23 protein-coding genes are annotated in these 45994 nt (G+C 69.4%); 8 read left to right on the top strand and 15 right to left on the bottom strand.

The window, feature by feature from the left end:
• Positions 1–248 precede the first annotated feature (248 nt).
• Positions 249–1688, top strand: coding sequence for an amino acid permease (locus tag ACZ7KI_RS39720; RefSeq protein WP_470278159.1), 1440 nt, complete (start codon positions 249–251; stop codon positions 1686–1688).
• A 48-nt stretch (positions 1689–1736) separates the two neighbouring features.
• The gene (locus ACZ7KI_RS39715; protein WP_470278158.1) at positions 1737–4169 is read left to right on the top strand and encodes an ATP-binding protein; all 2433 of its coding nucleotides are present in this window, start codon (positions 1737–1739) and stop codon (positions 4167–4169) included.
• 8 nt (positions 4170–4177) lie between these two features.
• Here ACZ7KI_RS39715 and ACZ7KI_RS39710 read toward each other — a convergent pair whose 3' ends face one another.
• The 13 genes from ACZ7KI_RS39710 to eccD form a co-directional block, all read right to left on the bottom strand.
• A complete protein-coding gene (locus ACZ7KI_RS39710) occupies positions 4178–4435 on the bottom strand; it encodes a hypothetical protein (protein WP_470278157.1) in 258 nt (85 codons plus the stop codon).
• A 114-nt stretch (positions 4436–4549) separates the two neighbouring features.
• On the bottom strand, positions 4550–4975 hold the full coding sequence (locus ACZ7KI_RS39705) for a hypothetical protein (protein ID WP_470278156.1): 426 nt from the start codon (positions 4973–4975) through the stop codon (positions 4550–4552).
• Between the two features lie 107 nt (positions 4976–5082).
• Positions 5083–20340: a WXG100-like domain-containing protein gene (locus tag ACZ7KI_RS39700; protein ID WP_470278155.1), complete on the bottom strand. Its 15258-nt coding sequence runs from the start codon at positions 20338–20340 to the stop codon at positions 5083–5085.
• A gap of 350 nt (positions 20341–20690) precedes the next feature.
• Complete coding sequence (locus tag ACZ7KI_RS39695) at positions 20691–21791, bottom strand: hypothetical protein (protein ID WP_470278154.1); 1101 nt, start codon at positions 21789–21791, stop codon at positions 20691–20693.
• Positions 21792–21856: 65 nt separating this feature from the next.
• On the bottom strand, positions 21857–22174 hold the full coding sequence (locus ACZ7KI_RS39690; protein ID WP_470278153.1) for a hypothetical protein: 318 nt from the start codon (positions 22172–22174) through the stop codon (positions 21857–21859).
• A gap of 21 nt (positions 22175–22195) precedes the next feature.
• The gene (locus ACZ7KI_RS39685; RefSeq protein WP_470278152.1) at positions 22196–24157 is read right to left on the bottom strand and encodes a hypothetical protein; all 1962 of its coding nucleotides are present in this window, start codon (positions 24155–24157) and stop codon (positions 22196–22198) included.
• A gap of 6 nt (positions 24158–24163) precedes the next feature.
• Positions 24164–24574: a YbaB/EbfC family nucleoid-associated protein gene (locus ACZ7KI_RS39680; protein WP_470278151.1), complete on the bottom strand. Its 411-nt coding sequence runs from the start codon at positions 24572–24574 to the stop codon at positions 24164–24166.
• A complete protein-coding gene (locus tag ACZ7KI_RS39675) occupies positions 24513–26600 on the bottom strand; it encodes a hypothetical protein (RefSeq protein WP_470278150.1) in 2088 nt (695 codons plus the stop codon). The genes ACZ7KI_RS39680 and ACZ7KI_RS39675 overlap by 62 nt, the downstream gene beginning before the upstream one ends.
• A gap of 6 nt (positions 26601–26606) precedes the next feature.
• The gene (locus ACZ7KI_RS39670) at positions 26607–27044 is read right to left on the bottom strand and encodes a hypothetical protein (protein ID WP_470278149.1); all 438 of its coding nucleotides are present in this window, start codon (positions 27042–27044) and stop codon (positions 26607–26609) included.
• Positions 27045–27077: 33 nt separating this feature from the next.
• Positions 27078–27377 carry a WXG100 family type VII secretion target gene (locus tag ACZ7KI_RS39665; RefSeq protein WP_470278148.1) on the bottom strand — a complete coding sequence of 100 codons (300 nt, stop codon included), beginning with the start codon at positions 27375–27377 and terminating at the stop codon, positions 27078–27080.
• Between the two features lie 33 nt (positions 27378–27410).
• Entirely contained in the window at positions 27411–27749 is a 339-nt protein-coding gene (locus ACZ7KI_RS39660; protein WP_470278147.1) for a WXG100 family type VII secretion target, read from the bottom strand.
• Positions 27750–27872: 123 nt separating this feature from the next.
• Positions 27873–29279, bottom strand: coding sequence for a type VII secretion protein EccB (gene eccB, locus ACZ7KI_RS39655; protein WP_470278146.1), 1407 nt, complete (start codon positions 29277–29279; stop codon positions 27873–27875).
• 2 nt (positions 29280–29281) lie between these two features.
• Positions 29282–30655, bottom strand: a complete 1374-nt coding sequence (gene eccD / locus ACZ7KI_RS39650) for a type VII secretion integral membrane protein EccD (protein ID WP_470278145.1) — start codon at positions 30653–30655, stop codon at positions 29282–29284.
• Between the two features lie 122 nt (positions 30656–30777).
• Here eccD and eccCa point away from each other — a divergent pair, with 122 nt between their 5' ends.
• On the top strand, positions 30778–34749 hold the full coding sequence (eccCa, locus tag ACZ7KI_RS39645) for a type VII secretion protein EccCa (RefSeq protein ID WP_470278144.1): 3972 nt from the start codon (positions 30778–30780) through the stop codon (positions 34747–34749).
• A 653-nt stretch (positions 34750–35402) separates the two neighbouring features.
• On the opposite strand, the gene ACZ7KI_RS39640 is transcribed toward eccCa, so the two are convergent.
• Complete coding sequence (locus ACZ7KI_RS39640) at positions 35403–36521, bottom strand: S8 family serine peptidase (RefSeq protein ID WP_470278143.1); 1119 nt, start codon at positions 36519–36521, stop codon at positions 35403–35405.
• A 149-nt stretch (positions 36522–36670) separates the two neighbouring features.
• Between ACZ7KI_RS39640 and ACZ7KI_RS39635 the strand changes: the two genes are divergently transcribed.
• Both ACZ7KI_RS39635 and ACZ7KI_RS39630 read left to right on the top strand, forming a co-directional pair.
• The gene (locus tag ACZ7KI_RS39635; RefSeq protein WP_470278142.1) at positions 36671–39964 is read left to right on the top strand and encodes a right-handed parallel beta-helix repeat-containing protein; all 3294 of its coding nucleotides are present in this window, start codon (positions 36671–36673) and stop codon (positions 39962–39964) included.
• A gap of 102 nt (positions 39965–40066) precedes the next feature.
• Positions 40067–42466 (top strand): ATP-binding protein, encoded by a 2400-nt coding sequence (locus ACZ7KI_RS39630; protein WP_470278141.1) that lies wholly within the window; start codon positions 40067–40069, stop codon positions 42464–42466.
• A gap of 17 nt (positions 42467–42483) precedes the next feature.
• Here ACZ7KI_RS39630 and ACZ7KI_RS39625 read toward each other — a convergent pair whose 3' ends face one another.
• The gene (locus tag ACZ7KI_RS39625) at positions 42484–43056 is read right to left on the bottom strand and encodes a sigma-70 family RNA polymerase sigma factor (RefSeq protein WP_470278140.1); all 573 of its coding nucleotides are present in this window, start codon (positions 43054–43056) and stop codon (positions 42484–42486) included.
• 176 nt (positions 43057–43232) lie between these two features.
• Here ACZ7KI_RS39625 and ACZ7KI_RS39620 point away from each other — a divergent pair, with 176 nt between their 5' ends.
• The 3 genes from ACZ7KI_RS39620 to ACZ7KI_RS39610 all read left to right on the top strand — a co-directional run bounded on the left by ACZ7KI_RS39620 (position 43233) and on the right by ACZ7KI_RS39610 (position 45473).
• Positions 43233–44195: a GlxA family transcriptional regulator gene (locus ACZ7KI_RS39620; RefSeq protein WP_470278160.1), complete on the top strand. Its 963-nt coding sequence runs from the start codon at positions 43233–43235 to the stop codon at positions 44193–44195.
• Positions 44196–44214: 19 nt separating this feature from the next.
• Positions 44215–44958, top strand: coding sequence for a DJ-1/PfpI family protein (locus tag ACZ7KI_RS39615; RefSeq protein WP_470278139.1), 744 nt, complete (start codon positions 44215–44217; stop codon positions 44956–44958).
• Positions 44959–45068: 110 nt separating this feature from the next.
• A complete protein-coding gene (locus ACZ7KI_RS39610; protein WP_470278138.1) occupies positions 45069–45473 on the top strand; it encodes a hypothetical protein in 405 nt (134 codons plus the stop codon).
• The last annotated feature ends 521 nt before the right edge of the window (positions 45474–45994 follow it).

Raw genomic sequence — 45994 nt, 5'->3', positions numbered from 1 at the left:
GAAGTCCGTGAAGGCCTCCTTGAGGGACCCAGAGTCCCTCAAGGAGGCCTTCACGGACTTACCACCCACCACGCCACGTTTGGGTTACCTCTCAATAACCCGAATCGCCACTCACGACCCCTCGCGAACGAGCCCGCTCCACCTCGTCACGAATCGAGCGGCAGGATTCAACGAATCGCCTGTAATCCAGGTAACCAAGCAACGATCTCCTGTTCTGCGTGTTCAGCACGGCGGATACGGTCCTCGGCATGACTCTGCGAGCCGCGGCGGTGCGGCGGAAACCGGTCGCCGATCTGATCGCCGACAGTGATCACGGCACGCTGAAGCGCTCCCTCGGGCTCGGGCAGCTGACCATGCTCAGCATCGGCGCGACGCTGGGCAGCGGGATCTTCGTCGTGCTCGGCGAAGCGGTACCCGTGGCGGGGCCCGCGGTAGTGCTGTCGTTCGTGCTCGCCGGGATCACCGCGCTCTTCTCCGCGCTCTCCTATGCCGAGCTCGCCGGAATGATCCCGGTGTCCGGGTCGTCCTATTCCTACGCTTACGCGACGCTCGGCGAACTGGTCGCCTGGGTCTGCGGCTGGTGCCTGGTGCTCGAGTACGGCGTCTCGGTGGCGTCGGTGGCCGTCGGCTGGGGTCAGTACCTCAACGAGTTGCTGCGGCTGGCGTTCGGTTTCGCCATCCCCGACGCGTTCAGCCAGCCACCGGGCTCGGGCGGGATCGTCAACATCCCGGCCATCGTCGTCGTGCTGCTCGCCATGTTCCTGTTGCTGTCCGGCGCGAAGGAGAGCGCGCGGGCCAACGCGATCATGGTCGTGGTCAAGGTCGGCACGCTGGTGCTGTTCTGCGCGATCGCGTTCTCCGCGGTACGGGCGGCGAACTTCGCGCCGTTCCTGCCGCTCGGCATGGCCGGGCTGAGCGCCGGCGCCGCGAAACTGTTCTTCTCCTACATCGGTTTCGACGCGGCTTCCACGGCGGGTGAGGAGGCGAAGAACCCGCAACGGGATCTGCCGAGGGCGATCCTGCTGTCGCTCGCGATCGTCACCGTGCTGTACTGCCTGGTCGCCGTGGCGGCCGTGGGCGCGCTGCCGTGGCAGGAGTTCGACGGCCAGGAGGCCGCGCTCTCGCATGTGCTCGGTGCCGTGTCCGACAACCCGCTGTGGGCCGGTCTGCTGGCCGTCGGCGCCATCGTGGCGATCTCCAGTGTCGTGCTGACCGTCCTTTACGGACAGACGCGCATCCTGTACTCGATGTCCCGTGACGGCCTCGTCCCCGCCTCGCTGTCCAAAGTGGACCCCAAGACCGGCACTCCCCGGGTCAACACCCTGGTGGTCTCCGGCTTCGTCGCGACGCTGGCCGCGTTCATCCCGCTCGGGAAACTGGCCGACGCCACCAGCATCGGCACGCTGTTCGCCTTCGGGTTGGTGAACGTCGCCGTCCTGCTGCTGCGAAAGCGGCAACCGGAGGCCCCGCGCTCGTTCCGCGTGCCGTTCTCCCCCGTCACACCGATCCTCGGGGTGCTGTGCTGCGGTTACATGATGCTCAGCCTCGATGGCGCGACCTGGATCGTCTTCGCCGGCTGGATGGCGCTCGGGCTGCTCATCTACTTCGGCTACAGCATGCGGCGGTCCAGGCTCGCCGAACCGGCGTCAATCCCGCGTTCTCGCGGCCGTAACCTGCCGCGCCGGTGAGACCAAGGTCAAGTTGAGCCGGCGGGGTGGGTGTGGATAATTCGGCCCATGACGAACGCCGCCTTGGGAAAGGCAGCCCCGACTTTCAAGGCGATGCTGAAGGCGTACCGCGTTCGCGCAGACCTCACGCAGGAAGAACTCGCCGAGGGATCCGGGGTGAGTGTCCGGGCCATCAGCGACATGGAGCGCGGGATCGCCAAAAGCCCGCAACGCCGGACGATCGAAGCGCTCGCCGCGCCACTGTCCTTGACCGACGAAGAGCTGACCGGCCTCCAGAAGGTCGCGAGGATGGGCCGTGCCCAGCCGGTCGCCGCGCCCGCGCCCGCCGGGATCTACGAATCACCGCTGATCGGCATCTTGCCGACGGACGTCGACGACCTCACCGGACGCGAAGCCGACCTCGACGCGTTGCGCGCCCTCTCCACCGACCTGGGCGAGGGCCGACGCCGGTCGGGGCGGGTCGCGATCCTGAGCGGGCCGCCCGGAACCGGCAAGACCACCCTCGCCGTCCGCGTGGCGCACAACCTCGCCGAGGAGTTCCCCGATGGCAGGCTCTTCCTGAAACTGCGCGGCATGTCGGCCGAACCGGCGAATCCGGCGGACGTGCTGCACCTGATCCTGCGCTCGCTGGGCGTCGACGCCGTGCGCATCCCGGCCGACCCGGACGACCGGGCGGGCCTGTGCCGTTCCCTCCTGCTGGACCGGGCCACCCTGATCGTCCTGGACGACGCGGCGGACGAAGCCCAGGTCCGCCCGCTGCTGGTCGGCGGGCCGCGGTGTCTCACCCTGATCACCAGCCGTCAGATGCTGGTGGGCCTGGAAGGCACACGCAGGCTCCCCCTCGACGTGTTCGGCGAGGACGACGCGGTCGCGTTGCTGTCGACCATCATCGGAGCGGGCCGGGTCGCGCGGGAGCGGCAGGCGGCGCTCGAACTGGTCGCACTGTGCGGACGGCTGCCGCTGGCCTTGCGCATCGCGGGCAACCGGCTGGCGAGCCGCCCCACCTGGCCGCTGTCGCGTCTGGTGGAGCAGCTTCGTGACCGCAGCAGGCGGCTGACCACGCTGACCGCCGGCGATCTCGACGTGCGCAGCGTGTTCGAACTGTCGTATCGCCAGCTCAGCCCGAACGCGGCCGCGGTGTTCCGGCGGCTGTCGCTCGTCCCGGCGGCGGACTTCTCGGTGGGGGCCGCGATGACGCTCATCGAGGCGTCCGACGAGGACGACGCCGCCGTGTTCCTGGAGGAACTGGCCGACGCGAGCCTGCTGCAGACGTCGCAGGAGAACGGCCGGTACCAGTTCCACGACCTCCTCCGGGTTTTCGCGACCGAACGGCTCGCCAGGGAGGAACCCCCCGAAGCCGTCGAGGCCGCGGAAAACCGGCTGGCCGACTGGCTGGTGTCCACCGCGACGGCGGCGGGCCGCTACTTCCATCCGACGGACGGGGTCAGCCCGCTTCCGGCCGCGACGCCGTCGTTCGACGATCACGCCGGAGCGGGCAGGTGGCTGGAGGTCGAGCTGAAGAACTGGCTCGCCGCGGTCAAGAGCGTCGCCGCCCGCGGCGGCCACCGGCCGGTCCTCGACCTCGCCGAAGCCATGCACTGGTACTCGGAGATCGGCGGGAACGCGAGTACCTGGTACGACGTGTTCGGGCTCGCCGTGGACTCCGCCATCGCGCTCGGCAGCAAACGGGACGAGGCGGTCCACCGGAACTATCTGTCCTGGGTACACGCTGTACTGGGGAACCAGGCGGACGAGTCCGCCCGGATGGCCCAACTGGCCTGGGACGCCGCCGTGGAAGCGGGTGACCATCGCGAACAGGGCTGGGCACGGCTCTACCTGACCAGTGCCCAAGCCCGCGAGGCCGGCGGCACCACGTCGCCCAAGCTGTTCGACGAAGCGACGCGTCTGTTCGAAGAGGCGGGCTATCCGCTCGGGGTCCATGTGGCCCGGACGATGCGGGCTTCGTACTGGTACCGGAACGGCCGGTTCGACGACGCCGCCGAAGAGTTCGATGTCTGTGTCCGCTACTTCGCTCAGGAACACGGCGGCTCGCGCACTCCGGTGGACGACACCAACTACGCGTACATGCTGCTGCGTTCGGCTCAGAACCTGGCCGCGCTCGACTCGTTCGATCGGGCGCTCACCCAATGCGAGACGGCACTCGACCTCTTCCGCCGCCACGGCGCGGCCATGGGGCAGGCCCGCGCGCTCCAGGAAAGCGGGAAACTCTTGCGCCGCCGTGGCGACCACGCGAACGCCCGCCGCCGCCTGTCCGAGGCCGGGGAACTTTACGAACGCATCGGGCTGACGCGGGCTCAGATCGAAACGCTCTGCGACCAGGCCGCCTTGGCACAGGAGTCGGGCGACCTGGCATCGGCACGCCAGGACCGGGAACGCGCGATGGCCTTGTGCGATCGGCTCGGCCGCTCCGAAGGCAGCAGGCTTCGGGAGCAACTGGCCGAACGCCTCAACGCCTCGTAGCCCGCCGGTCAGGCGGAGGCGCGGGTCAGTTCGTCCCAGGTGATGTGCCCGAGCAGCACGTCCTGGATGGTGTAGCGGGGCGTGGGTTCGAACTCGGCGATGGCCGCGGACCCGCCTCCCCGCGGCAGCCCGGCGGCCGCGGCGATCCGGCCGCCGAGTTCACCCGCGTCCAGGTCACGGATGTCGTCGCGGGAGACGTAGACGGCCACCATGTCCTCTTCGGACCGGGCGGGGCGACCGTGGAGACTTCGGATTCGTAGCGACACGTCAACTCCTTGGTGTTGAGCGGTTCTGCGACTCTGGATTCAGTAAACGGCACCCGTGTCCCGGTCACCATGAACAACCACCAGCAGAAGAACCGGAAGGAAGGTCCCGCCGGGTCAGCCCGCGCTCCACACCGGCGCCCGCCCGGCACCCGGTGGCTCCAGCACGAATCCGGCCGCGCGCCCGACGACGTCCGGAGGCACCGGCGCCGCGGACGGCCCCCGCTCCCGGACGTGGCCGAGCAGGTCCGGTTCCGGCGCCAATCCGTGGTGTTCCAGGTAGTAGGTGACGGTGTCGGTCCAGATCCACGTCCCGTCGGTGCGGAAGTTCGCCGGCACGACCGCGGTCCGGTCCGGGTCGACGACGTCGTCCAGCAACGACGGCGTGAGCAGGACCGGCGTGCCGCCGTCCAGATACGCGACGAGCGCCCGCAGTTCCTCCGGGTCCTCGATCCGGGGATGGCCGGGCGCGAAGCCCGGACCCGTTTCAGGGTCGACGAAGTCGAACACCTTGGCCAAGGTGAACTCTTCCGCTGTGGTCACCGGGTACCTCCTGCTGACGGGCGTGGGTTCGCCACCTCAGCAGACCGCACCGAAACTTCCGGCACCAGGCAGGAGAGGCGGCAGAACCGCCCGGCGGTTCCCGTGGGTCAGTCCGGCACCAGGGCCTCGAAGATGCTGTCCGACGACGCCGTCTCGGGTGGGGTGGGTTCCGGTTCCATCCCCAGATATCGGGCGACGGGCTGTGACGAGTTCTTGATCTCGTTCCACGCGTCGTGCCGGGCGGTCACCAGCTCGGTCAGGCGCTCCACCTGCTGCCGCGCGTCGCGGAACGGGGCGACCTTGATCCGGAACACCTGCCAGCCGCTCAGCTCGTACTTGTCGCGCCGGGCGAGGTTCAGCAGCGCCCCGCCGAACAACTCCTCTTCCGCGGCGACCGGCTGAACTCCACTCTGGTACCCGGCGAGAATCGACGTCAGCCGATCCGCCAATTCAGTCCGCGAAGAAGACCGGCCAGCGCCGAGATTGTGCGCGAAGCTGTACCGGCCGACGTAGCTCTGGTGGATGACCGCGCGGTCACCCCGCAGTTCCAGGTAGAAGGCGTGTGTCGACCCGGTGCTCACCCAGACGCCGACGTCCTGGCCGCCGTTGATCACGTCCGTCAACCCGGACACGGTCGCTTCGGCCGGCTTGTCCACCGGGTCGTGTGCCAGGTCGAACAGCAGATTGGCCGTCTGGCCGCACATACCCATGAGGCCACCGTCCGCGAACCCGCGATACAGCTCCGACACCGGGACGGCCGGATCCGCGTCGCAAGCAGACCACAACACCCCGAGCGGGTCCATCGTCCGCATCTCGAGTTCGAACAGGTTCACCCCGAGATCGTTCGCGACGTCTTCGAAGACACGGGCGGTCACCGATGTGGTCGCCTCGGCCCGCGAACGCTCCAGCCTCTCCCGCACGGCCGAAATCCCTTCGTCCGCTGACGTCGACGCGGCAAAAGTCCAGAGCTTCTCCAGCGCTTCGTCGGGAGAGTCGGCATTCATGCCCGCCCGGGCCGCGAGGTCGAGCATCTCGTCCCGGTTCGCGCGGCTGGCGAACGGCGTCGGCTTGGCCAGCCGGTCGAGCGCCGCCAGGATCTCCCGTTCACGAGGGCCGAGCGCATCGACGCCGAACAAACCGAGTGCACGCTGGTTCTCGGCGGCTTCCAGCCCACCCGGTACCCCGATCTCCCTGCCCAGAAGCACGTCGAAGTCGTGACCACGCGCCTTTTTGAACTCCTCGAGGTACGTGACGATGTCTTCCGCCTCGGCCTTGGTCGTGTTCTTCGCGTCCCGCCCGTAGAGGTCGCCCCAGTTGACCACCACCTTGGACAGGTCCGCCCACGAAAGGCCACCGTGAACCTGTGCCTCGAAATAATGTCCGACCGCCGCGAAACCGTCCTTTTCGATTTCCATCCGGAACTTGCGGTCGTATTTGAAGTTGGTGATGCCGCCCAAGGCCAGCCGCACATTTTCCTCATGGCCGTGCGCCAGCAGCCCGAACAGGTGCTTGCCGTCAGTGGCGGACTGGACACCCGCGAGCCCCTCGGCGGCACTGTCCATGGGCGTGAACGTCGAACGCTCGCGCACTTCCTCTTTCAGGTACATCACGGTGGTGCCGTAGGGATAAGCGCCGCCCGTCTGGAGCGAGGAGTTCAAAGCGGCGTAAAGCGGCATTTCGCCGGGGGCGACCGGGTCGAAATCGGCGTCACGGTCGCCGGGTTTCGCCGGATCACCCTTGGTCCGGTTCAGCACTTCCCGGTAGCCCAGCTGTTCCTCGACCCAGCCACGACCGCCACGGAACGCGGTTCCCGTCGTGAGACCCGTCTCCCAGTACGTGGGGAACCGTTCCAGACCGGTCAAGAACTCCGCCCAGGTGGGGGTATGCCCGCCTGAGTCCTTCGGCATACCCGACGGCGCGCGGGTGAAGTCGACGTTGCGGGTGAGGACCATCGTCTGAAGATGCCAATGGACGGCGTCCAAGAGCAGGTCCATGGCGTCCGGGTCCTCGACCGGGTAGCGGGTGCCCGCTGTGGTGTTCAGCTTGCGAATACGTTCGATCGTGGCCATCCGGTCGGCCTCATGAAGGCGTTCTCCCCGCTCCGCGGCGAGGGCCAGCGCGTTCCGCTGCGCCGCCGTCAACCGCTGTCGATCGGACGAGTCGCGCCGCGCGGTCCCGGCGTCCTGTCGTTCGTCGCCGTCGAGCCGCACCGCGCGGTCGAGGTCGCGCACGGACTTCCCGGCCGCGTATCCGGGTGGCAGGGCCGTCGTACGCCAGTTTTCCCCTTCCTCCACCACGATGTGCGCACCGATCGGCCGCGCTCGTCCGGTGGCGCCGTCGAGCCGGATCCAGTTCCCCTTCGGCGCGACGACCGGCCGCCCGTCGGCGTCGACACCCACGTTCCCGGTCACCACGAGGTGGCCCGCTCCGGCCGGATCGGTCACGCCGGGCACGAAGTACACCGGGCCGTCCGGCGCGACGGCGTCGGCCTCGATACCCCGCGTCCGCAGTTCGGTGAGCACCTGGGCCGCGAACGATTTGTCGCGACCGCGGCCGGCACCGCACGACGCGAACATCAACGGCTTCTCGCCGTCCCACCGGCCCTCGTCCCTGGCGGACACCAACATCGTGGCCACCTCGGACGGGCTCACGGGGGCACCGCCCGACACCGGAGCACCGTTCACGTCACCGTGCGCGAGAAAGGTGAAGAACCTGTCGTCCGCCGGGTAGCCGTCGGCGACCTCCGCCAGCCGCGGGTCGTCCAGCCTGATCCCGCGATTTCCTTCGAGCGGGACGGTGGCGACGACCGGGTCCGGCCGCACCGTGATGACCGCCCGGCGACGGCGTTCCTCCGGTGTCGAGCGCGGATCGTCCGGGGCGCCGGTGAGATCACGCCCCTTCGACTTCGCCGCCACCCGGATCGTCGGGACGCCGTCGGCGACGGGGTCCTTGTCGGAGGCGACCTTGACCGTCCGATCGTTTCCTTGGAGACGATTCAGTTCTTCGCCGATTTCCTCGACCAGCATGGCCGAGACCGTGTCGGCGCGTTCCTTCCCCTTCTTGATCGCACCGCCCGGTACGGCGAAGCTCCCGTTGCCGTACCCCGTGACGGTCACCGCCGGAATCGGGAGATCGTTGGCACTACGCCAGATCGCCGCCCTCGCGACCCGGGTCGCGACGGAACGGAACGTCTGCACGTCGGACTCGCGCGGCCTGCTCGATCCGGATTCGAACGAAACCTGCGCGGTCCACGTGTTCGCGGACCCCTGGCCGCCCGAGACCACGACGGTCATCAGGTTCGGCATCATGAACAGTTCCGGATCGTGGTAAGCCGCCCAGTGCTCGTGGAACGAATCACCGGGTTCCTTGCTGTAGGACACGAAGTGCCAGTTGTCACGCTCCTTCGGCCACGTGGCGAGGTTGTAGACACCGCCGGCCGCTTCGTTGTACGCGCGCTGTCTCTCCGGGTCGTCGGGCCCGTGTGACGCGCTGATTTCCGCCAGTGCCCGGAGCTTTTTGACCACGTAGATCTTCAGCTCGATCTCCGCGACTGCGGGGGACGAGTCCTGCTTCGCCCGCTGCAGATCGCCGTCGAACCATGTTTCGAGCTCGTCCCACAAGCCGTCGTGGTCGCGCAGAGCCCGCTGGATCGCCTCGTCGACCATCGGGGTGCGGATCCGCCCCTGTGGCGTGTTCTCCAGAGTGAGGTTGAACCGGCCGTCCAGGCTCGTCGCGACGACGGCCGCGAAGTGATATCCGAAGGGAGCGCCTTCGTTCTCGATTCCCTTGGCGAAGTCACGGCTCATCGACACGGTGCCGTCGGCGTCATCGAAGGGAATCGAATTGGCGCAGTACGCTTCCCCGACCGACGGCCAGGCATGCTCGTTGACGCCACTGCCCTGCGCCGCCTGATCCATCTTCGCCCGGCGCGCGGCGTTCGACAGCTGGTGACTCATCGCGCTGCCGTACTCACGCCCGGGACGGGGCGCACCGGTCCCACCACCGGTCGGCCTGACGTCCTTGGCCACCTGCGCCACCGCCCACCGCGGACCCACCGGATCCGTGCGGTCTTCGGCCTGTGCCGCCATCGCCTCGGCGAGGTCGCGGACCCCGGTCACTTCGACACCGTTGGTGGTACTGACGTTCCCGACCGCGGCGTCGCCGTTCTCGTTCCTGAAGATCGCGATGTCCGGCAGCGCGCCCAAGATCTCTTGCGCCATGTCACGGCAGATATGGGACGGCTTGTCCCAGAACTTGACGCTCACCTTGTTCAGCCGGTGTTCGATCCCGTCGCGTTCGACCACCAGGACGACGTCGTCGTGGACCACCAGGTTGATGTTGCTGTCGGCTCGCAGCAACGCGGCGCGGGACCTGGCGACCACTTCGGGAACAGCGAAGAATTCCTTCGAGTTCTCCCCGGCACCCACGGCGACGGACAGGTCGTCGGCCACCCGCAACGGGATGTGATCCGACTCGACGGTCTCCTGAAGAGGGACGACGAACGGGGTCGAGCGAGAAGTCTCCGCCAGGGACACGTCAGAGGGATAGGTGAAGGCGGGCTCGGTCACCGAACCGGTCCTCTCGACGCGGAACGTCGTCGTCACCTCGACCTGTTTCCGAGGCGCCCGAAGGTGTGCGACCGCGATGTCGGAGCCCTCGATCCGGACCTGGTGCCGATCCGCGTCGCCATCCGCTTCACGGACGGACACGTGAATGCTTCGCAGCAGCTGATGGCTCTGCAGGCGGTCCAGTTCCGTTCGCGCGAACACCAGGTCGTCGACCATCCGCCGCACCGTGTTCACGAGGACCTGGTTCCGGACGGGATCGCCGCCCGACACCACGATCGAAGGCACCGGCCCGAACAGCTGGGGGACCACGAGATAGACGTAGGCGACCTCGGTCATATGCCGGGCGACGCGGTGCAGCTCCTTCAGCTGCGCGCCGGTCAGCTGAGCCGAGCCTTCGGCGAAATCGATCGTGACCGGGGTCAGGAGAGCGTCGTACTCCTGGCGATCGTCCGGTTCCGAGCGCTCGCTGACGTGTTCGCTCTCGTGTTCACCGGCACTGTCGTCCGGAGCGAGCATGAAGAACACGGACTCCCCTTGCGAGTCCTCGGTGTCCAGGTCGATCGAACCGTCCCAGAGCACGTCGTCCGCCTGCTGGGCGATCGCGTGCGCACGCGACTCTTCCCAGTCGATCTCCGCATAGTCCACAAAGGACTCGGCCGTGTCGTCGGCCACCGGGTGGGTGTCGCCGGCGACGATCACCCGCGGCGTGGTGCCTGGAGTGAACCGGATCAGTGGTTCGTCGCCCTGCCGGTCGAGGCCGGCGGTATAGCCGAGCGGCAGGGTGTGCGCCACGAAATCGAGCAGCGGCGCGTCCAGCTCCACGTCGTCGGTCAGCACCGAGGCGGTGCCGTCCGGGCGGCGGATATGGTGCGAATCGGTACCGATCACCGGGGCCCAGCCGTCGTCGGTCGCCACGTGCACGACGCCACCGACGACCCGATGTCCGGCGGGAAGGGAGTCCGCCAGCGTGCTGTACTCGGCCGTCCGTTGCCGGTAGCGGTGCTCGATCCTTTCCCACACTTGAGGCGGCAGGGCGGTCAGGTCCGGCAGCCGGGGCTCGAACCGGGCGGCCAGTCCGATCGCCTGCTCCGGCATGCCGAGGTGGACGTCCCAGGTCGTGACCGTGCCCGCCGCGAGGCCGGGAGACGCCGGACGCCCGCCCCGGAGCAGCGCGCGGATCGTCTCCGGGTTCACCGGCCGCAGGTCGAACGCCACGCCCGCGGTGTCCGCGGCCCGCTGGAGCCCGGCCTGCGTTTCCGTGCCGATCCCGAAGTCCCGCTCGATCTCCTCCGAGATCGTGGCGGGTTCGGGCCGGTGCGGCACCGGCCTCGAAGCCGTCCTGGCCTCCAGGTCGCGAGTCGCCAGGTATTCCCCGCCCGCCGTCCGGACGATGCGGACCGGCCGCCGCCCCTCGGGGCCATACCCGAGGTCGTCCCCGTTCTCGGTCACGACGTGCAGCCGGACTCCGAAGGCTTCGGCGATCTTCGCCGCCGTGGCACCCCCGAGCGTCGTACCCAGCTCGCGCAGTTCCGCCTGCCGTAGCGACGATTCGGGGGCGACGGCGGCGGCGATCGCGGCGACCAGGTTCCCGGTGACCGGCTTTCCGCCCACCGGCACCGCCGTCTTGCCGAGCCGGGCCAGGGTCTCCTGCTGCGCGGCGGTGAGCCCGGGATGCGCCGGAACGGGCGCCGTGGCCAGGAAGTCGGCCGACGACGACAAGACCACGGCCACCGGTTCGCCGTGCTCCGGGCCGAGTTCGACAGTCGTACCGTCCTCGGTCAGCACCCGCAACCGGACATCCAGCGCGACCGCGATCTCCTCCGGGGTGGCGTGTTCCCCCAGTCCTGCCTGGCGCTCCGGGGAATCGGCCGCCCGCGTCCGGGTGATCGCCTCGACGAGGTTCGACGCCAAGGTGTCGCCCCCGGCCCTGACCGCTTCCAGGCGCTCCCGACCGAGCGTGGCGCGCTGCGCGTCCGTCAGCCCGTCGTCCGCGGCGGGCCGCACACCCGGCAACGCGTCCTGGCCCGGATCGGTGAGGCGATATCCCGGGCCCAGCTGGCTGTGCAGGACGTGCTGGATCATCCAGGTGTGGCGAGGCAGCAGTTTCGGCGTCACACCGGGTGTGACCACGCCCTTGCCCATGATGCTGTCGTCACCGGTGACGACACCGGTCGTACCGTCGTCCTCACGGCTGAGGAACACCCGGTTCTCGTCGTGCTCCTCGTCGCCCGCGCCGAGGTAGTGCAGCAGCTCGTGGGCCAGTTCCTCCGGTGTGGCATCGGTTCGCCAGGTGGTCTGGGTGGTGCGTTCGTCGTCACCGGCGACGACGTCGTACGCGCGGTACCGGGGATCGCCGTCCGGGCCGGTCAGCCGGTCGTCGGTGAACTCGACCCGGACGTGCAGCTGGTCACCGTTCGGCAGGCCGTGGCGTTTGTTGAGCAGCTGCTCGACACCGGCCGCGGCGCGCTCCCGCAGGCGCGCGAGCTGCTCGTCGGTGACACCGCGGCCGGGGACGAGGTTGATCGGCACGGTGAACTCGGTGACCCCGCGCCCGTCGACCACGAAACGGCTGACGCCGTACCGGATCACCCCGTCGTATCGTTTGTCCTTTTCGGACAACAGCGTGGTCAGCACGTCGGCGGTCTCGGTGGCCACCGCCCGCCTCGGCGTGGTCGCCCGTAGCTGCTCCCACTGCGCCGGGTCGAGCGGTTTCGCCACCGAGAACCAAGGCGCGTCGGTGGCCCGGCTGTGCCGCCACTTCTCGTCTTCGGGAGAGCCAGGCGGTTCCGTGAGCCGCGCGAATTCGGCGTCCAGCGCGCCTTTCGCCAGCCACCAGGCGTCCTGTTTGCCGTCCACGAAGTCGAGCCACGCGGCCTGCAACTCCGCCTGGGTGCGGACCAGTTGCTCGGCCGCGGCGACGAGTTGTTCCTTCGCCTCCGTCGCCGAGGCCTCGGCGACGGCCAGGGTTTCCCTTCGCTCCGCCAGCACTTCGCGGAACAGGTCACGCCGGATCTTCGCGTCGGCGCGCTCCCGGATCAGCCGCCGGACGTCGTCCAGCGCCGCGGCGAGATCCTCGTTCTCCTCGGCGAGATCCACCCGTCCGCGTGCCGCCGCCAGTTCGGAGGAGCGCAGCCGGAAGAGGCGGTCCGCGTCGGCGGTGCCACGGGCGAGGTCGTCGAGATCGACGGTCCCGGCCTTCAGCTCGGCCAGCACCGCTTCGGTGGCCGAGGACACCCGGCCGTGGTGGAGCCGAGCCGCTTCGGCGACGCTTTCGGCTTCCCGCAGGGCTTTCTCGGTCTCGCGGGCGTAATGGTGGTGCCGTTCCTCCAGCGTGCCCGGACGGCGGACCCTGGCCGCGTCGACCGTGGCGTTCCAGTCGACGCCGACGACGCCGAGCTCCTTGACCAGCTGTTCGGCCTGGCGGCGGTGGCCCTCGGCGCCGACTTCGGCGTCCCGCCACGCCTTCGCGGTTCTGGCGACCCGTCCCTGCCGTGCCTTCAGAACGCGCGGCGTCTTCCGACCGGTGACGTCGGACAGCCCCTCGATCGGCATCCGCACATCCGCCGAGCCGGGCAGGGAGAGGTCCACGACCTCGGTCCGGCCGTCGACCTTCACCACGATCCGGTAGTCCACGTCGAAGCGCACCAACGCGGTCCGCCCGACCGGTTTGAGGTTCGCGACGGCGGACACGGTCGTGCCGTCGACCGTGGCGTCGGCGGGCTCACTGGTCCACCGCGCGTCGACACCGGTGACCAGGCCCCCGACGTTGTTCTTTTCATCGACCGGCGTGACGGTGGGTCCGGTGATGCCCATCTCGCCCGCCTCGGTGATCTTCCGTTCGGCCGAGCGGGCCGTCGTCGAGTTCTTCGGATTCTCCAGGTTGACGCCGTCACTCAACGCGATCGTGCGCGGTTTGCCGAGCCGGGCGTGCACTTCGACGTTCGCCCGCTTGCCCCGGAGGACGGCCGCCTCACGCAAGGCGGGCACCGGCAGGCTTCTCGCCGTCATGGTCGGCAGGAACGCCTGCAGCACCTGGGGACTCAGGCTCGACCAGAGCGCGTTGACCGCCGCGGTGCCGTAGCCGGTGATCCCGCTGTCCGCCCCGGCCTTGGTGAGGGTTTCGCGCACGACGTCGCGAAGTCGCGCGGCGGCGCGCACGGATTCGACCGACGCCATGTCCGGCAGCTCGGTGACGCTGCCCTGCCGCCACTCCGTCAGCGCGGCGGGGGTGGCGTCCGCCGCGGACAGCGGATCCGGCTCGGCGTCCTCGACGGCGTCCGGCTCCCGGCCGGTGCCGACGGTCAGGTTGTCGGCGGGCAGCCGGATGCCCATCGTCCGCTCCCCCGTGCCCGCCGACGCGACGGTTTCGCCGTCCCGCCGCACCTCCAGGGTGAACTCGATCGGCACGTCGAACAACGCGGCCGGGCCGGTCGCGGTCCGCAGCCACGTTTCCTGTTCGGTGCGGACCTCCGAGGTGCCGGTCACCTTGACGGCACCGATCCCCCTGGTGACCGCGCCGCCGACCGACGTCGTCGTGTCGCCCTGGTACTTCTCCTGCCCGCCCGCGCGCAACGCCGCCGACCACGCTTTGGCCGTGCTGTCGCCGTGGCTGGTCCGTACCGCGCGGACGGTGCTGTGTTCGACGGTCCGGCCGTCGTTGACCACCTCGCGGAAAGCCGGATCGCCCAGCGTTTTCGCGGTCAGCAGGAGCTGGTATCCGCTGCCGGTGAACAGTTTCGGGAGATGGGTGTGCAGCGGGATACCGCCGTCCAGCGCGCTGTCCACCAGTCCCCGCACGCCCTCCGGTGAGACGAGGCCGGTAAGCCTCGCCCAGTTGTGCATCGCGTCGTTCAGGGACATCCCCGGCAGCAACGGGATCTTGGCCTTGGTCAGCTCGGTGGCCAGCTTCGGCACGAGATCGGACAGCTCGGGCAGCCGCTCGACGGTGCCCAAACCCAGCGCGCCCGGCTTGCCCTTCGGCAGCGTCGAAAGAGGCGCGAGCCGCTCGTCGCGGTCCCGTGGGCCCGCGGGGCCGGCGGGCAGGAGACCGTGTTCGCGTGCCTGGTCTTCGGTGAGCCACACCAGCGCCGCGCCGGGAAGGTGGACGGAGCGGGCGGCGACGCGGGCGTCCGGGCGGATCAGCGCGGTCTGTTGCCGCGCCTCGGCGAGCACGGTGAAGTCGATGTCGAAGCGGGCGAGCACCCGCGGTGTCCCGGCCGCCGTGGTCAGGTTGCGGTCCACGACCGCGGAGATGTCGAGGCCGTCGGCCGTCGTGGTCGTCTTCGCCCACGGTTTGCCGGACAGGCCGCCGGTCGCGGAGCCGGCGGGATCGTCGTTCACCGAGCCGCTGCCCGCCACCCCCGCGGTGAACACCGGGCCCGTGCCCTTGCTCGTGCCGCTCTCGAACCGGAAACCGCCCGAGGTGGACCGTTCCGCGGCCGCGTCGTCGGCGACCCGGACCAAGGTGGGTTCGCTCAGTCTCGCGTGGACGCCGATCCTGCCGACGCGGTCCGCCAGGCGACGGGGGTGGACGAGGTCGGCGCCGATCACACCGCGGGTGAACGACCGCAGCGCCGCCTTGATGTTGTCGGTGCTCAGCATCGCCTGGACATCGGTCCAGGCGTCGCTGCCGGGCAGCGCCAGCGCCCGGTCGCCCTCCGAAGCCTCCACCAGCGCTTCCAGCGCCGCCGAACCGACGTATCCGGTGTGGGCGATGCTCTCCACCCCGATCCAGTCGTCGACAGTGGACGGCGTGAGCTCCTGGAAGTGGCCGGTGATCGACCGCGGCGGGTCGAGCTCGCGCACCTTCGGCTCACCGGGTGCGACCTGGTCGGCTTCGGCGGGCAGGGTCAGGCTGTCCGACATCCACACGGTGAAGGCCGCCGGAAGCGGGACGGACCCGTCTTCGGCCTCGTCCGGTGTGGTCCAGATCCGCCGGACGTCCGGCACCTGGATGCCCGGCAGTCCCGGCAGCATCTGCCGGGCGGCCGCGTTCAACCGGGAGAAACCGGTGATGGTGACGACGAACCTGCCCTCGTGCTGAAAGCCCTCCGAATCGGCGCTGCCGATGTTGAGATCGGTCGAGTCGGTGACCGGCCCCGCGCCGGTCCGGGTGCCGCTGGTGCTTCCGTACTTCGCCGAAGCCGTCACAGTCGCCCCGAAGGTCACCTTGCCTTCGAGCCCGGCCGTCCATCCCTTGCTCGTCGCGGAGGAGGCGCCGAGCGCCGGACCGGTACTCGTGGCGTTCCGGACCACCCGCCCGGTCGCGCGCCCGATGTGCTTGGGGCGCTTCGACTCCAGCCGCACCGTGATGGTGACGTTGTCCTGCCACAGGACACCCTGGCGTTTGAGCGTCACCGACACCCCGGCTCCCAGCAGCGCGTCCATCCGGTTGCGCAGTGCCGCCGGGGACAACGCGGACTGAAGCCGGTGCTCGTTGGCGAGCATCTCCAGCGTCCGCGCCGCACCCGCGCGTTTCGCTCGCGTGCCCTCCCAGCCTGGCAGCAGATCCTGGTACTGGCCCGCTTCCCGGAGCTTGCCGCGGATTTCCGTCAGCACGGCCTCGGCGCCGGTGAATTCGCCGACACGCACATTGCCCGCCGCGAGCCCCGCGGCCAGCTGCGCGGGCGGGAACTTCTCCACCGACGGCGGCGTGACGCCGTCACCGGTGCCGTCCGGGACCGGCAGGCCCTGTGCCGCGGCTTCGGCCATCCCCAGCCGGGCGTAGACCGTCGCCGTGGTCGTGGTCTCCCGGCCGTCCAGCGCCTGCACCACGATCGTGGTCTCGAGCCGGTAGAGGCCGACGTCGCCCTTGAGCTGGATACCCGATTTCGCGGTCGAGGTCCGGCCGGACACGACGGTGTCCACCGTCCGCGCGGAATAGCCGCCACCGACACCGGCGGCGATCTTCGTCCCCTCGACGCCGCCACCGCCGCCGAACGAGACGGAGGCGTCGAATCCTCGTTTGGTGAAGGCGGAAACGGTGGAGGCGGTGGTCGTGGACTCGTGCAGCCGAAGCTGTGTCCCGGTGGTGGGGCCGACGAGTTCGGCACTGGTCGGCACGGCCTTCATCCGCACCGCCGCCACTTCACCGCCGTCCGTGCTGAGCAGGGCGGGTGAGCTGACCCAGCCCTCCAGCATGGCGCCGAAGTTCTCCCGGATACCGGCGGTCCCGAGAAAGGCGCGCAGCGCGTCGCGGCCGGGGGCACCGAACGCGGTGATCGTCCGGTGCAGCAGCCTCGCCGTCGGGGTGAACACGTCACCGAGATCGGTGACCGCCTCGGGGACCGGATTCTGGAGTTTGCGCCCGACGTCGGCGTCCAACTCCTTCGCGGTCAGCCCGGCAGGCGGCGTGAGCCCGACCAGGTCGTTCGGAAGCCGCACGGTGACCTGTCCGGGAACCGGCCTCGCCCGGTCTTCACCGACGGCTTCGACGCCGTTCTCGTCGAGGACGGCGACGGTGAACTCGACCTTCAGGCCCACCCGACGGGAGCCCTCTCCGGACCGGATCGCCCGCTGGTCCGAAGTGGACGTCGAGACGGTCTGCGTCGTGCCGGGCGCCGCGAGCGCGACCTTGCCGCCGACGGTGAGATACGGGCCGGTCGGCGCCTGCACGGTCACCGCCGTCCCAAGGTCGCCGGCCTGGAGTCCGGCGAGGTTCTCCGCGTTCGCGGTGCCGCCCTGAACCGTGAGATCCGCCTTGGTCTTCTCTTGCGGCTCGTGCACCACGTCACCGACGATCGCGGCCCTGATCCGGACCTCCCGCCTGTCCTTGCCCGTGCGGAGCGGGAAATGCAGGCCGCTGAGGGCGGATTCGAAATCGTCGCGGACGGCGTTCCTGATCGCGTCGAGCCGATCCGCCTCGGCACCGGGCAGCAACCGGGCCAGTTCGTCGCGGAGTTCGTCCGTCCCGGTGACCTCGAGCACCGGCGCCGAGCCGAGGGCTTGGCCGGAGGCGAGGAACGGCGGCAGATCCGCGCGGGCCAGGTCCTGGTCGTCCTTGCCCGTCTCGCCGGTGGTGGTTGCGGCCGTGGTTTCGGCGGCGGCCTGGTCGCGGACCGGCAGCGGGTCGGCGTAGACGAGCCGGGGTGGTTGTCCCGGATCGAAGCGGATGAGCGGCTCGGCGTCCCGCACGCCTTCCTGATGGCGCTCGACGATGTCGCTGAAGATCTTTTCCTGGAACTCGCCCTGCGGAGACCAGTACATATGCGCACCGTGCTGTACGCCCATGTTCCGCTTGGTCAGCAGCTCGACGACGTCCTCGTAGTCGGCGGTCGTGAGCGACGAACCGTCGTCGACGCACCGGATGTGGTACACGTCGTGGTCGCCGGTGATCGGGCGGAATTCACCGCTCTCGGTCTTGGCCTGGACGATTCCGTCCACGACGCGATAGCGGCCCTGTTCCGCCAGCTCGCCCATTTCTTGCGAAAGCGCTTGGAATTCTTTTTCCCGGTTGGCGAATCTGGCCTCGATCTTCTTCCTCGTCTCCGGCGGAAGATCGGCCAGGTTCTCCGGCAGCTGCGGCTGGAAAAAGCCGACCAGCCCGACGGAATCCCGCACGTCGGCCAAATACGTGTCGAGTTCGCTGATCGTCTTGGCCTTGATGTCCTTCGGTTTCGGCACCGCGCCCTGTTCGAGCCAGCGGACCGAGTCCGGGTTGGTGGGCCGGACGTCGAGCACCACGTTCGACCAGTCCGCGAGCCATTGGAACCGCTGCTGGTTCACCAGCGGGAAGCCGAATTCGTCGACCAGCCGCCGCGGTGTCAGCGGTTCGCCACCGTCGGGATGCGGCGACGTCCATTCCTGTTCCCGCAGCTCCATCGGCCGCGGCGCGGGGGTCACGTCCGATTCCAAGCCGTCGAAGAGGTCTTCCACGAACGGCTTGCCGAGATCCGGTTCGATCGCGGGCGCCGGCTCGCTTCCGGTCTCGGTGACCGCCGGTTCGGCCTGGACGGCGGCGGCCGAAGTCGAGGCGACGGCTGAGGTCGAGGCGACGGCCGGTTCTTCCGAAGTGGTGCGTAACGGAGCGGGACGGGTGCGCGGCCGTTCCTCCTCGACGGTCCCGGCGTCAGACGAGGTCCGCACCGTGGTGGGCGCGGTCCCGGCCGCCTCGGTTTTGGCGTTCGTCTTGCCGGACGAGCTCGTCTTGACTTCCGACGGCGGCTTGGTGTCCGAAGTGGACTTCGAACTGGAGGGCGCTTTGGTGTCGGAAGAAGACTTGGTGTCGGAAGGTGCTTTGATGTCCGAAGAAGACTTGCTGTCGGCCGGGCTTCTCGTGTCCGAAGTGGACTTCGTATCGGAGGTGGAAGACGTGCTCGGCGTGGTCGGCACGGCCGACGGCGACGGGGCCGATTCGCTCTTGGTTTCGGGTGTGGGAGTGGCCGAAAGATCGCCGAGCGAGCCCCCGCCGCTGAAACTCTCCTTCATCGACGTGATCGCCGAGTCGAGCGCTCGTTCCCCGATGCCCTCGAGTTTGTGGCTGACCGCGCCGCCGACCACGCCGCCGGCGAATCCCATCCCGTATTCCGCGGCGGACACGGACTCGCCGTTGAGCGCGGCCATCGTGGCCTGGCTCATCACCCCGGAGACACCCTCGAAGAGGAAGACCGTGCTGAACTCGACCGCCCTCGCGGCGAGGTTGCCGCCGAGCCGGTCGGTCGCGTTGCGGGACAACACGTCCGGCACGTGGTCGGTGAGCAGGCCGACGGCGTCCTTGCCCAGTTTGTCGTTGTGCGGTGCGAGCACCTTTCCCAGGCTGTCGTTGAAGGCCTTACTGCCGTCCAGTCCGTGTTTGGTCCAGTTGTCCACGAAGGTGCGCGCGTAGTCCCGGCCGAGCTGCCTGGCCGCGTCGTCACCGAGGGTCTTGCCGAACGCGGTGACGAACCGGTCGGCGACCTCGTCGCTGAACCCCTCGATCGCGCGTTTGGTGAACGCGGTCGCCGGATCGGTGAACTGTTTGCCCGCCCGGTCGGTCAGTGTGCGGCCGATGTCGCGCACCCAGTCGTCGGCGAGGGCGTCCCCGTTCGGGAGTTTGAGATCCTTGACCAGGTTCAGCAGGTCGTCGGTGGCGATCTTGCCGAAGTCCTTGCCCAGCAGGCCGCCGATCTTGCGGCCCAGCTTCTCCCCGAGTTCGCCGACGGCACCGCCGAGCAGCCCGCCGATCGCTCCCGAGATCGCCGTCTGCTTGGTGGTTTCGTCATCCCATTCGGTGCGTTCGCGTTGCAGGCGCTGCACGGCGGCGTCGATGATCAGCCCGCCGGTGATGCCGATGAACATCTCGAACACGATCGCCCGCACGAGCATCTTGAACAGGACGAGCAAGTAGCCGCGGGTGAGGGCGTAATGCCAGGTGAGGTTCGCGAGCGACGCGCCCGCGGTGACGGAGGCGAGGGCGTACTCCATCGCGATCTCGTACGCCAGCAGGAAAAGCTGGCCGATCGCGGAGAACTTCGTGTACTCGACGTCCAGCGCGATCTTGCGGCAGCCGTCGGCGATGCCTTTCGTTCCCTCGGCCAGTTCCCCCAGCAGGTTCGGTGACCCACCGGTGAGCGGCTTCATGCTCTTGTCGAACGCCTCACCCGCCTCGGGCATCGACAACTTCTCGTCGATCGCCCGCTTGACCCTGGCGATGTCGTCCGGAAGCTCGTTCAGCAGTCCCGTGACGGTGTCGTATTCCTGCGCCGCCCGCCGGAACTTGTGCTGATTCGCGGCGGGCCAGTCGACCCCGAGGATCTGGAGAAGTGTCCGCGCCCACTCCGGCACGTCGCCGAAGTCACCGCGATCGACCTTGATGGGCACGGACCACCTCCTGACCGGTTCACCGGAGACAACGCGGCCCGGGGGCCGGACGGTTCACCGCGCCGAGATCCCGGTCGACTCTTGACTGTCCATAAGCGACACTTTTCGGGACGAATATGCCCAGTTTGGGCGGCTTGCACGGCTTCGCGAGGGCTCGTGAGCGACTTGGACTGTTCTATTCGAGGGCCACCCCAAGGTGGCGCGCCCGGGAGGGCCGGATATGTCCCCAATGCGGCATTGGAGACGCTCAGCGCCCCCAATGCCGCATTGGGGGCATCAGACCGCTGCGCGATTTCCCCAATGTCCCGAAAGTGGCTTTCGGGACATGAGATACCACCCACGACCCCGGGTCACGCCTGGCATTTGGCCTTCACCGTCGCCGCGGCGTGGTGCGCGTAGGTCTTGGTGGAACCCGACCAGTCACGGCCCCGGTTGAGCAGCTGGACGGCCAGTTTCGCGCCGTTGATCCGGAACGTGCCGACGTTGACCCACCGGCCGCGGTTGCCGATCTGGTCGACCTGGAACGTCCCGACCGGGGTTCCCTTGTCGACCGCGAACCGGTCGTACACGCGATAGACCGACGGGCTGCCGCCCACCGCGGTCACGTCGCCGTTCGGGACGAACACCGAGACCGCGCAGGAGCCGGCGGTCACCGGGCCGGTGTTGAACGTCCACAACCCGTACGCGCTCGTGTCGTCCTTGTTCGCGTCGCCGGACATGGGGATCGAGACGAAGGACGTGCCGCAGCCGCCGTCGCCGTGATTCACCCAGCCCGACTTGCCGTCGCTGTACGCGCCGACGCCGGTGAATCCGGTGCCACCGCCGCATCCTCGGCCGGCCATGCCCTCGTAGGTGACCGCCTTGGCACCCGGAGCGGCCGGGCCCTGGGGCTGCTGGGCGGGTGGCGGGCCCTGGTGCTGTTGCGGTGCCTGAGCCGGACCGCCGCCCGCCGCCGGTGGCCCGCCGGGAAGACCCGCGGTTCCGGGGTCCGCGGGCGCTCCCGGCTGACCGGCCGGTATCCCGTCGGCAGCCTGTGCCGGCAGCTGATTTCCGGGTTGGCCCGCGGGCACACCGGCCGCGTCGGCGGGCGGCGCGGCGAGTCCCGGCACGAACCCGCCGTCCGGCGGGAGGTCCTTCGCGTAGCCCGCCGATCCGGGCCCCTCACCGGGTTCGGCGTCGCCGAGCAGTCCGCTGAGCGCCATCGGGAGGGCGACCAGCACGACACCGGCGACCGCCGCCGCCACGATCACCGGTTTCGACATCCGTCCCGACGGCGGCGATCCGGCGTCGGCGCCCGCGTCCACGACCGGCGGCACGGCACCGGCCGCGACCGTTTCGGCTGCCGGGGACGGCGTGGTTTCGGTGTCCGCCTTGGCTTCGGGGGCGGTGGGTGCCGCCACTTCCGCCGTGGCGACCGCGACGCCGGTGGACTCTTCTGCGTCCGAGGGCATGGTGTTCCCGCTTCCTTTACTGGCTGAGGTCGATCAGCGGCCGCCGACACGGCCGCCGGAAGTCGCTAGCGTTTGAGTCCTCTGTGGACGTTCTCGATGTTCTGGCTCTCCGCCACGGCGAGTTTCGCGGCCATCCCCTTGGTCACGTTGGTCTGGTTCGCGACGACTTCGCCGATCGAGACGAAGGCGCCTTCGATCTTCGTGACCGGGTCGCCGAGATTGGTTTTGATCTCCTCGCCCATCTCGTCGTCACCGGCGGCCTCGAAGATCAGATCCCGCCGATCGCCGCCGAGTTCGCTGATCCGGCGCATCTTGGCGCCGATGTCCTGGTACGCCTCGGCAAGGGCTTGCATGGCCCGCGGGTCCGCCCTGAAATCCGTCATGATCCCGCCCTCATCCCGCCCTCATCCCGTCGTGGTACCGGTGCTCTGACCGGCGCCTTCGCCGAATCCGAAAGTGTGGTCGCGCTGGGTGTCCGCACTCAGCCGGGTGCTGCCGGGACCGCGGGCCCGGCGTCGGCGCCCGCCGAGTACGCCCGGAGCGACGACCGGGTCGGTGCCCCAGGTCTCCTCGTCCTCGGCGATCCAGGTCGTCCGGTCGCGTTCGGACTTTCCCTGCCCGGCACCTCCCGCCCCACCCGCCGAGGGCGGATAGAACGGCACCCCGCTCCCGTTTCCGGTCCCCGGCGCCGTTTTGGGACCGCCGAGTGTCGGCGGGCTCGCGGGCTTCCCTCCCGGCGATGAGGCAGCAGGCGAAGGGACGTCCGGCGACACCCCGATCCGGCCGCCACCGAGTGCGCCCGGTCCACTGTGGAAATTCGACTGCGGGTCGAATCTCGACATGGTGATGGGCAACCTGTCGGGGGCGCGGAGCGGCGGTAGCGACGGCGGGTTACGCCGCAACGACTTGAGGTACCGCTCCATCGCCGACTCCCCGGGATCTCCGGAGACGGTCGTGCCCGGCGGCGGATACGCCTTGCGCAGCCGGTCCTTCTGCTCCAGGTTCCCGGTGCCCCTCGGCCCGACGATCTCGCCGTTGCCGTTCACCCGTGACCCCGGCGGGACGATGATCGGCCTGCCGTCGGGCCCCAGTACGGGTTTGCCGTCCGGCCCGATGACGGTGCCGTCCCGGCCGACGTGGGAACCGGTTGGCACCTTCAGGAAGTTGTTCGGCCCGCCCACCTTGGTGATCGGCGGCGGGAACGATCCGCCAGGGCCGTTGACACCGACATGGGTGACCGGCGGTGGCGGCGGCGAGGACGAGGTGGTGTGCGGGCCGCCGTCCCCGGTCGATCCGTCCCCGCCACCGGGCCCGGCGCCGTCGCCTCCGGACCCCGCCCCGCCGTCCCCGGCACCGCCGGAGCCTCCCGAGAGATTCAGATGGACGGGGGTCCGGAGCATCGGCAGATACGGCAGGGATTGGCGGTAGGTCAGATCGAGCAACCAGGCCACCGCAGTCCCGTTGGCGTCCGCGACCTTCAGGTGTTCCTGCCAGACATGTCGCGCGGCGGCCTCCAGCTTCTCGCGCGGAGCGGTGTTGCCTTCGTCCAGCACCCCGCCGAGATAGGTGCTCTTCGGCCAGCCGTCCTTCTCCCTGTCGTACTTGGGGGGAGGATGACTGGCGAAGTCCGCGGCCAGCTCGGGTGCCTGCCAGATCGCGCGCACCACGCCGCTCGGGGTGAACAGCGCCGATCCCGGCGCGGTGACCGAGAACCCCAGCCCGGTGTCATAGGTGAAGCTTTCGCCGCCCTGCCATCGCGCGCGTCCCTCGTCGAGCACTTCCCCGGCGCGTTTCAGCAAACCGCCGGCCAGATGCAGCGTCTCCCAGGTCGTGCGGTCCTTGGTCAGCTGGGCGACGAGGCCACGGCATTTGACGGCGAGCTCGTCCAGCACGTTCCAGAAAGCGCCCGCGCCGGTGCCCTGGAAGGCGTCGCCGCGGTGGCCGGTCTTGTCCCGCCAGGTTTCCAGCGGGGCGACCTGTGCGGTCAGCCAGTTCGCCACCCCGCCCACGGTGATCGACGCCCGTTCGAAGGTGGAGTGTTTCCCCACCGGGTTCGTTTCGTCCCGCAGGGAGTCGACGACCTTGTTCCCGGTGGTGAAATAGGTCCCGGCCGCGCTCTCCAGTTCCTTGCTCGGGTCGGCGACGGCGTACCAGGACGTGAAGAACGTCATGCCTTCCGCGTGGATCAGATTCGTCGGCACCTTGTTGCTGGGACCGCGAAGGTGGGTGTACACGCGCCACGACAACCACGGCACCCCGAGGATGGTCGACCGCGGCGGCACCACGGGAACCTCGGGATCGCGGGTGAAGATGTTGAGCGCTTCTTCCCACACCCATTTCGTCGTGTCCGGCCCACCCAGCGCCACCGGGGATCAGTCCCTTCCCCTGCCGAAGACGTCCGAGGGCGCCTCTTTCCACAGAGCCGAGAACGCCTTGTCGACGTCGGTGCCGCCCGTCATGGCGGCACGGAGGTCGTCACGCTGGTCCATGAGCGGGCCGAAGACCTCCACGACGGTGTCCGCCATCTCCCGGCGGGCGCGGTCCAGCACGTCGAGCAGGGTCCTGGCGAGCTGCTCCGGCGGCATGGTCCGGTACTTCGTGGTGTTGAACTTGAGCCCCACCACGGAGTTCTCCGCGTTCATGGTCACCGTGACCATCCGGTCCGGTGAAGTCGCGGAAGTGGTCCGGGACGCGAGGTCGGCTTTCGCCGACTCGATCCGGTCACGCTGATCCCTGAGCGTGACCATGGTCTGGTGAAGTTGCTCCTCCAGCCAGTCGGCCATCGTTTCCTCCCTGTCCGTAGTCGCGTGAGCCGCCGGCACCGCGGCCGGCCGTCCTGCCTCGTCGCCTGCGGCCGCCGAGCACCGAAGGCGGCAGCTTCGGGTCGGTGCCCCAGGTCTCCTCGTCCTCGGTCAGCCAGGTGGTGCGGTCGCGTTCGCCCTTGTTCTGGTCGCCACCCGCACCCGCACCGGCACCACCCGCGGTCGGCGGATAGAACGGGACTCCGCCCATGCCGTTCTGCGGGTTCCCGGCGCCCTGCTGGTCCTTGATCAGCGACGGGCCGCCCTCGGTCGTCACCGGTTTGCCCGGCGGCGCGGACGTCTCGTGCCCGCCCGTCATGCCGAGTCCGCCCGGTGTACCGATCGACCCCACACCGGTCTTCGACACCGACGGTCCACTGTGGAGAGTCGGCATACCGCCGGTTGACGTCGACAGCGCCGGGGACCCGAGCAACGTCGGCATCGACGGGGCGTTGCCGCCGCGCAGGGACTTCAGGTACCGGTCCAGATCCGACTGCTGTGACTCGTCCTTCTTGACGGGCTCCGCCCGCGCCAGCCTGTCCTTCTCCGCGAGCTTGTCGCCCTTCGGCCCGATGATCTCGCCGTTGGGCCCCACCCGGGAACCGGGAGGCACGACGATCTGCCGCCCGAGCGGGTCAAGGAGCGGCTTCTTGTCCGGGCCGAGCACGACGCCGTCGGGGCCGACGGACGAACCGGATGGCACCTTGAGCGGCTCGTCGGGTTTCGGCGGGGCCGGTGGCGGCTTGGGTCCGCCCTTCGGCGGAGGCGGCGGGGGCGGCGGAGGAGGCCCGCCGTTGGGTCCCTTCTTGTCCTTGTCGCCCTGGGAACCCTTGGTGTCCTTGGTGGGATCCGGAATCTTCGGCGGCGCCTTCGAACCGGGCGGCGGCTTGGGGCCACCACCCGTCCCGGGCGGAGGCGGCGGCGGGGGCGGTCCCTGCGACCCGGGAGGCGGTTTCGGCGGCGCTTTGTGAAGGTTGAGCCGCAGCGGTTCCCTGATCTGCGGCAGGAGGAGCTTCGCGGCGTTGTAGCTCGTCGGGAGGCTCGTCAAAACCGTGGTGGCGGCGGGATCCAGGACGTTCACGATGTGGTCGATCCACAGTTTCTGCGCCGCGGCGGCGATCCCGTCCCAGAAGGCGGGGTTCCTGGCGTCCGCGCCGAGGAGGGTACTCCTGGGATAACGCTCGCCGCCGGTCCCGCTCCAGTCGTCGTCCTTGGCCTTTTTCAGGTCTTCGGTGAACTTCGCGGAGGTCCAGATCGCCCTCAGGCAACCGCCCGGCCAGGCCAGCTGGCTGCCCGGCAGGTCCAGCGGGCCGAACACGCCGGTGTCCCTGGTGAACACCTCGGAGGACATCCACCTCGCGTGGGCTTCCTGGAGCTTCGCGAAGGCCCACTCGAGTCCGCTCTTGCCCTCGTTCGCGGCCGTCGCGGGATCGTCCTTGTGTCCCAACGCGTTCTTGAGCGCGTCCGGCCGGGCACCCAGCTGCCTGACCAGATCGTTGCTCTTGAAGATCAGGCCGTCCAGGACATCCCGGAACGCGCCGGCACCGGTGCCCTGGAAGTCATCGCCCTTCTTCCCGACCTTGTTCTTCCAGACGGTCAGGTCCGCGGCATGCCGGGTGAGCAGGGCCTTCGTGCCGTTCAACGCGTCGAAGGCCCTGGTGAACGTCCAGGGCTGCGCCACCGGATTGGTGTTGTAGTAGCCCTGCATGGACTCGAGGATGTCGTCCATGTTGCCGTAGAACTTGGTCATCACCGGCGTGAACGCCTCGTAGTTCGCGCTGCCCACCGCCCAGTACTCCATCCACCAGGTCTCGGTGGAGGCGAAGAAGTCCCAGCCTTTGGGGTCGGGGAGGCCGCGGCTTTTGGCGTAGACGTCCCATTTGAGCCACTGGATCCCGGTGACGGTCTCGCGGTCCGGTACATGGGTGTCCGGCGCGTCGGGAACGACGAAGATCTTGAGAGCTTCTTCCCAAGGCGTCTTCCCCACCTTGGGCTCGGTGGAAGTCATCGTGGATCAGGTTCCCGTGCCGCCGCCGGGGGCGGGAGCGGGAGTGGGAGTGGGCGCGAGGATCTCCCCGAGCTGACTCATGTTCAGTTCGGTGGACAGCTTGATGTTCTCGTCCTCACCGCTCATCGCGATCCCCACCACGTAGGTGATGCTCGCGTTCAACTTGATGAGCTGGTTCTTGATCGCGTCGACCTGCGTGTGCAGCGTCGGGCCGGTGCCCGTAGGCGCCTCGTACTTCTCGATCAGCAACCTGGCGGGTTCCCACGCCTCGGAACCGGCCAGCAGCCGTCGTGTCCCTTTGGCGCTGCCCACGGTCAGAGCCAGTTCCGCGACGTGCGGATCGGTCTCCAGCTCGTCGACCATCTTCTGCAGCACGTTGCTCTGGAAATCCCGCAGAAAGCTCACCGTGATCTTGATGTCGCCGCTGTCCGGCTTGTCCGCCACGCCCCTACTCCCTTTCCCGAAAACGGCCCGGAATCAGATCTGGAACTTCGCCCCGATGTTCTTGTCGGTGCGCTGGTAGTTCTCGAAGGACATGGCCAGCGTCTGGTGTCCCTTGGTGAACCGGCCTTCCATGGCCTTGGTCGTGGCGTGCCAGCGACGCTGCAGGTCCTCGTAGGACGTGGCGCCCTGACCGATCCAGCTGCTGGTCATCGGCTTGATGGCCTGTTCCAGGTCGACCAGTGCGGCGTCGATCTGCTTGCTCAGCTGGACCATCCGCTCGGCGAGGTGCGGGACGTTGCCGCTGACCGCGAAACCGTCATAGGGAGTGCTCATGATCGTTTCCTCTCTGAATCAGGTGGGGAGTGGTCAGGTCAGCGCGTCGAAGACGCGGTTGCCCTCGTTGCCGCCGAACGAGTTCAGTGCGGTCAGGTTGATGTCCTCTTCCGCGGTGTTCATGTTCCGGTCGCTCTCGCTGACCAGGTTCTTGATCTCCGTGAGCATGTTGAGCACCTGGATGTAGTCCTGCTCCCACAGCTCGAGCTGGTTGAGGAAGGTCTGGGACGCCGCGCCCTGCCAGTCGGCCCTCAGGTCGCTGCGGACCGCGGTCACTCCCGTGTGGATGGTCTTGCACGAGGACTCGCACTCCTCGATGGCGGCGATGCCGCCCTTCATCCCCGTGTCGGTCTTCTGGAACTGCATGGTCATCTTCTCGCTCGTCCTTCCTCAGGATTTCGCGGACTTTCACCGGTCCACAGCAAGGACACCAAGTCCGGCACCGGCAGACCATGCGGAACGACCGGCAGAAGTCGGCGGCGCGGATTCCTCCGGTCAGGAACCGCAGGCCGTCGGCGGCGGCAGGACCGTCCCGCCGTCACGCAAGGTCGCCGGATCCAGCGAAGGTCCGGTCGGCAGCAGGTTCAACAGCGTGGTGGGCAGCCCGTTCGACGCGGCCCCCTCGAAGCCGAGCGCCTTCGCACCTTCGGCCGGGACCGGGTACTTCACCCCGGTGTCGGTCACCAGGAAGAGAGCGTCACCGGCCCGTCCCGACGCGGCCGAGGCCCGCACGAGGGCGCCCGCGCCGGGCCGCACCGCGATCCGGTCGACCCGGGAGCAGGGCTCCGCGATACCGGGCTGCCCCGACGGCACCTGTCCCGACGCGGTGAACCTCTCGGCCACCGCCACCTGGGTGCGCGGCGCGTCGCCGTCCGGAGTGACGAGAGCACACAGGCCTTGACCACTGTGAAGCGTCGCTGCCTTCGGTGGTTTCGCGGGCGGTGGCTGCTCGACCGAAGCCAGCCGCTCGCTGACCACCCGTCCCGGCAACGCGGCCACCTCGACGTCCCCGCCGTCGTAAGCGGCCCGGCGGACCTCCGGATCGGCGGCCAGCAACCGCGCGTCCAATTCGGACAGTGGGATGAGACCCGCCTTCGTCAGCACGTAACGCTGCGCGGGTTCCCCGGAGACGGTGTAGAGCCTGCCGATCCGCGATTCCGTTCCGCCGAGCGCTGGGCCGGCGTCGCCGAGCCCGTCGATGGCGGGCGGCGCGAAATCCGGTCCCGCGGGCAGCGCGTCCAACAACGACGCCGGGACCTTGACCGGCTGGAGTACCCCGTCCACCGCGTCGAGCGCGCCGCGATCGGTCGCGACCCGATGCCGTTTTCCCTTCCACAACAAGAACGTCGTCCCGTCCGGGGCGACCGCGACGACCGCGGCTTCGTCACCGAGCGGGTCCGCGGTCGCGCCGTCGACCCGCAGCGCGGTCGGCCCGGCCTGATCGCGGTCCACGGACGTGCACACCTCCCACGGATCACCGGCGAGCACGGGCAACGAGTCCGGCGCGCCGATGATCCCCAGCGGTTCACCGCGCGGGACGTCCTTCAGGGAGGCCTCGGAGGCGTGCTTGACCGCGAGTTGCTTCCCGGCGACCAGTTTCGCCGAGGTGAAGTTCAGCACCGGCAACAGCTTTCCGCCCGCGTAGAGGAACCGTGCCCCCGACGAGTCGGCCACGACGAGCGCGCCCTCCACCCGCCAGGACTTGTTCCCGCCGGGTGAGACCAGCCCGAACACCAGCAGGCCGAGGCAGGCGAGGACGGCGACCAGCATGCCGATCACGCTGCCGCGGTAGGTCCGGTGCAACGGGCTCTCCGGCGCGTCGGGATCGACCCGCAGCAGCGCCGAGGTCAACCGGCCCAGCATGAACCGGTGTGCCTGGACCTGATCGGTTTTGGCGTTCATCCTCAGCCCCCGAAACCGCGGACGAACGCGAACACGCCGATCAGCCACAACGCGAGCGGCAGCAGCGATACCGCGGCGAGGGTCTCCGCGAGGTCCGCGAGCCTTCCCCACTGCGGCAGCATCCGGCGTCCTGGCAGCGTCCAGCGCGCCACCAGCACCAGCGCGGCCAGCGCGAACACCCCCGCCACCATCGGCAGCGGAGAGGCCGCGTCCAGCTGAGTGGCCAGCAGCAGACGCAACACGCCGTACACACCGGGAACGATCACCGAGAGCCGCTGCCAGACACTGCCCAGCGCACGGCCGTGCACCAGCAGCAACATGCTGAGCAACGCGGCGAACGTGACAGCCTGCCACGACCGGTCGCGGACCACGAATTCGAGCGTGACCAGGCAGGCGAACCCGATCGCGGCGAACAGCGCGGTCACGAAGGCGTCCGCGATCAGACCCTTGCCGACGACCTCGTCACCGGGATGCGGATCGAGTTCCTCCTGCAACTCTTGGGCCGTGGTCGGCAGCCCCGGCAGCCGCAGCCCGGACAACCGGAAGGCGATCCTCGGCACGAAGGCACCGAGCAGGACGGCGATCACCGCGATGATCGTCGCCGAGGCGGCCGCGGATCCGCCGCCGAGCATCAGCACCAGGCCACCGGTCGCGCACAGCAGCCCGAACGTCGCGACCGAGACGAACACCGGCGCGAACCCCGCCACCGCCGCCATCCCGAGCGCGGCGGCGCCCGCGCCCGCGACACAGGCGGCCAGCAGCCGCGCACCGGTCAGCACCGGGCCTTCGGGGCCGTGCGGGACGAGCGAACCGGCCAGGCCGACGAACGGCACGGCCGCCAGCGCCAAGGCCAGTGCCGCGGGGCTGTCACCGAGCGCGCGGGCGGCCGTCGCGGCGCACACCAGCAGGAAGAAGGCGGCAACCCCGGCGGACAGTAAGGTCGGCCAGGCCGCGGGCGCGGTCACCAGCGACCAGAACGCGAGCGCCACCGCGGCCAGCACGCCGCCGAGCATCGCCCACCGGGTGGCCTGCGGGCTCCACGAATCCGGCCGCGCGCGGGCCTCGGTGGACAGGCCGTCGATGATGTCGTCGAAATGCACCGTCGGCAGTTGTTCCCGCCGCGGCCGCAGGTGCAGGGTCTCGCCGTCACGCAGTTCGAGAACGTCGACAGTGGACTCCTGGTCGAGCGGTGGATCGCCGAGCCGCTGGAGGATCCAGCCGTCGTGGTCCACCCCGTCCTCCGCCAGCTCCTGGCCCGCGTGGGCGAGGATCGTCGGCATCAGGTCGATCAACGGGATGTCCACCGGGACGGCCAGTGCGAAACTGGTCGCCGGGGCACGGACACGGAGCTTGCACAGCCCTGAAGTGGTCGCCATGGCACACGCCTTCGATCGGGCGACCGACGCGCGGAATCGTGAGTGAACCGTCGCGTGGTCGGATTTCGTCACCTCTAGTGGAGCTGCCACCACAGCGCGTCCGAGAGGGAAGGAATCCGGGCTTGAGTGTAATCACATTCCGCAAGGGGCCGCGACGGCCAGGACCGGAAATGCCCGAGGGCGAGCTGAGTATCCAGGAACCGCCCACGCTGCCCGAAGTCCAGCGCAGCGCCGGCGCGGTGATGATGTACCTGCCGATGGCGCTGTCGTCGACGGTGACGGTGCTGCTGTTCGTCCGGCCGGGCGAGAACGGCGCGTTCAGCTACCTGGCCGCCGGGCTGATGACGGTGTCGTCGATGGCCATGCTGGTCGGCCAGCTCGGCCGCAGCGCGGGCGAACGCAAACAGAAACTCAACGACGCCAGGCGCGACTACCTGCGCTACCTGGCCCAATCGAGGCGCAAGGTCAGGGAGGTGGTGACCAGCCAGCGACAGGCACTGGCCTGGCGGCACCCCGACCCGACCGCGTTGTGGTCGTTGCCCGGCACGACCCGCATGTGGGAACGGGACGCGCAGGACGACGACTTCGGCGAGATCCGTGTCGCACGGGGGCCGCAACGCCTCGCGTGGCGGTTGAACCCGTTGTCCACCAAGCCTGTCGACGACCTCGAACCGCTGTCCGCGCACGCGTTGCGCCGGTTCATCCACGCCTACGGCACGGTGCCCGATCAGCCGGTGGCGGTGTTCCTGCCGTCGTTCGCGCGGATCCTGGTGCAGGCCGACGACGAGGAGGGCGAACGGATCCGCGCGCTCGCCCGGTCGATGATCGCGCATCTCGCGGTCTTCCACTCCCCCGCGGAACTGCGGATCGTCGTGCTCACCGCACCGGACCGCCGGACGGGGTGGGAATGGGTGAAATGGCTGCCGCACAACCTGCATCCCAGTGAGACCGACGGGGCGGGGGAAGCACGGCTGGTGGTGGAATCCATCGCGGAGCTGGAAACCGCGATGGGCGACGAATTCGCCGTCCGGCCCGGTTTCGATCCGGACGCCCTGCCCGACGTCCACGAGCCCTGCGTGATGCTGTTCGTGGACGGGGTCACCCTTCCGCCCACCTCCCGGCTCGCCGGTGAGGGTTACCGCAACACCACGCTCATCGACCTGTCCTCCGCACTGTCCATTCAGGACGATCCGCTGACACTGCGGCTCCGGCTCGAGGACAGGACACTGAAGCTGATCACGGTCGACCAGCACAACAAGGAGGTCGCCGGCGACCTCGGCCGCCCGGACGGGATCGGCCTCAACACGGCGACGGCGCTGGCGATGCGGCTCGCGCCGTACCGGGTCGGCGCGCGGCGGAAATCGGCCGAACCGATGGCCGTGAACTTCGACCTGACGGCGATGCTGGGCATCAACGACATCCAGACCTACGACGTCGCCGCGGGCTGGGCGGCGAAACGGCCGGGTGGCAGGCTCCGCGTGCCGCTCGGCATCGGCCCTGGCGGCCAGAAGGTCGACCTCGACATCAAGGAATCCGCCCAGGCGGGCATGGGCCCGCACGGCATGCTGATCGGGGCGACCGGTTCCGGCAAGTCGGAGCTGCTGCGCACCCTCGTGCTCGCGCTCGCGCTCACACATTCGTCGGAGATCCTGAACTTCGTCCTGGTGGACTTCAAGGGTGGCGCGACGTTCCTCGGCCTCGACGGGCTGCCGCACACCTCGGCGGTGATCACGAACCTCGCCGACGAGGCCGCGCTGGTCGGCCGGATGCGCGAGGCGCTCAACGGGGAACTGGTGCGACGCCAGGAACTTCTGCGCAAGGCGGGTAACTACAGCTCCGCGCTGGACTACGAACGGGCGCGCGCGAACGGGGTCCCGCTCGATCCGCTGCCGACGCTGTTCCTGGTGGTGGACGAGTTCAGCGAACTGCTTTCGGCGCACCGCGACTTCATGGACCTGTTCATCATGATCGGGCGGCTGGGCCGCTCGCTGGGCGTCCATTTGCTGCTCGCCTCCCAGCGGCTCGACGAAAGCCGGATCCACCAGCTGGAATCGCATCTGTCCTACCGGATCGGCCTGCGGACGTTCTCGGCGATGGAAAGCCGTGGCGTGCTCGGCGTGCCGGACGCCTATCAGCTGCCGTCGGATCCGGGGAACGGGTTCCTCAAAAGCGGCACCGCCGCGCTGGACCGGTTCAAGGCGGCCTACGTCTCCGGTCCGCACCGGGTGGTCCGGCGGAACGTCGAGCAGGCGGTGGTGGCGCAGCAGATCGTGCCGTTCACCTCGAAGTTCGCCGCCCGCGCCGAACCCGTGCCCGAACCGGAGCCGGTGCTCGCCGAACCCGAGCCGGAAGGTTCGGTGCCGAGTCTGCTGGAACTGGCCGTCGACCGGCTCCGCGACGCCGGTCCGCCCGCCCACCAGGTCTGGCTGCCGCCACTGGACGCGCCCAGCTCGCTCGGCGAACTGCTGCCGCCGCTGGTGGAAACCGCCGAAGGCCTCACCGCGCCGGAGTGGTCCGGCCGCGGCGCGCTGACCGTCCCCATCGGACTGATCGACCGGCCCTTCGAGCAGGCACGGGATCCGCTGCTCGTCGATCTGTCGGGCGCGGACGGGCACGTCGCGATCGTCGGCGGTCCGCAGAGCGGCAAGAGCACGGCCCTGCGGACCCTCATCACCGCGCTCGCGCTCACCCACACCCCGGCCGAGGTCCAGTTCTACTGCCTCGACTTCGGCGGCGGAACGCTGACCAGCCTGCGGAAACTCCCGCATGTCGGCGGAGTGACCGGCAGGCTCGACGTCGAACGCATCCAGCGCACCATCGGCGAGGTCACCGCACTGCTCACCCGCCGGGAGCGGTTCTTCACCGACAACGACATCGACTCGATGGCCACCTATCGGCGGAAACGGGCGGCCGGGGACTTCGCCGACCAGCGGCACGGCGACGTCTTCCTGGTGGTGGACGGCTGGTCCACGATCCGGCAGGACTTCATGGAGCTGCTGCCGACGTTCGTCGAACTGGCCTCACGCGGCCTCAACTACGGCATCCACCTGATGATGGCGTCGAGCCGGTGGAGCGAGATCATCAGCGCCGTCCGCGACCTCGTCGGCACCCAGCTCGAACTCCGGCTCGGCGACCCGGTCGATTCGGTGATCAACATGCGCGCGGCGGCGACCGTGCCGAAGATCCCCGGCCGCGGCCTCACCGACAAGGAACTGCACTTCCTCACCGCGCTGCCGTCGATCGACGGGGTGGACCGCGACGTCGCCGAACACGTCGAGACCCTGGTGGACCGGATCGTCGCGGCCTGGCCCGGCCCGTCCGCTCCCCCGGTGCGGATGCTGCCGCCGGTACTGGACCGGGCCGAACTCCCCGGCCCGGCCGCGGACCTGCGGCTCGCGCTCGGCCTCGACGACCAGCGACTCGAGCCGCTGTGGCACGACTTCGAGGACAACCCGCACCTGCTGGTGGTCGGCGACGTGGAATCCGGGAAGACGAACCTGCTGCGGCTGGTGATCGACGGCATCACCCAGCGGTACACGCCACAGGAGGCCCGGATCATCACCGTCGACTACCGGCGCGGCCTGTACGACGCCGTGCCCAAGGAATACCAGCTGGGCTACGCGGTTTCCGGGGATTCGGTGCACGACATGATCGACGGTGTCGCGCGGGCGGTGCAGACCCGGCTGCCCGGCCCGGACATCACGCCGGCGCGCCTGCGGTTGCGCGACTGGTGGACCGGACCGCAGGTGTTCGTCGTGATCGACGACTACGACATGGTGGCGTCGTCGTCGAATTCCCTTTTCCAGCAACTGTTCGACCCGCTGGCACAGGGCAACGCGCTGGGCCTGCACCTGATCGTGGCCCGGGGCGCGAACGGGATCGGGCGCGGGGCGAACGATCCGCTGCTGCGACGGCTCACCGAGGTCAACACCCCGATGATGCTGCTCTCGTGCCCGCTTTCGGAAGGCATCGTGTTCGGCGAGGTACGGCCGCGCGTCCTGGTCCCCGGCCGCGCGCAATACGCGACGCGGCGCGGCACGACCATCGTGCAGACGGCCCTCTCGGCCCACGAGGCGGCGCTCGTCGCGAAGTGACCGAACCCGCCCTTCCGCCACCGCCCCCCCATCAGCGGCGGAAGGGCTTCCCGGCGGCTTGCCCGGCCGCCGCGGAGCCCCGGACCCGCTGCGTGGTCCGGGGCTCCGTCTCGTGAGCGATGATTGTGAAGTACATGATGGCCCCCTTCCTTGCGCTAGGCGCTGTGAAGGGGGCCTTCATGTACTGGGGAAGGTGTGAAGGTCGGGTTTCCTCGGCTGAGCCGCGTGAAGGGGTCCTTCACGCGCCACCGTTGTGACTGGTGGTGCTACTGAGTCTCGTGATGTCGTTCCGGGTCCGTGAAGGACTCCTCGAGGGACCCAGAGTCCCTCAAGGAGCCCTTCACGGACCGACCGCTACGCCGAACTCACCCCGCCGTAGGTACCTAACACGCCCTTGGCCACAACCCGAATCGCCAGTCGCGACTCCCTGGCTGAAAGTCCGTGAAGGCCTCCTTACCTACCTTGAGAGTAGGGAAGGAGGCCTTCACGGCCACGCCACCGCCGTAGGCACCACCACCACTGAAGGCTCCCTTTCGGACGTTGAACGTCTCGAAAGTTCCCTTCAGAACGGGGATCCGGGCCGCGTCGCGGAACCGGTGTCCCCAATGCGGCATTGGGGACACTCAAGGTCTCCAATGCCGCATTGGGGACACTCAAGGTCCGGCGCGCCACCGCCGCCGCCGTCCCCGCGGCACCACCACGGCCGCCGCGCCCAGCAAGGCGACGGCGACCACGACGATCGCGACCACCGTCCAAGCAGCCTGCTTCACGGGCGCCAGGTCGGGGCCGGGCGTCACCGCCACCGGTTCGCGGCGGGCGGTGGCGGCGCCCGCCGCGGTCGAGACCGACGTCAGCGCCGCGAGCGGGTCGAGCACGGTGACCCCGGCCTGCGGGGCCGCGGTTTCCCGCAACCGCCTGGCGAGGTCGGCCGCGGTCGTCTCCGGCCGGTACGACCGGATCAGCGCCGCCGCGGCCGCCACGTGCGCGGCGGCGAACGCGGGACCCACCCCGATCACGGCACCGCCGCCCGGCCCCTTGCCCACCACGAGATTTCCCGGTGCGGCAAGGGATCCGGGAGCGGCCTTGGCGGCCGGTTTCCCGTCCGGCCCGATGGCGGACACCGAGAGCACGCCGGGGAAAGCGGCCGGGTAGTACGGGCCGGGCGGGACGTCGCGCGCTTTGGTCACGTCCAGGCCCGCCGCCGCGACGATCAGCGCGCCCGCCGCGATAGCCCGGTCGACAGCCTGTTTCAGCGTTGGATCCGCGTCGGTGACCGCCGTGGCAACGCAGATGATCCGCGCGCCCGCCGCGACCGCGCCGTCGAGGGCGCCCGCGATACTCGCCGCGGTCGTCACACCGGACTTGTCCGTCCCGCGCACCGCGAGCACCCGCGCCCCGGGCGCGAGCCCGGAAACCCCGGCGCCGTCCGCCACCCGCGCCGCGATCAGGCTCGCGACGACGGTGCCGTGCCCGACGCAGTCCGTTCCGGCGTCACCGACCTGCTGGACCGGCAGAACCGCTTTGTCGACACCGGTGTCCACCACGGCGACGGTGACACCCTCGCCGGTCGACAACGCCCGAAGCCGGTCCGCGCCGAGATAAGGCAGCTGCCACGGCACCGAAGGGATTTTCTTGCCCGAGGAGGAAGTACACGCCTGCCCGGCTTTCAGCGTCTGCGGGATCTGCGGGAGTTCGGTGTCCTGCGCGGCCGCGAAGCCGCCGTTCGCCAGCAGAACGAGCGTCGCGCACGCCACGGTCAGGTGTCGCCTCATCGTTCCAGTCCAGCATGGGCCGCGCGACGCGCCCAGGAAGAACGACCGGCAGGATCGCCGGGCCGATGAACCCAATGAGCCCTCCGCCGCGTTGTCCAGTGTGGAGCCCGACGGCAGGTTCCGATCGGAGAACGACGAGGGGAGCGCTCGTGTCACGGCACGTGCTCACGGTGGACCGCGACCAGGGCTATCGCACCATTTCGGCCGCGTTGCAGGACGCGCGCAACGGCACGGTGATCTCCGTGCTTCCCGGCCGCTACGACGAATCCCTGGTCGTGACCAAGGTGGTCACGATCGCGGCGAGCGACGCGCGCGGGACCGTGGAGGTCGTGGCACGCCAGGGCAGCGCGGTCCAGCTCGCCGCCGAAGCCGTCAAGCTCACCGGTCTGGTGCTGCGCGGGCAGCACGAGAACCTGCCCGCGGTCGACATCGCGCGCGGGCAGGCCGCGGTGGAGGACTGCGAGATCATCGGCGCGGCCTGGACTGCGGTGCTGGCCCGCAATTCGGGTTCGCTGGCGATGCGGGGCTGCCGGGTGACCAACCCCGGCGGCGCGGGCATCGTCGTCACCTCGCCCGCCCCCAGCACGATCGAGGACTGCGTGATCGAACACGTGGAGACCTCGGCCGTCGTGATCGCCGAACGCGGCAACCCGATGGTGCGGGACTGCACCCTGAGGCACGCCAAGGGAAACGGGGTCTGCGCGAACGGGCAGGCACAGGGCACCATCCAGCATTGCGACATCTCCTCGACCGGCAGGCCGGGAATCGCGCTCGAAGAGGACAGCGCGACGAAGGTGTTCGACACCACCGTCCGTGACACCGCGAGCGGCGTCTTCATCAGCACGCACTCCTCCCCCGTGCTCGAAGAATGCCGTACCACCAACACCACCGGTGACGGGATCACCGTGGCCGACGGTGCCGACCCGGTGCTGCGCCGCTGCCGTACGGCGAAGACCGGCGGCGTGGGGGTCCGGGTCACCGGACGCTCCCGCGGCACTTTCGAGGACTGCGAGATCTCCGACGCGGCAGGCGCGGGAATCCACGTCGACGAGGCGAGCGGCCCGGCGTTCAGCCGGACGACCGTGCGCGGCGGCGCGGCGGAGGGGCTGGTGGTCATCGACGGCGCGACGGCCGAATTCGACCGGCTGGAGATCCGGGACGTGGCGGGCCACGGTGTGCTGGTGCGGGCCGCCGCGAATCCGTTGCTGCGCCGGGCGGCGCTGAATGCCTGCCGGGGCAACGGCATCGAGGTCACCGGTAACGGCCGCGGCCGGATCGAAGACTGCGAAATACGCGATGCCGGGAAAGCCGGGCTCAGTGTCTCCGAAGGCGGAAGTCCTTACGTCAGCGCGCTTCGGGTGCACCAGCCGAAACTGTCCGCCGTCCTGGTCGGTCCCGGCGGCGTCGGTTCCCTGCGGGACTGCGAAATCGTCGAGGCCGGGGAACACGGTGTCCTGGTGCAGGACGGCGGGGAGCTGATGCTGTCCCGTTCCTCCGTGCGGCGTTCCCGCGGTCACGGCGTGCTAGTGGAAGCGGGCGCACGGGCGAAGCTGACCGCCGACGAGGTCAGCGGGAACCACCGCGACGGCGTCCGGATCGAGTCGGGTGAGACGGTGAGCGTGGTGGACTGCACGGTTTCCGACAACACCGGCGGCGGTCTCCGGACGACCGTGCCCGGCGCACGGCTGTCGGTGGAGAACCTGACCAGCAAGGCCAACGGCGCCCCGGACACCGACGGCACCGCGGCCACCGCCGAGATCACCGCGGTCGCCGATCCCGGCGAAGCACCCCAGAACGCCGAAAGCGACAGCGGGCCGCTGGCCAGGCTGGAGGAGCTCGTCGGCCTCAGTGGCGTCAAACATCAGGTGAAGACACTGGTGAACCTGAACAAGATGGCGCGGCGGCGGGAACAAGCGGGCATGGTCGCGCCGCCGACCAGCAGGCATCTGATCTTCGCCGGCCCTCCCGGCACCGGAAAGACGACCGTCGCCCGGCTCTACGGCAGCATCCTCGCCGAACTCGGCGTGCTGCGCGAAGGCCATCTGGTCGAGGTCGCCAGGGCGGATCTGGTCGCGCAGATCGTCGGCGGCACGGCGATCAAGACCACCGAGACATTCACCAAAGCCCTCGGCGGCGTGCTGTTCATCGACGAGGCGTACACGCTGAGCGCGCAGAGTAAGGGCAGCGGACCGGACTTCGGCCGCGAGGCCATCGACACCCTGGTCAAACTGATGGAGGACCATCGCGACGAGCTCGTCGTGGTCGCGGCGGGCTACTCGCAGGAGATGTCCTCGTTCCTGCAGTCCAACCCCGGACTGGCGTCGCGGTTCACCCGGACCATCGACTTCGAGAACTACAGCACCGACGAACTGGTGACCATCGTCGAGAAGATGTGCACCGCCCATCAGTACCAGGTACCAGAGGACACCCGGAACGCGCTGGCCGTCCACTTCGGACAGATGGAGCGCGGCACGGACTTCGGCAACGGCCGCACGGCGCGCAAGGTGTTCGAGGAAATGGTGGACCGGCAGGCTTTCCGCCTCGCGAGCGATCCGGACGCCGACGACCAGAGCCTGTCGCTCCTGCTGGCCGCCGACGTCCCCGGGGACGCGGGAAAGGCCGTTCAGGGCGGCGACGACGGCGAACTGACGGTCCTGCGGACGAAGCTCGACTCGATGATCGGCCTCACCGGGGTGAAGGACGCGATCAACGACCTGGTGAACCTGATCTCCACCGCGCGGGCCCGGCGGCAGGCCGGGTTGCCGGTACCCGCGATCAGCAACCACCTCGTCTTCGCCGGTGCGCCCGGTACCGGTAAGACCACGGTGGCCCGGCTCTACGGCGAACTGCTCGCCGCGCTGGGCGTCCTGCGCAAGGGACACCTGGTCGAGGTCGCGCGCGCCGACCTGGTGGGCCGCTACGTCGGGCACACCGCGCATCTGACCAGGGAGGCTTTCGACTCCGCCCGCGGCGGCGTGCTGTTCATCGACGAGGCGTACGCGCTGACCCCCGAGGGCGCCACGGGCGGCGACTTCGGCCAGGAAGCCGTCGACACCTTGGTGAAACTGATGGAGGACCACCGTGACGACACCGTCGTGATCGTCGCCGGGTACTCCGCGGAGATGCGCTCGTTCCTCGCCTCCAACGCCGGTCTCGCCTCGCGGTTCTCCAGGCATATCGAGTTCGAGAACTACTCCACCGACGACCTGGTCACCATCGTGCACCGGATGGCGTCGTCGAACGGCTACGAATGCGCCCCGGAGACGGTCATCGCGCTGCGCCGTCACTTCGCGGGCGTCGAACGCGACGAAACCTTCGGCAACGCCCGCTACGCGCGGCAGGTGCTGGAGATCATGATGACCCGGCAGGCGGGAAGGCTCAGCACGAGCGGCGCGCCGACCATCGCGGACCTGCGCCTGCTGTCACCCGCCGACCTTCCCTGAGCTTCCCTCTCGACGAACCGTGACGTTCCGCCGCCGGACGTTCGGCCGTGCCATGGCAGGATTGCCACGGCACGGCCGTCGTTGAGAGGAGTTCCACGCAGCGTGGACAAGACCGCGTTCGGAGACTTCCTCCGCTTCTACCGGCTTCGTGTCCCGATGACGCAGGAGGAACTGGCCGAGCGCACGGGGATCAGCGTGCGCAGCATCAGCGACATGGAGCGCGGACGGGTCCGCACCCCGCAGCGCCGTACCGCGGAACTGCTGGTCGAAGGGCTGGGACTGGCGGACAAGGAGGCGGGCGATTTCGCCGAACTCGCCCGTTCCGGACGCCGTCCGGCGCTGGTTCCGGAAGAGCAGGCACCGGTCGAGGCGCCGCACCCCGTCGCGATCGCCGCCCTGCCGCCCCACCTCACCGAACTGACCGGCCGGAAGGCCGAACGGCGGCTGCTGGACGAGGTCGCGGAGGCCGCCGCCTCCTCGTCCCGCCTCCAGACAGCGGTGCTGCACGGACTTCCGGGGGCGGGCAAGACCGCGCTGGCCGTGGACGCCGGGCACCGGCACGCCCACCGCTTCGCACAGGGCTGCCTGTTCCTCGACCTGCGCGGCATGGATCCCGAACCCCTCACGCCGGACAGGGCCGTGCACCGGCTGCTGCGCGGGCTGGGTCTCGACGAACGCCAGTTCCCCCACGATGCCGAGGACCGGCTCGCGCTCTACCGGTCACTGATGCACGACCGCGAAATCCTGCTGATCCTGGACAACGCCGCCAACGAAGCCCAAGTGCGCCCGCTGCTCGCCACCAGCCCCGGCTCGATGGTGCTGGTGACCAGCCGGAGCACGTTGACGGGGTTGAACGCCCGGCACCGCATCGCCCTCGACGTCCTGCCCGGCGACGAGGCGGTGAACCTGCTCGGCGTGGCCGCCGGAGAGCCGCGGCTGAAGGCCGAACCGGCGGCGGCGCGGCGAGTGGCGGAACTCTGCGGCGGGGTGCCGCTCGCCCTGCTCATCGCGGGCAACCGGCTGGCCAGCCGTCCTCAGTGGACGATCGCGCACCTCGCCGACCAGCTCGAGAACGAGCGGCGGCGGTTGTCCGTGCTGACCGCGGGCGATCTGCAGATCCGCACCGCCTTCGCCCTCTCCTACCACCATCTCGCCCCCGAAACCGCACGGGTGTTCCGGCGGCTGGCGCTGGTCGACGGCCCGGACGTCTCCGTCGAACTCGTCGCGGTCTCCGCCGGAAGTCCCGCCGACGAGGTCGAAGCGGAACTGGAGAAACTGGCCGAAGCCAGTCTGCTCGGCTTCGGCGGCGCTTCGGGGCGGTTCACCACGCTCGATCTGCTGAGGGTGTTCGCCAAAGAGAAGCTCGAAACCACCGAAAGCGCCGAGGACGTCCAGGAGGCGACCGGGCGGGTGCGGCACTGGCTGCTCGCGGTGGCGACGAAAGCGGCGCAGTATTTCGATCACGACCGGACCGAAGTGACCTTCACGGTCGACGGGCCCGATCCGGTGCACGACCGGGAGTCCTCGGCCCGGTGGCTGGCCGAGGAGCAGCACCATTGGCGCGGGGCGCTGCGGGCGGCGTCGGCACACGGCGAGCACGGACAGGTCCTCGAACTGGCCCGGGCCATGCACTGGTACTCGGATCTGCGCGGCACCGGCCCGCTCTGGCGCGAGGTGTTCGGCGCCGGCGCGGCGGCGGCCGAGGCACTGGGTGACGTCCGGTCCGCGGGCGAACAGCTGAATTACGTGTCCTGGGCGCTGTACGCGCTTTGCGGCGATCCGCACGCCGCGAGCGAAGTCCATGAACGCGCGGTGGCCGCGGCGACCGAGGCGGGTGACCTGGTCACCCAGGCCTGGGCCTGGTACTACGGGGCCGCCATCACCCGGCGGCTCGGCTCGCCCCACGAGGCCGTGCTGCGGTGCCGGAAGGCCGTGGACCTGTTCGAGCGGGCGGAGTACCCGAACGGCCACCATCTGGCTCTCTCCCTGCTGGGCTTCATGCTGCACAACGTCGGCGAATTCGACGAAGCCGTTGCCGTGCAACGACAAAGCGAGGCCTACTATCGAGGCTCGGCTACCGCACCGGGTAACGACGAACTACTCTCGATGGTGCTGACCCAGCTCGCCGACAGTGTCGCGGCGACCGGAGCCGTCGCGGACGCGTTGGACCTGCTGGACGAGGCCGAGTCGCTGTTCCGCAAGCACGGCGCGAAGTTCGCGGTGGCGAGGGCACAGCACGCGCGCGGCCAGATCCTGTTCAAGGCGAACCGGCTCGCCGAGGCCGAGGAACAACTGCTGGCCGCCTTCGCCGGAGCACGCTGGTCCGAACCCAAGATCAAGATCCTGATCCAGCTGGCGGAACTGGCCGAAGCGGCGGGAAAACCGGCAGAGGCCGAGGCTCGCCGGGTACACGCCCTCGCCGAATGCGCCCGGTACGACACGCCGCTCGCCAGGAAGATGGGTCGCGAGCTCGCCGCCGAACTCGGCGTCGCGGTGCCCTGATCGGCCCGGGCCGCCGGTCACCAGCCCGCCGCGGTGACCCCGCTGCACGCCAGCACCTCGGTCATGGCGATCGTCGCGTGATGCACCCGGGACTTGACCGTCCCCACCGGCACGCCGATGCTCACGGCGGCCCGCTGCCGGGTGCGGTCGCGCCGGTAGACCTCGTCGAGCGCCTCGCGCTGGATGGGCGTCAGCTGAGCCAAACCCTCTTCGACGAGGCACCGTTCGACGACTTCGTCGGCGAAGTCGGTGTCACCCGGCAGCAGGTCGAAGTCGTCGTCCCCGAACACCACCGGGCGGGCCTTGTCGCGGCGGGCCCAGTCGACGATGAGGTTGCGGGCGACCCTGAACAGCCACGGCCGCGGCGGGATACGCTTCTCGATCAGCGTTTCGCTGTTGCGCCACGCGCGGAACAGACACTCCTGCACGACGTCCTCGGCCCGATGCGGGTCAGCGGGGAGCAAGCTGCGGGTGAACCGCAGCAGATGGTCCCGATGCTCGGCGTGCAACGCCGCCACGAAAGCGTTTCCCTCGGCCGACGGCGCCCTGTCCGCCAGCGAACTCACCTGAGTATCGCGGTGGCCTGCCACGCCGACCTCCCTGACTAGTTGGCGTCCTTGAGCTCAATTCCACCGGCCGGGGCGGCCCGCGACCATGAGGAAGGACCGGCAGAACTCGGTGACGGCGGGTTCTTCCGGTTCGTCTTCCTGCCGGGAAGCGCGCGTAGTTTCTCCTTGTGGGTTCAGGAACGAAACCAGTACGCCGGGTGGTGATCGTCGCGTTCGACGACGCGCAGATCCTTGATGTGGCCTGTCCCAGCGGGGCGCTGGAGATCGCGACCTCGCACGGCGCCGCCCCGCCCTATGTCGTCGAGCTGGCCACGGTCGACGGGCGGACGACGCGGAGTTCGTCGGGGATCATGCTCGCCGGTGCCCGGCGGCTGGCCGAGGTGTCCGGGCGGATCGACACGGTGCTCGTGGTCGGCGGCGCGGGAACGGGGACGGCCGCGGCGGACGAGCGACTGCTGACGCAGGTGCGGCGGCTGGCCGGACGAAGCAGGCGGATCGCCTCGGTGTGCACGGGCACGTTCGTGCTGGCGGCCGCCGGTCTGCTCGACGACCGGCGGGTCACCACGCATTGGGGATACGGCGAGTTGCTCGCCGCGACTTTTCCCGCGGTGACCGTGGATCCGGCGCCGCTCTACATCCGTGACGGCAACGTCTTCACCTCGGCCGGGGTGATCAGCGCACTGGATCTCACCCTCGCGCTGATCGAGGACGACCACGGTCCGACACTGGCCCGCGAGGTCGCCCGCGAGCTGGTGACCTATCTGCACCGCCCGGCCGACCAGGCCCAGATCAGCACGTTCCTGGCCGCCCCGCCGCCCGGCAACCGGGTCGTGCGGGATCTGCTGGGATACATCGCCGCGCACCTCGCCGAAGATCTCAGCCCGCCGGCGCTGGCCGCGCGAGCCGGCGTCACCACCCGGCACCTCAACCGGTTGTTCGGCACCCATCTGGGCAAGACCCCGGCTCGCACGGTGCGAGCGGCCCGGACCGAAGCCGCCGCGCATCTGGTGCGGTCCACCGCCTTGCCGCTCTCCGCGGTCGCGCGGCGGTGCGGGTTCGCCTCGGCGGAAACCCTGCGAACGGCGTTCCGCCAGCACTACGGGCTCACCGGGGACACGCTTCGCAGGATGACGGACATGCCACGCCCCATCGGGACCTGAGCGCCCCAGAATCCGTGGCATGAACAGTGCGGAGACCACGCGCAGAACAGTGTTGACCGGAGTCGCGGCGGCCGCGGCGTTCGGCCTCACCACCGGGACGGCTCAGGCGGAGACCAAAGGCCCGAGGATCGGCATCCTGCTCTACGACGGCTTCAGCCTGCTGGATCCGACCGGCCCGGCCGAGGTGCTGTCCCGGCTGCCCGGGGCGACGGTGACGATGATCGCCGAGCACCGCGGCCCGGTACGCACCGACACCCGGGATGTCGCGGTGCTGGCGGAGCGTTCGGTGGCCGAGGTGCACCGCCTGGACGTGCTGCTGGTCCCCGGAGCGGGTAACCGCGGCACGGTCGCCGCCATGGAGAACCAGGTGCTGCTCGACTGGATCCGCCGCGTTCACCGGCAGACGACCTGGACCACGTCGGTGTGCACCGGGTCGCTGATCCTCGGCGCGGCCGGGCTGCTCCGCGACCGGGCCACCACGTACTGGGCCTCGGCGCCCTATCTGGAAAAGACCTTCGGCGTCCGTTACGTGCCAGAGCGCTACGTTCAGGTCGGCAAGGTCGTCACCGCCGCCGGCGTTTCCGCCGGCATCGATCTCGCGCTCCATCTCGCGTCCCTGCTGGCAGGCGAGGAGATCGCCCGCGGTATCCAGCTCGCGGTCGAATACGACCCGCGACCGCCCTTCGACTCCGGCGACGCCGCGACGGCGAGTCCGGAACTCAAAGCGCTCGCGCTGAAACTGCTCGCCGATTCGCAGGAGTAGCACGGCCGATCTCCGCCGAACGCACCGCGCGGCGCCTCGTGCCCGCCTAGGATCACCACCGCGCAGACCGGGTGTCTCGATCCCCGGCGGAGATCGGCGGAAGGCAAGGCATGTCAGACCTGATGTACACGATCATCGGGATCACTCCACGGGTGTTGCTGCTCGTGGTGGGGCTCCTCGGCCTGATCTTCTCGATCAAAGGACGCGCCAGGGGTGTCTCCGGCCTGATGGTGGGCGCTTTTGTCGTCATGCTCGTCGCCACGGCGGCAGGCATCATCTGGCAGTTCGTGGCGTTGAACGTGCCGTCCTGGGCCGCGTCCGAGCACCTCACCGCCGACGAAATCCGCTTGATCTTCATGGGCGTCGGCGTCCCACTCGACGCCGCCGCGCTGCTCTCCTGGCTTCTGGTCGCGATCGCGGTCCTCAAGAATGGCCGTACGTCCCGGCAACCCGGCGTCGCGCCGTACCCGGCACCGGTCAACTACCCGATGCCGCCCCAGCAGCCGTCGAACTAGATCGCCGCAGGCCTCACTCTGGACGCCACCGGACTTCAGTGTCCACAAGGGACAACACCGGGCGATTGGATATTCGATTGATGTCGCTATGTACGTTTTTGCGTGGGGTCGTGAGTGATAATGAGAGTTATTGAGAGAAAAGGCAAACGTGTCGTGGCATGGTGCCGGTGTCGCTCCTGGGTACGCGTTCTTCTGGTAGTGAAGGCCTCCTTGCCTACTCTGACAGTAGGGAAGGAGGCCTTCACTGCCGTCAGATAGGCGCAGGGTACTGGCAAAGTCGAGAACTTGCAGGTCAGGCGAATATTCCTGCACTGTCACGACCGCGCGCACCGGTGGCGGTGGCGGAGCTTGATTCTGGACACCAGCGGGCTTCAGTGTCCACAAGGGACACCGCCAGCCGATCGAGTGTCCGATTGATGCCGCTATATACGTTTCCGCGCGGGGTCGTGAGTGTTAATGAGGGTTATTGAGGGGTAAGGCAAAGGTGGCGTGGTGGGTGGTAAGTCCGTGAAGGCCTCCTT

The organism is Amycolatopsis sp. NPDC039088 (genome assembly GCF_055598845.1).
Note: the sequence above shows the minus strand (reverse complement) of the source record. Positions and strands in the feature narration are given on the sequence as shown.

Excerpts from the sequence above, each read along its gene's own strand:
- ACZ7KI_RS39720 (WP_470278159.1), top strand. The coding sequence starts at position 249 with ATGACTCTGCGAGCCGCGGCGGTGCGGCGGAAACCGGTCGCCGATCTG.
- ACZ7KI_RS39715 (WP_470278158.1), top strand. The coding sequence starts at position 1,737 with ATGACGAACGCCGCCTTGGGAAAGGCAGCCCCGACTTTCAAGGCGATG.
- ACZ7KI_RS39695 (WP_470278154.1), bottom strand. The coding sequence starts at position 21,791 with ATGCCCTCGGACGCAGAAGAGTCCACCGGCGTCGCGGTCGCCACGGCG.
- ACZ7KI_RS39690 (WP_470278153.1), bottom strand. The coding sequence starts at position 22,174 with ATGACGGATTTCAGGGCGGACCCGCGGGCCATGCAAGCCCTTGCCGAG.
- ACZ7KI_RS39680 (WP_470278151.1), bottom strand. The coding sequence starts at position 24,574 with ATGGCCGACTGGCTGGAGGAGCAACTTCACCAGACCATGGTCACGCTC.
- ACZ7KI_RS39675 (WP_470278150.1), bottom strand. The coding sequence starts at position 26,600 with ATGACTTCCACCGAGCCCAAGGTGGGGAAGACGCCTTGGGAAGAAGCT.
- ACZ7KI_RS39665 (WP_470278148.1), bottom strand. The coding sequence starts at position 27,377 with ATGAGCACTCCCTATGACGGTTTCGCGGTCAGCGGCAACGTCCCGCAC.
- ACZ7KI_RS39660 (WP_470278147.1), bottom strand. The coding sequence starts at position 27,749 with ATGACCATGCAGTTCCAGAAGACCGACACGGGGATGAAGGGCGGCATC.
- eccB (WP_470278146.1), bottom strand. The coding sequence starts at position 29,279 with ATGAACGCCAAAACCGATCAGGTCCAGGCACACCGGTTCATGCTGGGC.
- eccD (WP_470278145.1), bottom strand. The coding sequence starts at position 30,655 with ATGGCGACCACTTCAGGGCTGTGCAAGCTCCGTGTCCGTGCCCCGGCG.
- ACZ7KI_RS39640 (WP_470278143.1), bottom strand. The coding sequence starts at position 36,521 with ATGAGGCGACACCTGACCGTGGCGTGCGCGACGCTCGTTCTGCTGGCG.
- ACZ7KI_RS39615 (WP_470278139.1), top strand. The coding sequence starts at position 44,215 with ATGAACAGTGCGGAGACCACGCGCAGAACAGTGTTGACCGGAGTCGCG.
- ACZ7KI_RS39610 (WP_470278138.1), top strand. The coding sequence starts at position 45,069 with ATGTCAGACCTGATGTACACGATCATCGGGATCACTCCACGGGTGTTG.